Below are 57,671 nucleotides of genomic sequence, written 5' to 3'. Positions count from 1 at the left end.
ACGGCGCGGACACTTTCCCCAAAAGTGCGCGGCAATATCTGGACGATTGGGCGAACGGGGCAAGCCCGTACCTGCGCAAATACTACGTGCAAGGGCGCGACATCCCGCAACTGGATTTGACACCGGGGGCTGAAAAAGCAGTGGAATGGCTGCAAGGCTTGCAACCGCGTCAGTTCGTTGGCACCGAGTCGCGGCTGATGACGTTGTACCGCTTGTTGCAGGAAATCGTGCAAGAAGCGGAGCAAGACCCCGCGCTCAAAATCGCTGAGCTGGAAAAGCAAAAAGCCGAACTGGAACGCCAGATTGCCCGCATCCGTTCCGGTCTGGTAGAAGCGGCTGACCCGACCCGCATCAAGGAGCGCTGGTTTGAGGCCGAAGACACTGCCCGCAAGCTGCTGGCTGATTTCCGCCAAGTGGAGTACAACTTCCGTACCCTGGATCAGGATGTGCGGGAGCTGATTGCCACCAGCGAGAAGCGCAAAGGCGAATTGCTGGACGAAATTTTTGAGCAGCAAGACTACATCCGTGACTCCGAACAGGGGCGTAGTTTCCACGCCTTTTGGGAGTTCCTGATGTCGCCGCAACGCCAGCACGCCTTGGAAAGCATGACCACCGCAGCCTTGCAGCAGGAAGCCTTACGCGAGGTGGACGACCGCCACTTTCTGCCGCGTATTGGCTTTTTCCTGCTGGAAGCGGGCGAGAAAGTGTTCCGTACCAACGCGCAACTGGCAGAACAGTTACGCAAATACCTCGCCGATCAGGCGTGGCTGGAAGACAAGCGTATCCTGCAACTGATCCGAGGCATTGAACGCACAGCAGTAGCCATGCGCAATGCCCCGCCCGATTCCCGCCAGTTTGCTGTGATCGACCAGCCGCGTCTGGCACTGGATCTGGTGATGGAACGCAGCTTGTTCCAGCCAAAAATCAAAACCGTGCTGGCGGAGGTCAGGCTGGAAGAAGCGGATGCCTGCGTCGATGTGCAGGCGCTCTACAACCAGCATTGGGTGGACGAAGCCCGCTTGCGCGGTAATATTCGCCGCTTGCTGCACGAACATCCGCAGGTCAGCTTACAGGAAGTGCTGCAATACGCCCCGCTGCAACAGGGTCTGGCGGAGCTGGTGGCCTACCTGAACCTTGCCAGCAAAGATGTCAAAGCGTTGGTGGATGAAGCCGTGGAAGACGTGCTGCCCTTGGGCGAAGCCGGGCGCACGGTGCGCTTGCCGCGTATCCTGTTTACCCGCTGAAACATGCTATTCTAAGCCTTATACCCTTTGAAACAGGTCACTGCCATGCTGCAACGTTTACCCGTCGGTATTCAAACTTTTTCCGAGCTGAGAAACAGGGATTGTCTGTATGTGGACAAAACAGAAACGATTGCCCAACTGCTCAATCAGGGTAAATACTTTTTTCTCTCACGCCCGCGTCGCTTCGGCAAGTCCTTATTGCTGTCCACCATCAAAGAAATCTCCCAAGGTAATCGTGCCCTGTTCGAGGGGCTGTGGATCGAAGACCAGTGGGATTGGGGCAACGTGCATCCGGTCGTGCATATATCCTTTGCCAGTATTGGCTACCGTACATTGGGACTGGAAGCGGCGATTGCCGCTGAGTTGCACGCCATCAGCCACCAGTTTGGGCTGACATTGCAAGAAAGTGAGATCGACCGCCAGTTTCAGGAATTGCTCCAACAGCTTGCCGCACGTAGCGGCAACGTCGTGCTGCTCATCGACGAATACGACAAGCCGCTGATTGATTACCTTGACAATATTCCGCTGGCAAAAGCCAACCAACAAGTGATGAAAACCTTCTACTCTGTCATCAAAGACAGCGACCCGTATTTGGAATTTTTGTTGATTACGGGCGTATCAAAATTCAGCCGTGTGTCGATTTTCTCTGACCTGAACAACCTGTTTGACCTGACGATGGATTACAGCGCGGCAACTTTATTGGGCTATACGCAAACCGAACTGGAGCAGTATTTTGAGCCTTACATGCCCGCTGTGGAAAAGCGTCTGAAGGTTGACCGTGACACACTGCTTGGTCAATTGCGTGACTGGTACAATGGCTACACTTGGGGCTTGGAAACCTCAGTCTACAACCCCTACTCAATTTTGAGCTTCTTTCAGGCGCAAGCCTTCCGTAATTTCTGGTTTGAATCGGGCACACCGACGTTTTTACCCAAGCTTATGCACCGCGACAAGGTGTATCGGTTGGATGATTTGGAAGTGGAGGAATCCGCGCTCGGTAATTACGACCTCGAACGGCTGGAATTAATACCCGTCCTATTTCAAACAGGTTATCTAACCCTGAAAAATCACGATGAATACGGTTTTTACCAACTGGACTACCCTAACCACGAAGTACGCGCCTCCATGTCCATGTATTTGATGGCAGAATGGGCGCACGAAGCACCCACCCGTACCACGCCAATGGTGGTGAAATTGCACAAGGCATTTCTGAACAATGACATGCCAGCGGTGATTGAGGTGATAAAAGCCGTGTTTAAGAAAATTCCTTACCAGATTTTCCTGCAAGACCGCGAAGCCTATTACCACAGTCTGATTTACCTGACGTTTTTCTATCTAGGTCAATATGCCGAGGCTGAAGTCAACGACAGCAATGGGCGTATCGACTGCGTGGTGAAGACGTCGACCCATATTTATATTCTCGAGTTCAAGCTGGATAAGACTGCTAAGGCTGCGATGGAACAGATTAAAAGTCGGGGGTATCCGGGGGGGTACGCCGCTGATCCGCGCCCGAAAATGTTACTGGGCATCAACTTCAGCAGCGTAACCAAAAGCGTGGATGACTGGGTGGTGGAAGCAGCATGAGCACTGAAACCCAAACCCCGAACCTCGCCCCTGTCCTCATCCAGCTTTTCAAGGGCGTGGTCTACGCCGACCAGCACCCGCGCCTGTGGCAAGCCCTGCTGGAATTGCAAGCCGCCGTGCGCGATTACATCCGCATCCTCGGCCTGACGCTGTATCTCGATGAAACCGAAGGCTACGCTTTCCTGCGCCAGCAAGACAGCGATGCTGGGGATGAAGACGCTACCGATACCCCGCGTCTGGTAGCAAAACGCCCCCTCACGTACCCTGTCAGCTTGCTGTTAGCCCTGTTGCGCAAACGCCTTGCTGAACAGGACGCCACGGGCGGCGACAGCCGGGTGGTACTGGAACGTACCCAAATCGTCGAGATGATGCGTGTGTTCATGCCCGAACACAGCAACGAAGCCAAAACCATCGACCAGATCAACGTCGCCATCAACAAAGTGATCGAATACGGCTTCGTGCGTACCCTCAAACAGCAGGATGACATGCTCGAAATCCGCCGCATCCTCAAAGCCTTCGTTGATGCGCAATGGTTGGGCGAACTGGACGCACAACTCAAAACCTACCAGCAATACGCGAGTACCAAGGATGAATGACCCGCAAGCCCTTTCCCTCGATTTCACCGCTGATGACGCACTGACCGGCTTCCGCCTGCACCATCTGGAAGTCTACAACTGGGGAACCTTCGATCAGCATGTGTGGAAAATTGCCCCGCAAGGCCACAATGCACTGCTGACCGGCGACATCGGTTCCGGCAAATCCACGCTGGTGGACGCGATCACCACCTTGCTCGTTCCCACCCAACGCATTACCTATAACAAGGCAGCAGGTGCGGAAGGCAAGGAGCGTTCCCTCGGTTCCTACGCGCGCGGCGAGTACAAAAGCGAGAAAGGCGAACTGAGTCAGGCCGCGAAAGCCGTGGCCTTGCGCGATGAAAAACACTACAGCGTGCTGTTGGGCTGGTTCTACAACCCCGGTTTTGCGCAAGGCATGACGTTGGCGCAAGTGTTCTGGTTCAAGGACGGCAACCGTCAGCCGGAACGCTTTTACGTCACGGCAGAGAACTTACTCACTATCCGCGAACATTTCGCCAATTTCGGCAACGACATCAGCAAACTGCGCAAGCGCTTGATGAAACTGCCCGGCGTGAGTGTGATTGACACCTTCAAGGAATATGCCGCACGTTTCCGGCGCTATTTCGGCATCCAGTCCGAACAGGCGCTGGATCTGTTTTACCAAACCGTGTCGATGAAATCGGTCGGCAATTTGACTGATTTTGTGCGTACCCACATGCTCGAAGACACTGGCGTAGAACAGCAAATTCACAGCCTGTGCCGCGATTTCGATAACCTCAACCGTCTGCACGAAGCGGTGTTGAAAGCGCGGCGGCAAATCGGCCTGTTGCAACCGCTGGACATTGCCCTTAGTGATTACACCCAACTCAGCAGCAGCATCCACGCGCTGCGTTCTGCCCGCGAAGCCTTGGGCTGCTGGTTTGCAGGCAGGGAAGTGGAATTGCTCACCGAGCGCCTGCAAACGTACCGCCACGATGCCGAACGTCTCAGCCATCGGCGCAACCAGCTTGAAACCGCCATCCAGAGTTTGCGCCTGCAAGAAGACAGCCTGCACCGCAGCATCGAAGATCAGGGCGGGCGGCGTTTGCGCGAAATCGAACGCGACATCGCCGCGCTGGACAAGGAACGCGCTCGCTGCCAACGTCTGTACGACCACTGGCAAGCCAACATCACCCAACTCGGTTTGAGCGCGACACTGGGCGAAGAGGTGTTTTACGACAACCGCCAGCGCGTCGAAGTGTTGGAGGCCGAAACCCGCCAGCAGGAACAACAGCTACAGACTGTGCGCGATGACCACGCCATCCGTTTCCGCCTGCAAACCGGGCAGCAGCAACAGTTGCAGGCCGACATTGAATCGTTGCGCCAACGCAAAAGTAACATTCCGCGCCAAAACCTCGCCATGCGTCAAGCGATGCTGGACGTGTTGAACCTCGCCGAGGAAGACCTGCCGTTTGCGGGCGAATTGCTGCAAGTGGACGAAACCGAACGGGTGTGGGAAGGCGCTGCCGAGCGCGTGCTGCACAACTTCGGCCTGAGCCTGTTAGTGCCGGAACGCCATTACGAGCGCGTCAGCCACTACGTTGAACAGACCCATTTGCACGGGCGATTGGTGTATTACCGCGTGCAAGAACCCAATACTTCACGGCGTAGCGAACTCAACCCGCAGTCGCTGGTACGCAAGTTGCGTATCAAGGCCGACAGCGAATTTTACCCGTGGCTGGAACACGCGCTGCACGAACGCTTTGATTACCATTGCGCCAGCGATATGCAGGATTTTCGCCGCCACCACCAAGCCCTGAGCCAGAATGGTCAAGTTAAGGGCGGTGGGCAACGCCACGAAAAAGATGACCGCCACAACCTGCACGACCGTTCCCGCTATGTGCTGGGCTGGAGCAACCGCGACAAGTTGCAGGCGCTGGAAGCGCAAGCCGAAACCTTGCTCCAGCAGATTCACCAAACGGCGGATGCGTTGTCGCAAGCTGAGCGCGACCGTCAACTGTTACGCCAGCAGCAGAATGCGTTGCATGATGTGCAAAAAGTGCGTGATTTCAGCGAGATCGACTGGCACACTCCGGCGCGGGCGATCCAACAATTGCGTGAAGAACAGCAGCGCATTGAAAGCAGTTCCGACATCCTACAAAGCCTGCAAGCGCAGTTACAGACCAGCAGCCAGCAACGTCAGGAGAGCGAACGCAAGCACAGCGAGGTATTGCTGGAACAGGGTACGCTGACCAACAAAATCGCCACTGCCGAAGAGGAGCAGGTGCATGCGGCAGAACAGGCTGCCTTGCTGAGCGCCGCAACTTTGGCGCAGCACCACCGTTTGTTGGAACACTGGCGGGAACAGGTACTGGGTGACACCGCTTTCAATTTGCGCAGTTTGGCGAAGCAGCAAAGCGACATCCGTGCCGCGATGCAGGCGCAACTGGACAGCGACGAGGGCAAAAACCGCCGCCTGTCGCAGAAAATTGTCCAGCAGATGCAGGATTACAAGCGCGATTACCCGGCAGAAACCAGCGAAGTGGATGCTAGTTTGGAATCAGCAGGTGAATTCCAGCGTATGTTGGCGGTGCTGCAAAGCGAAGACCTGCCGCGCCACGAACAGAAATTCAAGGCGATGCTCAATGAGCAGACCATCCAAGGTATTGTGATGCTGCAAAACCAGTTGGAAAAGGAACGCCGCGCCATCGACGACAAGCTCGAAGCCATCAACCGTTCCTTGCAGGGCATCGAATACAACGCGGGGACGTATATCACTCTGTTGGGCACATTCACCAGTGATGCTGATGTGCGGGATTTCCGTACCGATTTGCGCCAGTGCCTGAGCCACAGCCTCGACGATGACGAAATGTACACCGAAGACCGTTTCATGCAGGTCAAAAGCCTCATCGACCGCTTCAACGGGCGTGAAGGTTTGGTGGATAGCGACCGCAAATGGACGCGCAAGGTCACGGACGTGCGTAACTGGTATCTGTTCTCGGCGAGCGAACGCTGGCGCGAAGACGACACCGAACGCGAGTTCTACAGCGATTCCGCCGGGAAATCAGGCGGGCAAAAGGAAAAGCTGGCGTATACCGTGCTGGCTTCGGCGCTGGCCTACCAGTTCGGGCTGGAATGGGGGCAGGTGCGCTCACGCTCGTTCCGTTTCGTGGTGATCGACGAAGCTTTCGGGCGTGGTTCGGACGAATCTACCCGCTACGGGCTGGAATTGTTCCGCAAGCTCAACCTGCAACTGCTGATCGTCACGCCTTTGCAGAAAATCCATGTGATCGAGGATTACATCAACTCGGTGCATTTTGTGCATAACGAAGCGGGGCAACGTTCGTTGGTGCGCAATTTGAGCATTGAGGAATACCGGCGGGAGAAGGGGGAGCGTCAGGTGGTGAATTAGCGAGAGTGCTTGAATAATCCACAAGGCAGCAAGGCTTAATCGTATTACCGACGCGACGGCATAGCCTTTGAACAGGCGGCACAAGCGTTCTTTGATCCATTCCTAAGAATGGTGGATGCTAGTCGTAACGAAGAAAGCCGGGATGCCATCATTGGTATGGATAAATCTTGGAATTTATTGTTTGTGGTGAATATCTAGATAGAGGATGACCGTATCAGGCTTATATCCGCACGCAAAGCTACCAAGCAGGAGCAACGCTATTATGAAGATTGAGCAACTGAAAACGCGGCTAAGCAAAGATCGACCCATGACCAGCATCACGCTGAGAATGCCCAATGATGTGCTGGAAGACCTAAAACGTATTGCCCCCCTATTGGGCTTCAATGGCTATCAGGGTTTACTGAAAGCGTATGTGGGGCAAGGTTTGCGACGTGACCTTAGGTGAGTAGCAAACCGTGAAGCCACTCCCAGTTCAGAGGTTTGGAGTGCATTCATGCTGATACAGGCTAGAAATCTCGCCCGTTTCCGGCAAATCCGCCGCCGTAACTACCGCGCCAGTTTGCGGTTGGAAGGGTTTGCGCCATCAAGCCGAACGCATTTGGACGAACAAGCGCCATTGCTTTCCCCGCAAGATCTTGAAAGCCGCATTGCCCAAATCAAGGCAAGGTATGTCGGATAAGTACGGTGTCAGCCAAGACTAGGATTGTTACCCCAACAGTTCGGTCTTGGTCAACAAGCTCAATATTCGTGAAATGACAGACAATCGACCATTCCCCATTCTTTATCCTTGTAGCGTTGGTACAGATCAAAAGCGTCCTTGAACAGCAAGGGGTTCATGTGGATCAACGTCACATCCTCTGCTTCCTGAAAGTGCTGGATGATTTCGACAGCCTGTGTTTTGAAGCTACGGGAAAGGGCGTTGCCTACTTCCAGCAGGACTGCATCGGTTGTTACCAGCGGATGCCCAACAAAATACGGTTCGAGTTGCAGGGCTTCATCGTGATGCTGGTCGTTGGCGTTGATGTACGCGAGTACGTAACCCGTATCGACAAATAAAGGTTCAACCATGTGTTTGCCCCAACACGTAAGCATCGTGGTTTTCGGACAAGTCGGGTGCTGCGTGGATTTTTTCGATGGTGCGCAGACGTTCCAACAGTGTTTTGGGTTTAGGCGTTGCTGGGGCTGCTGCTTCATTGGCAGGCAGCAAGATAACCCGCACGGATAAACCTTCCCATTGTTGACGGTACATTTCCGGTATCAACAACATGCCGCCGTGTGGGGTGGCATTGAATTCAATGGCTTGCATGGTGTTCTCCTGATTTTTGCGTATAGCGGGATTCTAGCATGGAAAGCGTGGTGTCCTCACCCTCCCGCATACGGCTCTACCCAGCCTTCTTCGCCGGGGGCGGGCAAATCTGGGCAGGTTTTCTCGTAGGGCAAGGCATCGCCGATGAAACGTTGCCATTCGGCGAGGCTGAAATTGCGGTTGACGATGGAGCAAGCTTTTTTTGCCCAGCTTTCGGGGTCGGAGTCCCACAAACGCAGGGTGTTGTCATCACTCCCGCTGACCACATAGCACCCATCTTGGTTAAACGCTACAGAGTTAACCCACCCTTCATGTCCGCGCCAAGGTGCGCCGACCGCTTGCCCTTTCGCTGCCTCCCACAACCGCAAGGTGTTATCCGCACTTCCGCTGACCACATAGCACTCATCCGGGCTGAATGCCACTGCCCGAACCTCGTCTTCATGCCCGAACCAAGGTGTACCGACAGTTTGCCCCGTCGCTACCTCCCATAGTCGCAAGGTTTTATCACCGCTCCCGCTGACCACATAGCACCCATCCCGGCTAAATGCTACAGAGTTAACCCACCCTTCATGTCCGCGCCAAGGTGCGCCGACAGTTTGCCCCGTCGCTACTTCCCATAGCCGCAAGGTTTTATCATCGCTCCCGCTGACCACATAGTACCCGTCCCGGCTAAACGCTACAGCCTGAACACCGTTCCCATGTCCGTGCCAAGGTGCGCCGATCTGTTTGCCCGTCCTTATCTCCCACAGCCGTAAGGTGTTATCCCTACTCCCGCTGACCACATAGTACCCGTCCCGGCTAAACGCTACAGAGTTAACCCATCCTTCATGTCCGCGCCAAGGTTCGCCGATCTGTTTGCCCGTCCTTACCTCCCATAGCCGCAAGGTGTTATCCTCACTCCCACTCACTACATAATACCCGTCCAGACTGAACGCCACAGCCCGAACTTTATCTTCATGCCCGTTCCAGAGTGCGCCGACTGGATGCCCCGTCGCTACCTCCCATAGCTGCAAGGTGTTATCCTCGCTCCCGCTGACCACATGGTGTCCATCCGAGCTGAACGCCACAGATGAAACTGGAGCTTTATGCCAGCACCAAGGCTTATCCACTAAATGATTCGCTGCCACAGCCCACAACCGCAAGGTTTTATCATTGCCCCCACTGACCACATAGCGCCCGTCCGGGCTGAACGCCACATCCCGAACCTTATATTCATGCCCGAGCCAAGGGTCGCCGATCTGTTTGCCCGTCCTTACCTCCCATCGCAGCAAGGTGTTATCCGCACTTCCGCTGACCACATAGCGCCCGTCCGGGCTGAATACTACAGATTGAACCTCGTCTTCATGCCCGAGCCAAGGTACACCGACAGTTTGCCCCGTCGCTACCTCCCATAGCCGCAAGGTTTTATCACCGCTCCCGCTGACCACATAGCACCCGTCCCGGCTAAACGCTACAGAGTTAACCCACCCTTTATGTCCGAGCCAAGGTTCGCCGATCGCTTGCCCTGCCGTTACATCCCACAATCGTAGGGTATTATCCCAGCTCCCGCTGACCACATGGCGCCCATCTGGGTTGAACGCCACAGCCTGAACACCGTTCCCATGTCCGCGCCAAGGTTCGCCGACCTGTTTGCCCGTCCTTACCTCCCACAGATGCAAGGTGTTATCATCGCTCCCGCTGACCACATAGCGTCCATCCGGGCTGAACGCTACAGATGAAACCGAGTCGTCATGTCCGCGCCAAGGTGCGCCGACCGCTTGCCCAGTCGCCACCCCCCACAGATGCAAGGCAGTATCCCCACTCCCACTGACCACATAGTGTCCATCCGAGTTGAACGCTACAGATGAAACCCAAGATTCATGCCCGCGCCAAGGTGCGCCGACCATTTGCCCAGTCGCCACTTCCCATAACCGCAAGGTGTTATCATTGCTCCCGCTGACCACATAGCGTCCATCCGGGCTGAACGCGACAGATAAAACCCAAGCTTCATGCCCGCGCCAAACTGTACGCAAACTTCCTGCATCCTGAACTGTATCTCTCAATACCCCTCGGGTATGCACAGCACTCAGGTGTAAACGCCATGCTTGTGCTGCCAATAACAAGCCTTGAACCACATAACCATGGGCAACCGACGGGGAGAACATCGCTAGCCTTGCTTGATTAACCAATTTGCCCGCGATGAGTTCTTTGAGAATACGCTCTGTTTCTTGTTGTTCTTTTGTCTGTTGTTCTTGGCAGGCATGGATAAAACTTGACTCTTTTTCTCCAATTAATAGGGGGTCGGGATAACGAGCAAGAATTTCCTGTGCTTCTGCCAGTCGTCCATCACGTAACAAACTACCACCACTTTTTTGCCAGTCGGTAATGTCCGCTTCAATCCGTGTACGCCAGCTTTTGATTTCATGGTTGCTTGCCAGCCAATCACGTAGCCGTTGCCAGTTACGGATCAGTGATTCGTGAGCTACTGTGGTAGTAGCTTGTCCGTGTTTATCGTGGTCTTGAGTCAGCAGCCGTTCGTGCGTGACCAGTTGCACCAGCAGTACATCAAGGGCTTCGGTGTATTGTGGTTGGCGGTTGTGGAGTTCTTGCAGGGTGACAGTGCGGCGCGTGTCGTCTTGCCCGTCGCCGACTTGGGTGAGTTCGACCATCAGCCATTCCATCAGGCGTTGCTGTTGGGGTTCGAGTTGCTGGTAAAACGCATCGGCTTTTTCGTTCAACACGCCGCGCAAGCCGCCGCCGTGTTGCCCGCCCAATTGCTGGTACATCGCCAGCGTCAGTTCGCGGCTGCGTTCCTGCCGGGCGGACTGCCAGAGTTTTTCCAGCACGTATTGCAATAGCGGCAAGCTGCCCTTGGCGTGCAGGGTCTGGTCAACCAGTTCGTCTTCCAGTGCCTGTTCGCAGCGCATCCCCACCAGTGCCAGCGGACGGGTGATGGCTTCGCGCAATTCGCCCGCAGTGGGCGCAACCAACAGCAGCGCGTGGTGTTGCAGGCGTTGCCCCAGCCCGGCGTATGCCTGTTCGGTGCAATGCCCCAGAAAATCCGCCCGCAAGGTCAGCACCAGATGCAGCGGATTGTCGCCGTCCAACGCTTCCAGCAGGCAGGCGAAAAAATCCGCCCGTGCCTCATCATCGCGGCATTCGGTGAACACTTCCTCAAACTGGTCAATCACCAGTAACAAGCGTTTGCCAGCCGTGACCAGCCGCAATACTTCGTGTTGCAAATCCGCACCACTCGCCAGCGTGCCCACCTGCGCATCAGGAAAACCGCGCACCAGCGTATCCCGCAAGTTCTGCAAGTTCTGCAAGGGGTTGGCAGTGGGGCGCATCACCAATACCTGCCAATCGCTTTCCGGCAATTTCGGTAACAAGCCCGCCAGCACCAGCGACGACTTGCCACTGCCCGAAGCCCCCAGCAGCGGCACAAAACGGCTGGTGCTGAGCCTGTCGAGCAATTGCTGGATCATGCCATCACGCCCGAAGAAAAATTCCCGGTCAGCCTGCGTGAAGGTCAATAAGCCTTTGTACGGCGGATGGTCAGGCGGATAAGGCGATGCCACGCTAACTTCGCCTTGGTATTGCGTGAGGGTAAAGGCGGAGTTACCCCGAAACAACACTTGCTGAGGTAGGTTTTTACGGTGAGCTTCGAGGTAATCGACAAACTCCATCACACGGATTTCTGGCCTATCCTGATCCGGTGTCAGTGCTTCGCACAGTATTTCAGTCAGTAAGCTTTGCCCATTTTTGGCGAGTGCTTCCCCATCCGCTGTTGAAGCAGCCACCAGACAAAAGCTCTTTTTCTCGGAGGTTTTGAACTTCAATATCTCTCCGCTGTGACAACAATCCAGCCAAACACAGAGATTTTTAACAGCGCTGTCTTCCACCAATTCGGTGAGAAATGATAAGGGAACTGCTAACGGGGCGTCGGTAGCGGATAGGTACGAAGCCATACCGTGATGGGATACGCCGTGCCCGGAGAAATAGAAAACGGCAAGCTCCACCTCTTCGCCCGCTTGCGGATTTAGCACCTCACGCAACTTATCGCGCAACACTTGCGCCAGCACTTTGCCAGAACTGCCCACCTTGCCATCCGCTAACGGCAATGGATACAGCATGTCAAAACCGCCGTATTCAGATAGCACATCGTAAATCCGTTGGGCATCATTGGTGGGAGCAGAAAGATTCTGCAATCCAGTACGGGGTTCATACTGGCTAACACCAACAATCAGGGCAATGCGGCGTGGCATAAGGGTTTTCTCTATAGCAGCAAACGCGCTCATGATAGTATGAAAACCACACAACCACCAAAGGTATCAACGATGGCAACCCTCAAAGCAATGGAACTGGAAAACGGACAAATGGTTTACATGCAAATCGCTGAAAACATCAATTTTGTCGACACCCCAGCAGACACACAAGACAGCGGTTTTGAACACAAAGGCATAACAGAACAGGCAGCCAAAGCCGTGGACAAACTCGGCGACGTAATCCGTGCCATGTCCGACACTGCCGCCAAAGCCCTGCAAGATTCCGCTTTAGGTAATGTGGAAAAAGTAACGCTGGAATTCGGCATTACCCTCGGGGGGGAAATGGGCATTCCTTTTATCACCAGCGGCAAAGCCGAAGGCTCAGTGAATGTGACTGTGGAGTTTTCTCCCAAGAAAAGTGCATAATCGCTGACATGATCACCCCCGCTGACATCCGTACCAAAGCCCAAAAACTCTGGGACAGCGGGCGCGTGTTGCAGGATGCTTGGGAAAACGGCGACCTGTTCCCGTGGGAAATCCCCTTCCGCAAACCCAATGCTTCCGCACAAATGGAACAGTTTGCTCAGGTACGTGATTGGATGCTTACCCTGAAACAAGCCAGCCGCGAGGTGAAATGCTACGGTTTCCGCATCGGCTACCGCGAAGTGCAGCACCGCCAGCTTGGCACGCAATTGTTGCCGCATACCATTAGCTTTGATACCCGCGATGACTTGCTGCGCTTTATCCAGAAAAAACAGTTATTCCCCGCCTTGTATCAAACTGGACTTGAAACGCTGGTGGAGTTTCCAGCACTGCGGGCATGGCTGCTGAAATACCCGGTCAAGCTGATGGAGCAGCAGCCGGTCTGGCCTGCGCTGCTGGCGGTATGCCGCTATTTTCTGCACCATCCGCAACCCGGACGTTACCTGCGCGAACTCGATATTCCCGGCGTGGACAGCAAGTTTATCGGCCAGAACAAGGCGATCCTGAGCGAATTGCTGGATGTGGTATTGCCGGAAACGGCACTTGACCCGGACAGCACCGGCCTGCGCCAGCACGGTTTCGAGCGCCGTTACGGGCTGAAATACGAAGAGCCATTACTGCGCCTGCGCTTGCTGGATGCTGCACTCAGCCCGGTGGCGGGCATCACGGATATGAGTTTGCCGGTGTCGCAATTGGCGCAATGGGAAATCCCGTGCCAGCGGGTGTTCGTGACCGAAAACAAGACCAATGGCCTGAGTTTTCCCGATATGCCGGGCAGTATCGTGATGTTCGGTCTGGGCTACGGCATAGATACACTGGCGGAAATCCCGTGGTTGCACACCCGACAGATCGTGTACTGGGGTGATCTCGATACCCACGGTTTTTCGATTCTGTCGCGGATGCGGCGTTATTTTCCGCAGACCCAATCCTTGTTGATGGATACGCCAACCTTGCAGCAATACGCGCATTTATGCGTCGAAGAGCCGGAAAATGCCCGCTGTGCTGATATACTCCAACACCTACAGCCCGCAGAACTGGCACTGTACCAACAGTTGCAACAAACCCACCAACGGCTGGAACAAGAACGTTTGCCCATGACGACTGTGCAACAATCCTTAGCCACTTTTACCCAAATTGAACCATGACCGCTGTATTTGACGAAAAAAAATTGAAAAAATTTCTCGAACTACCCGACAGTACTCAGCACCTGCTGGAATTCATGTCGATTATCTACGCCCCAATATCTGCCGCGCAGTTATCGAAGCTCTCTCCAGTGGCGATGGATGTCAAAGTATTACGTCGTTTGCTGGATGAACTGGTGCGTCTCGATTTCTTGAAAATCGTCAGCAATAATTATGCTTGCGTTGAAACCCTCTGTGATGCACTGACCCAGCGTAGTTTACGTGCAGGGCGTTTCGCTGCCTTGGCAGAAGTGGTGAATATTCACCTCAGCCCGGAGCAGCCGGAAAGGTATTTTGGGCAGAAAATATGGGTGGATGCTGCTCAAGCCTTGCGTGATTTGCGTTTGCAAGCATTGTTGGGCAATGGCAGAACTTTGGCGGTAGTGCTGGAACACGCTAACCGGCAATGCGCCAACAGCCCGAAGTTCCAGCCACACCCGTGGTTCACCTTGTGGGGAAAACCGCTTGACCCGGAATGGATGCCCTTTATTCCTGAAACCATTTTCTTACAATTTATCGCCCCGATTTATCTAAAAATAGCGGACAAGGACAGTGAGAATGCTAGCCCGTTATGGGCGCATTGCCAGCAACTACTGCAAGCGGAGCAGATGGATACCGCCGCGCTCTGGACAGTGTTTGGTGGCACGTATTACTGGCAACTGTTCCAGCGTCAACAATGGGAAAGCCCCTTGGTTGCTGAACCCTCAGCCGATGCCGGGGTGCGTTTGGAATACTGGCATGTATTCGCCAGCGCCCGTGCGTTTTCCCAAGGCAAGCGTGATGAATGTATTGCCATTTATCAGGCGGGTTTGAAGCTGACGCGTAAACGCCAAGGCAGCCGTAAAGCCCGGTTTGGCACACCGCTGGAAACATTCTACGTTATCGCCTTACTACTGGACGGTACGGAAAAATCCCTGAAAGAAGCTGCCGCCTATTTCAAGGAATTTTCGTCAAATTTTGCCTACAACTTACTGGAACGTTTTTACACTTTGCGTCAAGCAGGGAATGTACCCCCAGTACTCGGAGCGGCGCGTGCGTATCAACTTTCCCCGCTAACTTTTTTGATCGCGCTAGTGGTTAGGCATTGGGTCGAGCAAGTGGCACCCGTTGAGTGGTTGGATGATGCCGTAAAAATCCATCAGCAAATGGACACGATCGGCTATACGTGGCTGGCAAACGAATACGCCGCCGTATTGGCGCAATGCCTGCCCGCCAAAGACAAGCGTAAGCCACGGTATGTTGACTTGTCCGCCGCCGCCCATGCCAAAGCAGGTACGCAAGCCCTGATTAGCCTCTACCAGCCGCAAGCCGCATGGGAGCGCAGTTTACAAGCGCTGCAACGCATCGGCACAGCAAGCGCCAGCAAAAACACTACCGTCAAAGTCGGTGTAGAGCGGGTACTGTGGGCATTGGGTAAACACAAGCACCCCACTCAAGAAATCACCTATTCGATTACGCCCATGCTTCAAAAAGCCACCAAAACGGGCTGGTCAGGGGGGCGCAATATCGCCATGAAACGCTTGGCAACTGAGCCAGAAACCGTTTCGGCGTTATCAGAGGAAGACCGCCGTATTTGCCGAGAGATTACCAATGACTACTACGGCTACTACGCACAGAGTTATGAACTGAATATCAACGACGTGTGGGCGCACTTGATTGGGCATCCGCGCGTTTTTTGGATGGATGCGCTCAATTCCCCGCTCGACATCCAGCAGGGTAGGGAAGAACTGCTGATCCTCAAGGAAGGTGGAAAATTGCGCATCAAGCTGTTCCCCGAACTGCCTAATGGCAGCGGGACTCACAAACCTGACAGCTATTTCGCGGTGGAAGAAACCACCCTGCAACTCAAACTCTACAAACTCACTGCCAGTGTATTGCAACTACACGGCATCCTCGGCAAAGACGGCTTGCTCGTTCCCATCGAGGCTGAAGCCAGTGTGCGCCAAACCTTGACCGCGCTTGCTCCGCTGATCACCATCCAGTCCGATATTGCCGGTATGGACAACGCCGAAACTGTCGCAGCCGATCCGCGTTTGCACATCCATTTATTGCCGTGGGGCGATGGTTTGCGGATGCTGATGCGCGTGCAACCCTTCGGCGACACCGGCCCTATTTTCCCGCCGGGTAGCGGGCGCAGTAATGCCATGACCGAAGTCGACCGCAAGCTGCTCAAAACCACCCGCAACCTCAAGCAAGAGCGTAAACAGGCGGATAGTTTGCTGCAAGATTGCCCCGCTTTGGCAATGTGGGAAGACCCCAGCGACGACTTAATGCTGGACGACCCCGAACAATGCCTCGAAGCCCTGCAACAACTCCACGCCCTCGGTGACAAGGTAACACTGGCTTGGCCGGAAGGCGAAAAGCTGCGCATCACCCAGCAAGTCAGCGGCAACAACCTCTCGCTCAAGATCAAACAGTCCGGCGACTGGTTTGACATTGACGGCAAGCTATACGTGGATGAAAACCTCGTCCTGACCCTGCGCCAATTGCTTGATCTTAGCCAAGCCGCGACTGGTCGCTTCGTGCAACTCGCCGATGGGCAATTCCTCACCCTGACACGCCAATTCCAGAAAAAGCTCGATACTTTACGCGCCTATGCCGAAACCGCTGGCAAAAATGGGCTGAAAGTCGGCGCACTCGCAGGTATGGCGCTGGAAGATTTCATCGACGAAGCCGGGAAACTGGAAGCCGATAAGCATTGGAAAGCGCAAGTCATCAAGTTGAAAAACGTCCGTGAAAGCCAGCCTGTTGTTCCCACCAACTTGCAGGCGGAATTGCGTGATTACCAGACTGACGGTTTCCGCTGGATGATGCGTTTGGCGGAATGGGGCGTGGGCGGTTGTCTGGCAGACGACATGGGGCTGGGCAAAACCGTGCAGACGCTGGGTTTGCTGCTGGCGCGTGCCGACAAGGGCGCGGCCTTGGTGGTTGCCCCGGTGTCGGTGTGCAACAACTGGTTCAGTGAATGCCAACGCTTTGCCCCCAGCTTGCGCCCGGTGTTTTATCGCGGCAAAGACCGCCAAGCGATGCTGGATGATTTGCAACCGCACGATTTGCTGATTGCCAGCTACGGTTTGTTGCAGCAAGATGCGGAAGCGTTCCAGAGAATCCGTTGGACAACCATCGTGCTGGACGAAGCGCAAGCGATCAAGAATGCCAACACCAAGCGTACTCAGGCCGCTTACCAGTTGCAGGGTGATTTCCGCCTTGTCACCACGGGTACGCCAATTGAAAACCATCTGGGTGAATTGTGGAGTTTGTTCCGTTTCCTCAATCCGGGGCTGTTGTTCTCGCAGCAAAAGTTCGGCGAACGCTTCCAGACCCCGATTGAACGTGACCACGACGACAAGAGCCGCCATGCCCTGAAAAAACTGGTGCAACCTTTCATGTTGCGGCGTACCAAAAATCAGGTGTTGCAAGAATTGCCACCGCGTACCGAGATCACTTTATCGGTGAGCTTGAGTGATGCGGAAATGGCGCTGTATGAAGCCTTGCGCCAGCAAGCGTTGGAACGCCTTACCGAAGAAACGGCTGATGGTGACAACAAGCATCTGCAAGTGTTGGCGGAAATTACTCGCCTGCGCCTTGCCGCTTGCCACCCGCAATTGGCGATGCCGGGCAGCGCCTTGCCGTCCAGCAAATTGCAGGCATTCGGCGAACTGGTGCTGGAATTGCGCGAAAACCAGCACAAGGCGCTGGTGTTCAGCCAGTTCGTCAAACACTTAACGCTGTTGCGCGAATGGTTGGATGGGCAGGGCATCCACTACCAATACCTGGATGGTTCGACCCCGATGGAGCAACGCAAGGAACGGGTGGATGCTTTCCAGCGTGGTGAGGGCGACATTTTCCTCATCAGCCTTAAAGCGGGCGGTTTTGGGCTGAACCTGACGGCGGCGGATTATGTCATTCACATGGATCCGTGGTGGAATCCGGCGGTGGAAGACCAAGCCTCTGACCGGGCGCACCGCATTGGGCAGCAACGCCCCGTGACGGTCTATCGGCTGGTGGCGGAAAATACCATTGAAGAAAAAATTGTTAAACTGCACGCCCTTAAGCGCGATTTAGCAGACAGTTTGCTGGAAGGCAGCGATGCCAGCGGGAAGCTGTCGGCGAAGGATATGCTGGAAATGATCCGGGGTGGAGTTTGAAACAGTGTAACCATTTCTTTGGTAAAACCCTATCCCTAATTCAACCCTGTCGGAGATACCATGAAAGTTGAAGAGCAATATCAGGACGTACTGCAAAATATCGAATTTGCTATCGTTTCCGTCTATAAAGAAAATTCCGTTTTGTCTGACTATGCCGTCATGTGTGCTTTGGAAGCACTGACAGAACGCTATACGGCCGAAAATCTTGGTCGTCAGCCCCGCAAATCCTCATTGTCTGGGCTAGAACCGCTAGTGTTCGAGCGCATGAAATCCATGTGTGAGGCGCGGCAGTCAGGAGTGAAAGGGAAACCATGACAAACCCGAATACCGATTTCTCAACAATCAAACCGATTCACTTTGCCAAGACCCGTAAGGATAAGACCAAGTTCAACTGGTTTGCCTTTGAACTGGCCAGTGAAATTGATGTGGCCGTACCCAATAAACTCAAAAAGTACTTGTCAAAGCATGGCTATACACAAGCAAGTTTCAATCAATCCTGTATCAGGCTGGCAACCCTATTGCAAAGCACGGTGTTGAAAAAGCTAAACGGACAAATACCGGATATGGAAATCAGCCATGCCCATGTGGAAGCTGCCTTTCCGAACCTGAATGACAAAACGCTTAATGAACTGCTGGATTGTACGGGTAATGCATGGGGGCGTTTGTTGGATGGGTGTGTAAACTGCCCCTCTGCCTGCGTATCTAACCGAAAGGACTATGCTCCGATGTTTGATGATGAGACATTTTCAGCATGACCAATGCCGTACCAAAACTCGGTTTTAGCCTGCCGCTATAAAGGATAATCATGAACACCTTAGTTTTCGACATCGAAACCATCCCCGACATTGAAGGCGGGCGCAAACTTTATGACCTTGGCGATTTGGATGCTGACGGCATTGCTAAAGCCATGTACCACCTGCGTTTCCAAAAAAATGGCACAGAATTTTTGGCGCATCACCTGCACAAAATCGTGGCGATTTCCGTCACGTTTCGTGGCAAAGGCGATGACTTCAAAGTTTGGACGCTAGGAGATGAATCTGCCGATGAAAAAGAAATCCTGCAACGTTTCTTCGACGGCATCGACCGCTACACGCCCACCATCGTGTCGTGGAACGGCAGTGGTTTCGACCTGCCGGTGATCCATTACCGCGCCATGAAACACAAAATCTGCGCCCCGCGTTACTGGGACATGGGCGAAGACGACAGCAGCTTCAAGTGGAACAATTACATCAGCCGCTACCACACGCGCCACACCGACCTGATGGATTTGCTGGCACTCTACAGCGGACGTGCCAACGCTCCACTGGATGAACTCGCGACCCTGTTCGGTTTCCCCGGCAAAATGGGCATGAGCGGCGCAAAAGTCTGGGATGCCTATCAGGAAGGCAAACTCGCCGACATCCGTAACTACTGCGAAACGGACGTGTTGAATACTTGGCTGGTGTACCTACGCTTCCAACTGCTGCGCGGACACATCCTCATCGACAAATACAACAGCGAATGCGAACTGGTGCGCAAACACCTGCAAGCGTCTGGCAAGGAACATTTACAAGCGTTTGAAGCCGCATGGGAGGCGGGTGCATGAGCCGACACAGAAACAGAAAACCCAAGGGTATTCAAAACAGCCCGCTGATTGAAACTACCATTGAATCGCTAACCCTTGAAGGCCAAGGTGTTACTCACATTGAGGGTAAAACCGTGTTCATCGACGGCGCATTGCCGGGTGAAACCGTCGCCTTCCGTTACACCTCGCACAAGCCCAAGCACGACATCGGCAAGGTTGAAACCATCCTCAGCCCTTCGCCGGATCGGGTTGAACCGCGTTGCGAACATTTCGGCGTATGTGGCGCGTGTAGCTGGCAACACATCTCCCTCGAAGCGCAAATCCGCTACAAACAACGTGCCATGCTCGACAACCTCAAGCACATTGGCAAAGCCGAGCCAGAAACCGTGTTTGCGCCACTCACCGCTGAGGGTTGGGCATACCGCCGCAAAGCCCGTCTCGGTGCAAAGTGGGTACGCAAAAAAGACAAGGCGCTGGTCGGCTTTCGCGAAAAAGAAGGTGGCTTTCTCGCCGAACTCAATCGCTGCGAAATCCTGCATCCCAGCCTTGGTGAACACTTGCTCGACTTTCAAGCACTGATTGCCAGTCTGGATGCCCGCGAATCTCTCCCGCAAATCGAAGTGGCGGTGGGGGATGGCGACAATGCCACCGCGCTGATTTTCCGTCACATGGAAGAGCTTTCTGAAGGCGATACTGAAAAGTTGTTAGCGTTTGGCAAGCAATTTAATTATCAGATCTATTTGCAGCCGAAAGGCCCAGAAACTGTCCATTGTATCTGGCCGGAAAACCCGGCGTTGTATTACGAACACCCGCAATTCAACACCAAAGTGGGCTTCATGCCGCTGGATTTCATTCAGGTCAACCAGCCGCTGAACCGCAAGATGGTAGCGCGTGCGTTGGAATTGCTTGCGCCTGAACCAACGGACACTGTGCTGGATTTATTCTGCGGCTTAGGCAACTTCACCCTGCCATTGGCGCGAGTCGCTGCTCAGGTCATCGGCGTGGAAGGCGAACAGACGATGGTGGAACGCGCCCGTGCTGCGGCTCACGCCAATGGCATCATGAATACCGATTACCACGTTTGTAACCTGATGGGCGACAACTTGCAGCATGAGCCGTGGTTGAAGAAAAATCGCTACGACAAGATTTTGCTTGACCCGCCACGCGCGGGTGCGAAAGAAATCATTGCCCATTTCGGCAAGCTCAACGCGGGGCGGATTGTGTATGTGTCGTGTGACCCGGCAACGCTGGCGCGGGATACTTACGAATTGGTGCATGAGCATGGCTATCGCTTGGTGGGGGCAGGGGTGATGGATATGTTCCCGCATACCTCGCATGTGGAGTCCATCGCGGTGTTTGAAAAATAAGAGAAATAATATGCAAGCCATTGAGATACAGCTTGAAACCCTACGGGAACAACTGCGTTATCACAACCATCGCTACTATGTGATGGATGACCCGGTTATTCCTGATGTGGAATATGATCGTCTGTTCCGCGAATTACAGGTGCTCGAAGCTGAGCACCCAGAACGGGTGACCCCCGATTCCCCAACCCAGCGTGTTGGGGGCGCAGCGTTAAGTGAATTCGGCGAAGTCAAACACGCTATTCCGATGTTGTCGCTGGGCAACGTGTTCAGCGAGACGGAATTACTGGCGTTCGATAAACGTATCCACGACCGTCTGAAATCGGCTGCGGAAATCGAATTCGTTGCCGAACCCAAGCTCGATGGCCTTGCGATCAGCATTCGCTACGAACACGGTGTGTTCACGCAGGCCGCCACTCGTGGTGATGGCGAAACGGGTGAAGATGTTACCCACAATGTGCGTACCATTGCCTCGGTTCCGCTGCGGCTGATGGGTGAAGGTTGGCCTGATGTGCTGGAAGTACGTGGCGAAATTTACATGCCCAAAGCCGGGTTTGAAGCCTTTAATGCCAAAATGCGGGCGCTGGGTGAGAAAACTTTTGTTAACCCGCGCAACGCGGCAGCGGGTAGTTTGCGCCAGCTTGATCCGCGTTTGACGGCAAAGCGCCCGCTGGATATTTTCTGCTATGCCGTTGGGTTGGTGGAAGGTGGAGCAGTGCCCGATACCCATTACGCGATTCTGCAACAATTCCGTACATGGGGTTTGCGGGTGTGCCCTGATATTCGCATTGTGCAGGGGGCGCAAGGTTGTCTGGAATACTTCGGTGAGATCGGCGCAAGGCGTAACAGTTTGCCGTATGACATTGACGGTGTGGTTTACAAGGTCAATGCCATCACGCTTCAGCAGGAACTCGGTTTCATTAGCCGCGCCCCGCGTTGGGCGATGGCGCACAAGTTTCCCGCTCAGGAGGAAGTGACTGTGCTGGAAGGCATTGAGTTTCAGGTCGGGCGTACTGGCGCACTCACGCCGGTTGCTCGCCTCAAACCCGTGTTCGTTGGCGGTGTGACCGTCAGCAATGCCACCTTGCACAATATGGACGAAATCGAACGCAAGGATGTGCGTATCGGTGACTCGGTGATCGTGCGCAGGGCAGGGGACGTGATTCCCGAAGTGGCCAGTGTCATCCTCGAACGCCGCCCGGAAGGTGCTGTACCGATTGTGATGCCTGTCCATTGCCCGGTGTGCGGTTCGGAGGTGAAGCGCTCGGAAGGTGAAGCAGTTGCGCGTTGCACAGGCGGTTTGTATTGCCCCGCGCAAGTCAAAGAGGCGATCAAACACTTCGCTTCACGCAAAGCCCTGAATATCGATGGCTTGGGTGACAAAATGGTGGAGCAACTGTTTGATGCAGGTTTGATCCGTCATGTGGATGACCTCTATAGCCTGGATGTTGCAGCCGTGGCAGGTTTGGAGCGCATGGGCAAGAAGTCTGCCGAAAACCTCATTGCCGCGCTGGAAAGCAGCAAATCCACCACGCTGGAACGCTTTATTTACGGGCTAGGCATCCGCAACGCAGGCGAGGGAACGGCTAAAGGGCTTTCGCGCCATTTCGGTTCCTTGGAAGCGATACAGGCTGCTAGCGAAGAAACCTTGAAGCTGGTTCCCGATATTGGTGTGATTGTTGCGGCGAATGTCGCCCAGTTCTTCAGCGAAGCCCACAACCGCGACACGATCCAGCATTTGCGGGATTTGGGTGTCCATTGGCCTGATTACGAAGCTAAACCGCCAGAGGCTTTACCCTTGGCTGGCAAGACTTACGTCATTACGGGCACGCTCAGCCGTTCCCGCGATGACATCAAGGCCGATCTGGAAGCGCTGGGGGCGAAAGTCTCCAACAGTGTTTCGAAAAAGACCACGGCGCTGATTGCGGGGGAAAGTGCGGGCTCCAAGCTCGATAAAGCTCAAAGTTTGGGAGTGGATGTGCTGGATGAGGCCGCTTTGTCGGTCTTATTGAGCCACTTATGACATAGTGCTTAAAAAAAACCATTTCATTAGTTGACAGTACAGGCTGCACTATTTATTATTCGCAGCCTGTTCAGCGGGAATAGCTCAGTGGTAGAGCACAACCTTGCCAAGGTTGGGGTCGCGAGTTCGAGCCTCGTTTCCCGCTCCAAATTCAAAAAAAGTACGCATACCATTCGTACTTTTTGTAACAAGTCAATATGCGGGAATAGCTCAGTGGTAGAGCACAACCTTGCCAAGGTTGGGGTCGCGAGTTCGAGCCTCGTTTCCCGCTCCAATTTCTCATCTGTACCGTGGTCTTACCCACAATAAAGGCTGAATAGCATAGTGGTAATGCACCGGATTGCAAATCCGAGTACCTCAGTTCGATTCTGAGTTCAGCCTCCAGCACCCTGTCTCACAGCCCTTATCCCAAGCTGTTTCTTCAGTGAATAATATTCCCCAATTTGTGTGCAAACGACCATAACTTAGTAACTTCTCATTACCCACGGGTAAGTAAAGAAAAACCTCCTACACTCACTGCTATGACAGACTCCCCCCGTCCACCGTTGCCCGCTATCCCTCCCGAAGCCCTTTGAAGATTACGTTGGGGTGAAAAGGCTGGAGGAGTGCGGCGAAAAGAAATGGCGCAAAGCCGTCTTCGATGTCATCGAGCGTTTACAAACCGCACTGGAATCGACTGACGTGGTGGTCGGCGGTGGCAATACCAAGTTGCTGGAAAATTTCTCTGCTGGTACGCGGCACGGCGATGATATGGCGGCGTTTGCGGGTGGGTTCCGCTTGTGGACACCATAATACAGGGTCTGTTTAAAAGACGGTCAATTTCGCCCTTGTTTTAGGGGGTAATAAGGTGTAAAGCTTATTAATAACGTCGGTATTTTGCTGAAACAGGTGAGGAGGGTGTGATGATTCGTTTACTAGTAACAACACTGCTGGTTAGCACATTAGTTGGCTGCGTTGATGCGCCTCCGGTACGGACATACGGGGAGCCAGCCGCGAGATACGTGCCGCCGCCGGGTGTCAGGTATGTAAACCCAGCCTATGCTTCTCCGGGAGCCGGGTATGTTTGGTCATATGACCAGCAGCGACGGATTTGGGGATGGAAACATCCGCAACGTGGTTGGGATAAAAACACTACCACAAGGTACGATCGGGATCGTAATCGGGACACTAACAGGATAGACCGGACAGGCCCGCGCTATCCGCAGCGTTACCCGTACTGACAGCTACCGTGTACAAAGTATCAGGTGATACCGTAGCCTTGCAGGCGGAACCTGATACTTTGCACGTCATTCGTCATTTATTTGCCAGAAGATAGTAACCCAGAATCACAGGCTGATGTTTGGTCTGCTTTTTTGCATAATAGACCTCATGGTTTTGGGTGGTGATATTGGGTCGATATAACTTGATAATAGTCAACATTGCTTTAAAGCACAAAGGGCGGTTCGTTGATCAACGAACCGCCCCTTTTCTTTGGGTGCTTACGGTGGCTTACAAACCGCCGCGCACAATGTAGTTGGCGGCGAACCCGGTATTGAGTGGGTGCAGGATAATGTTACCCACCAGCAAGCTGGTGTCGTTACCGGGGCCGGTGAACAGGGTTTTGCCATCCATATTCAGGTCTGTTGCTAGATAACCGGACAGGATATGGTTGGTATTGCCTTGTACGTTATCCATGCTGCTGATGACACCACTCAACAGGCTGGTGACGTCATTGCCTGGACCGTTAGCGGTCAGGGTATTGCTGGCATTGATGTCGCCTGCCCACATCATCGCGAGTTTCCCGCTGATGAAGCGTGACTCTTCTCCTTTGACAGCGGTTGAGCTGGCAGCAAAGTTGACCAGTTTCACGGTGTTATCCAGACTGACCGGGCTGGCGCTGATGACAGCAAGGTGGTTGCGGTGGCGCACACTGACGTAGTAATTACCTGCCTTGACCTTGGCAAAGTGCAGGGTCGAAGCGCCTGTCTGGGAATCGACCAGATTACCATTACGTTGCAACATGACGGCACGGCTGGCAACTACACTGCTGGGGCTGCTGCGCAATTCAACCAGTACCCAGTCAACCACCGCATTACTGCCGGTGGCTTCCTGAAGCAGGGTGCTGAGCGTTTCTGCCCCGGTATACTTGAATGGGGCAGTGGCATACGGTTGCTTGTTTGGCAACAGACCTTGTTTGTTGAGGGCGTCTGACATGAGCGTGTTATTGTTGTCATACGCGCCTTGTAACAAGGCTTTGACATTGACCAGCACCCCGTCATCGGCAGTGTTATTGATAACCGTGACGTTGAACAGCTTGCTGTTGCTTAGACCACCTTGGTCGCTCACAGTGACTTCCACTGCGTAGAGGTTGTCGCGGTTAGTGTCCATCGGTGCATCATAATCAGGGACTGCCCTGAAGTGCAGAATGCCGGTGGTCGCAGCAAGCTCGAACTGACTGGCATCAGCACCGCCGCTGATACTGTAAGACAGTGTGTCGCCTGCATCCGGGTCTTGTGCCCTGACGGTGAGGACATCCACGCTGGTGTCTTCCGTGACAGAGGTGTCTGCTGCGGAGGTAATGACCGGGGCTTCGTTGGTATCCATGACCCGCACGCTCAGGTCGCGCACGTATTTCTTGCCCGTCACGGTTGTGCCGGTTACTTGGAAGTCATAGGTATTATCCTTGCCATTATCTATCGGCAGCTCATAGTTGCCCGGCGCTGGTAATTGCCCCGGCGTGATAATCGCGCGGGTTTCAATATTGGCACTGGCTGACTTGGTAACCACGACATTATTGGAGATGAACTTTATCGCTGCACACGGTAGGGTAGAGGTTGCTGTGGGGTTTTCAATCGTAAACAGGCTGCCGTCTGCACCACCACTGATGACGTAGATAATCGGTGTTGCTGGTGAGGTGGAATAGTCAAAGGCTTCCAGAAACTTGATGACAGTACTTGGGTTGTTTTCATCTATCACCATGTCTGAGCCTGTATCCGCAGTGAGGCTGTCACACACTTGTGTGGTAATGCCATCGCGGATACCCGAAAACTCGGAAGTTGCACCGAAACTGGTGGCGCCGGTCTTCTGGGTCAGGGTGGTGGAAATGAACGTGCCTTTTACCACGGTCATATTGGCATTAAACGTGCCTTTGATATTGTGCGATCCGGGGACTACACCATTCAGGTCTTTATAGCCAAGAAACACTTGGCCTTCACCGTTGCCGGAGGGGTCTTTGGCGGTACTGGCAAAGAATTCCAGACGGTAATCGCCTGCGGGGACATCCAGATCAAAGTCATAGGTGATGACCTTGGTGCCGTTTGCGCCGAACGAGCTGGTTTTGACTTCCGGGAAGTTGAGCAGGTTGTTTGGGCCGGTGTCTGTATCCCCGGGGTCGTTGGGGGTCACACCATTATCACCGAGGTCAATACCCAGCCCTGTATTGTTAAAGATGCTGTTGCCCAGCATAGCGTTGGCCTGCGAGGTTGCGCCCGTCACGGCAATACCGTCACCGGCGTTGTTGGCAATTATGTTACCTGCGCCGCTGGCAGTACCACCGATCAGATTATTGCTGGCTGCATTCAGTAGGATACCCGCACCCGTATTGGAACGAGCCGCATTAGCCGGGGTGACGCCTAGGTAGTTGGCTTGCAGGCTATTGTTACTGCTGCCATTCAGGTAGATGGCCGCGCCGCTGAACCCATTGATGGCGAGTTTGCGGATCGTGCTGCCACTACCACCTGTTTGCAGGGTAAGGCCATTGCTACCTGCACCTGCCGTGGTGCCTTTGAGTTCCAGAGTGGGATTATTATTGGAGCCTGCTGGCAGGGAACCATCCAGCACCAAGGGTGAGGTGATGGCTGGCAGTGCGCTTTGGAGAGGAATGCTCCAATAGCCTTTTGCCGTATTGTAGTTCGGGTCAGTGGTCGGCAATTCCAGAATGGCATTTTCTTTGCCAGCTACCCGCCCGGTTTGTGCAAGGGTGCTGTCATCGCCCAACAGGTTGGCATTCAGCAAGAACTGGCGTAGTGAACCTTGCCCACTGTCATTGGTGTTTACGACGGTGCTGAAATTGAAGCCGAAATCCACTTTGTTGGGGTTGGTGCTGCTTAGCGTAATCGGTTGGATAGCTTGTGCTGGCTTATTATTCAGCGTGCCACCACTGAAGGTAAATGTGCCAGTATTCAAGGTTGTTTCGCGGTCATTGACCGCAGCATCTATCGCACTGGGCTTGCGTCCACCCTTTTCCGTGGTCGTTGGGGTGATACCGTCGGTACGGTAGATCATGACGCCTACTTCCGTACCATTTGCGCCGCTACGGGTGGATTTTACCGTGTCGCTGACGGCGCGGACATAATAGTCCCCGGAGGTCAGCGCTGCAAAGGTATACGTGCCCGCCCCGTTGCTGGCATCTAAGTAACTGTTGGTACTTTCAATAAGCTTCCCGCTGTTGCTGTATAGCTCCAGTCTTGCACCATTGACACCTTTGGCACTCGCAGCACTGCTAAATGCACGGCTTGCACCACCCCCATAGTTCACGTCTTCAAACACTTTGCCCGTTACGCTTGAGCAAGTGTTGGTGTCTTCCAGCATCACTTTTTCAAACGCGTAGTCGTGCCCCTGTTTGCCTGCGACTTCGATACAGACACTTTGAACATTGGTGCGATTAAGGTTATTGATATTGGTGAAATTGGCCAAGGGGAAACGGAGATTGACCCAGCCATCGGTGGTTCCCAATTGTTGATAAGCAAGGCTAACCATGTCCTGGGTAAGGGAGGCGCTGTTGAAACCATCCGACAAGGTGATGGTCATTGGAATGTTGGCACGGGTGGCGGCATCCGGGTTGTGATGCTCATCTTCCGATACATTCAGCAGGATATTCTCGATCTGGCTTACGTTAACGTTTAACCCAGCGCCATTGGCGTTGTAACACAGCTTCATATTAGCGGCTGTGCCAGCATTGTTAGCAATATCCAGTAGCCCATAACCGTTAGTGGCTGTACCGCGTGGTGCAGGCCCAAAGGTCAGAGTGCGAGCTCCACCGATTAGCGTATCAACATTGGCATTCCATGTTTGGGTGACAGAGCCTTGGCTGCTGGAGGTGAGGTCAATAGTTTCCACGCTGGTGCTGTCAAAGTTATCCAGCACGCTGCAACCGAGAGACGGCGGTGGGGGTGGCGTGTACGTGTAATTAACACAGACGCCTGCCGATGCTTGTGTTCTTATCGTGAATAAAGCATTGCCGCCACCCCCGACGAGGCTCATGCTACCCTCTCCACTGCTGTAAGGCAGGGTGACGCTCTCCCCTGCGTTGGCTGCCACAAAATCAGCGGTAGGCGTGTAGTTGTTGGATACGGCACTGCCTTCGTAGCGCCATGCATCCAGGCTTTTCCCTGATGTGCCCACATAATCACTGACCCCATCAAAGGCGGGGATAGAAAATATCCCGGAATTGTAACTGTAATCCAGTGCTAAATTGGATGCATTCGGCAAGGTGAAACTGGCGGGCATCGTGGAGGTAATCTTGAAACTCGCCGCCGAGGTTGAGCGGTTCTCAAGCGCCCAAATTTGCTTGATGCCGGAATAGGCATTGACCTGCACCCCTGTGAGTGTCCCTAACGCGCCATCAAACTTCGGCACACTGAAATTATGGTCAACCTGTGTGGTGCTGAAAGGTATTGCCTGGCACTGGGTCACGACTAAGGCATTGGCAATCAGACCGGCATCCCACTGGGTTTGAGGGATGCCTGCCACGACAGTAATGTCCCCGGTGCGCCCTGTAGTGGGGTCTGCATCGCTGTTCAAGGCAGGGTCAGTTCCTGCGTCCTGTAGGGTAAATTGATACCCCGCAGGTTTCGTAAACTCAAGGTAGTAGGTACCTGCCGCCAACTCATTAGCGAAGAAGTAATTACCTGCGCTGTCCGTTAATTTTGCTCCCAGCAAACGGTTGTCACTTTTGCGGTAAAGCTTGACCGTCACACCTTGTACGCCTGCCTCACCGGCATCTTGAATACCATTTTGGTTTGTATCCAACCATACCGTATCGCCGACCCGGCTGGGGGCGGTGATGGTGACTTTGTAGTCTTCCACTTCGCCATCAGTGGCTGCACCGTCGTAGCTCGTGCCACTGGCACTGCTCAGACGGAAGCGGGCATAGGTGTCACCGGGGATTGCATCCGCTGGAATATTCGCCAAGAGAGCGAGCGTCGTATAGACACTCGCAATGGTTTGGTCGGTAATGATGTGTTCGTTGGCATCGGCAAAATCCCCGTCATGATTGAAGTCAATCCAGCCATTGAGATAGGCCGTTGCCACGTTAGTTTGCGTTGTCCCGACCGCGATTAAGGCAGATTCACCGGGCAGGAGTGGTGTGATGAAATGCACTCCGTCCTCATCCGCACCATCGCCATCCGCCGCCGCAGTGGGTTGTCCATCGGTTTCGCCATCCACCGTTGCGCCTAAAGAGAAGTTGGCGACGATGGTGTGGCTTGCACCGTTATTGCTTTGCTGGGTGTGGTAACTATCTGGTGCATCGCCGTAGTCTGTTGCCGCTGTTGATGTAAACGACATAACAGGTGAAAACTCTGATGTACCCGATGTGGCAAGCGTCGCGGTTGTGGTCATCGCGTCACCCGTTACAAACCCGGCAGGCACAGGCAGGGTTACACTGAACGCTTTCATGCCAGTCTGGTTGTTGCCATCCGCATCGGTTGGCAGTGCGCAGTTACTGCTGTCGGTGTCGGCAGCACTGCCTTCCACGAAGCTGGCAAGGTAGGTCTGGCCTTCGCCGTAGTCTTTGGATTTGCTGAATTTATTTGCGCCGACAGTGGCCGCACCACCGGGGCTGACATCCGCCTCGAACAATTCCACCGTTGCCCCGGCAGGCGCACAGCCCTTCAGGGTCAGGTTGCCACTGGCAGAAGTGATTTGTGACAGGATCGGGAAGTTGAGTAGCTTATTCGGCCCGGTGTCTGCGTCATTCGCGTCGTTGAGTGTGACATCGTTATCGGTCAGGTCGATGCCCAGCCCCAGGTTGGCATAAATACTATTGCTTGAAATGAGTGCGGCCTCCTCGACGCCAACACCATTAAAGTTCCATACGGTGACACCATCACCGTAGTTGTAGGCAATCAGGTTGCCTCTAATGACGCTTAAACCAACCGGGCTGATCACGTTGACGCCATGCCCTGTGTTGCCAATATTTTTGGCCGTAGCGGTTGGGTCAGTGCCGATGTAGTTGGCTTCAATCAGGTTGTTTTTCGAGTTAACCAGCTTGATGCCCGCATTGTCGAAGCGATTGATGGCGAGGTATTTGATGGTACTGCCATTGGTCGCGCCATTCAGGCGCAGGCCATTCGCCCAGGTACCGGCTGTACCGCTACCATTTAGTTCAATAACAGGCCGGTTGGCGAAGGCAAAGTTTGTCCGCGAAGGCTGAGTCGATCCATCCAGAATAATATCGTCACCCAAGGTCGGCAATTCGCTTTGTACCGCAATGCTCCAGTATTGATGGGTCGCATTGTAGTTAGGGTCACTGGTCGACAGTTCCAGGATGGCATTCTCTTTTGCTGCGGTACGCCCGGTTTGCGCGAGCGTGCTGTCGCTACCCAACAGGACGGCATTCAGGATGAACTGGCGCAAGGAACCTTGCCCGCTGTCATTGGTGTTAACGATAGTGTCGAAGTTAAAGCCGAAATTGGCTCCGCTGATCGCGCTGCCCGCTACCGTGATGGGCTGTACGGATTGTACCTGCCCGCCACCTGACAGCGTGAAGGTGGTCGTATTCAGTGTCTGGCTGGTGGTATTCGCAGTGCTATCCACACCGACAGGTTTACGCCCGCCCACTTCATTAGTAACAGCCGTTGTGCCATCAGTCCGGTAGATCTGGATACCACGTTCCGTGCCGTTGGAGCCGGTACGGGTGGATTTGACCGTATCGTTGACGACGCGCACATAGTAATTGCCACTGCTCAGTCCGTTGAGGGTATAAGTTCCATCGGCTGCCGTCGTGGTGCTGCTCAGGAAGTTACCTGTCGCATTATAAACTTCGACCCGTGCGCCATTTACTCCGGCTGTACCGAAGGCACGGCCTGCGCCACCGCCGTAGTTCACGTCTTCAAACACTTTGCCGGAAATGGTGCGGGCTGCTGTACAACTGGAGCCTGCTGCATACAGTGCGGGTATGATAATATCCTGACGGCTGGTACTGGTCAGGTTCCATAGCCAGTACATGTCCTGTACCGGGTATTGGGTCTCACCATTGGCACCGTTCACCCGGTCGGCAATTTTCCCCGCCAGGGCTTTCATCACAATGCGTTGTTCTGGCGTGTAGTTGCTGTTGGTATCCAGTCGTGCCGCGCTCATCGCGTTCAGATCTTCGTTGTATTCGATGTAATACCAACCCATGTAATGCAACAGGCTGCTTAAACCAAAATTTTGTCCAAAACCTTGGTTTACCGGGAAGGCACTGGCAGCGGTAAAGACAATATCAGGGTCGGTCAGGGCAGCGTAGCTGCGTGCGATCTTTTCCCGCTGAAGGGCTGTAAGACCCAATCTGTCCTGACTGTTGACGGAATAGTTGTCACCTGCGGCTGGGTCAGCATCATTCATTTCCGCACAGTAGCCGACAACACTTTGCCCGCCGAAATCGAAGCCGTGGGTTTTGTACAAGCGTTGCCCGTTGGAAACCCCGGTGCTACCCGCATCCAGACACCCGGAAACGGGAGTAACCACGAACCCAAAGTTGTTACCCGCAACCTGATTGCCCGCTGTAGGACTGCTGAGGGCGATTGTCCAGTAGCTACCGGAAACGGCGGCATCTGAGTCCAGCAAGGGGTCGGAGCCGCTGTGCAGGCTGGTGATTGCCCAGTAAGACAAGGGTGGATTAGCGTCAAGTGTGGCTATCCGTATCTGGTAATTGGTATACGCTTGTAACCCGTCTGCACTGGTGAATTGGTAGCTGCCATCAGCACCAGTTGTTTTAGTGGCAAGTACGCTGCTAGTCGCGGGGTTATACAGTTCTACCGTTGCACCTTCGATACCGGAGGTTGTGCCATCGTTCTGAAGGCCATCTTTGTTGCTATCGAGCCAGACTTTGCCACTCAATCCACTGGCTGCCGCCACTGGTTGATAGCCGAAATCCAGCCCGTGGTTATTTTGCCCGGCACTGCCGACCGTAAAGCTGATTTCAGCCGTTCCCGCATTGTTGGCGGCATCGGAGTCACGGATGTCGGTGTAACGGTTGTTGTCAGTTTTGCTATCTGCATTCTGCGTAGTCAGTGTATAACTGCTGAGACTGGTCTGACTGCCATTGACTTTTAACGTACAGCTTTCACCAGCATCCATAAACGTGGCATTCCCGCCAGTTTTGTTGGAGAAATAGTATTCCCCAGCAGTATTGGTCGTCGCAGTCGCAGTATCAGTACCGCAGGCCAGCGTGACCGTGACATTGTTGATACCGGCTTCGCCAGCATCCTGAATACCGTCCTTGTTGGTATCCAGCCACACGCGGTTGCCGACCTCGGTGGGGGCAGGGTCGCATAGCACTTCGATGTCGCCCATGCCTGCCGCTTTACCCATTAGGTTGGTTCCAAGGTAATAGCGGTCATTGGCTGCCCCGGTCTGATTGTTTAGCCACATGATCTCATTGGTGAGCCAAGCGCTATCATCATAGGTCGTGCTGACCACCTCGCCTGTACCGGGTACAAGCGCCAAACCACCTGTGGCAATTTCCCTGAGATCTCCAGCCAAGTTTGGATAAATACCATAATCTCCCCAGTAGTATTCATCCTGCATCTTGATATTGGCAGGAATGTCGGTTTTACAACCAGGTTCTGAATCACTTATGTACCCCGTGTCCGTTTTACATAAGCGGAGTATGTCACCGGTTAAATCCGGGTTACTGGTGCTGGTGTTCGTGCAACTGGGCACATTCTGGGCATTATCGCCATTTTGCATGGCGGCACGGTCGATGATGCCTACAATGATGGAGCCATCGGTATCGAACTCAAGGTTGCTGATGATGGGGGAATGTTGTGCACTGTTGGTGGGTGCTCCAGCCGCCACTGCTTCCGCAGCAGAAATCCAGCCCTTCCATGCGCCGACAGGGTTATTCAAATCAATCGGGTGGTTATAGCCAAGGGGTATATCCTTGACATAGCTGAAACCTGCCGCTGTATTGGCGGGGTCAAATTTCAGGACATAGCCTTTGAGGTTTGCCGTGACAGGGGCGCTGGAAGCATCACAGACACCGCCCACATAGACTTGCCCACGGTAATATTTGACAGCCCATGGGCGGAATGTCCCACTGGTACAGGTGTAGGGGGCTGGCAGGTTAATGGCATATCCACCAGCCACATCCGCCGCTACTGGGGGCGTAGTTGGGCTGATGTTGCGGATGCCATATAACTTTCTGTCATTCAAGTTGACCAGCCAAAGTGTGCGGCTGGTGTCATCGTAATCAATATCACCAATCCCCACTTTGCCGACGGCATCCCAAGCGGCAATATCATGCGATGGGGAGCTGGTGGTGGTGGCAAGCTTGTTACAAGTAGTACTGTCGCGGACATCATCCCCCGTTGGGATACCCAAGGTGCGGACATCAATATAGTTCGTTGCCCCGGTGGAGGCAGCAGCCGGGTTTGACATGTCAAGCTTGTAGATGCCCCCGGTACTTAGCGTGCCAAACCCGACAAACCGACGCATGACGGCGGCGGTGTAGAGTGTTTTGGTTGAGGCTTGGTAGGCCGTGCCCCAAGTTGCCCCGGTTTGGCCAATCGTGGTTTTTTGGGTGGGGTTAGACGTTCGGTTAGAGGCATCGCCCGTGGCGCTGTAAGGGAATGTGTAGATACCCGGCTTCGACCCCACCTTACTCGCACTGGAATCTCCGTAGGTGTAGGTTGGTACGGCAATGTGAGGGTTTGCTTGGCAATATTCCGCCGGACTTTGGACAGCAAAATGGTTGTCGCAGGAAGCGCTGACGGTGATAAAGCGCACGCTGGTGGCGGAGGTGGCGCTGTGTATGCCCGGTTCGGTATAGCTGGGCAGGTTGGTGAATTCCAAACGGTATTGGCTACCAACCGTCAATCCGGTTAGTTTGTAGACGCCATTATTAGCGGTGGTGGCCGTAGAAACTGCACTGTTGGTATTGCTGTAAGCAGTAACGGTCACGCCTCCCAGCCCCGTTTCCAACAAGTTTTGTGTGCCATCCCCGTCGTAGTCACGGAACACTGTTCCGCCAAAATCACCGTTGCTTGTGTTACAAGAGGTTGGTGGGTTAAATCCAAAGTTTTGGTTGGTAAGTGTGCCGCCTGCGGTAACGACTTTGCCACTGAGTGGATTCGTTGTGCCGATGGTTGCACCAGATGGCAGGTTGGTCTCCACCTGAATCCGGTAAGTCAGGCCGGAATCCAGCCCGCTGAAGCTATAGGAGCCATTAGCTGAGGTACTTGTTGTCGTGATAAGCGTGTCATCTGCTGTATCTGTGGGTGTGAATTTTTCATCATAAACAGAAACTGTAATGAAGCCGATGCCGGATTCTGTGCCGGAGTCATAGCTGCTGTTGCCGTTGCTGTCGGTGTAAACCGTGCCGCTGATAGCCCCGGTATTACACAGAGCTTCCGCGAGCACCACATCATCAACGATCAATTCGTTAGGGGATGTGCCATCTCTTGTACCGCCCGTGGTGCACCAGTCATCACTTTGGGGGTTGCACCAGTCGCCCGACACATGCCCATAATTGATGAAGGCAATGGTTGAAGTGGTCGACGTTGCCGTGAACTCAATCGCATAGTTCTGGGTGGATTCGCTACTGCCGGGAGCCTTGAAGTGGATGGAACCTCCGGGGGCGTCAACCCGCATAATACCTGGGCTGAAACTACCCTCTTCTGGTATGGCTTTAAAATACAGGCGGTATTTTTTCCCGACTACTGTAGGCACAGAGCGGGACAGCTTAACTGATTCCGGGCCATATTGATTTCCCTCGGCAGTCAGTTTGAAATCATCGGCTACATCCCTGAGGGCGATAGCCGTGATGGGGGTTGTTAAGTGCCCATTGGCATCAAAGGTAAAACCGTTATGGAAGTCGGGCGCAATCCCTCGTACCGCGCCATTACCAAAATACACGCCATGCTCCTGCGTGTCGCCAAGATATTTGATGTATGCATACGTTCCAGTGCCGCCACCAGAGCGTACCCAGTTACGAATTTCTTGGCTCCCCGGTTTATTGGCTCCCCAACTAAATCCGCCTATGTCGTTGAAGTCATCCGTCAATATGACTTGTTGGCAGGCCATCGGAATTGCACCATTCACGATGCTCAAACTGGCGCTGTCAGGCTGGATAGCTTGGTAAATGGCAATGGGGTAATCTTCCACCTCGCCATTACTGACCGAGCCCGTGGGCGTGCTAGTGGTGATGCTGCTATCGGTTGTCAGGCGTAGTCGGATGTAAGTCGTACCCAACTGAATGTCAACCGGAATACTGTTCCATGCCAGGTTAATGGTTGCTTCGTTAGAACCTGTTGGTACGCTGACGGAAGTACCTTCCCCTGCTTCAAATGTGCCATTCTTGTTAAAGTCTATCCAGCCGTACAATTTGCCAGCAGTACCACTGGTATTGGTCACGGTAATGGGGGTGCTGTAACTGGTGTCCGTCATTTTCAGGACAGGGAAACGGGCTGCCTCATAAGGGCCATTTGCTGAGTCTGTGTGGGGGGCGCTATCTTCTTCAAGGCCATCACCCAGCGCATTAAAACTGTTCTCACTGGTATTTTCGTAGTCGGGAGGTGTTGCACCCAGGTAGATATTCGTGGTTGACAGGGCATGGCGGGCATCCCCATAAGTTGCCGGGGCATCACCATGATCACCAAAGGTTGCCGTGGCGCAAACTTGTGAGTATGAAACGGCATCAACCCAAACACCACCTGCTTCACGGACGAAACGGATGTAACGTGCACTACCAGTTGGTATGGTTACGTTGATTTGCCCTAATATATCGGTAGTCCCTGTTCCCAATGTGCTGGTATTGCCAAAAGTACCTACAGAAGTATAGCTGCTATTATCGAGTGATGTTTCGATGCGTACCCGCCCCGTGCTGTTGTTTCTGGCCAAGGAAATATTGAGGGTTGAGCCAGCAGGAATAATGATGCCTAAATCCAATCCCAAGGTGTCACCTGCGGCCACCAGTGCTGAGTTGTTTGAGCTGGTCGTTGTGTTGATTGCGGAAGGTGCACCCAATGCTTGGGTTTCATAGTCAACGCCAATATCCTGAATGACATTAGTGGCATTGCCTGAATAGCTGGTGACGGTCATGCCGGTAGGGCAACTGGCAGCCTGAGTTGTACTGTTGACGATAAGTAGCAGTAAAACCAGCAGGATTTGCAAGGCAAAACCAACCGTTCCATTGGCAACGTGCGATTCAGGCATTGGGGTCTTCATTCTTATAATTCCGTTATCATTATGATTTTTCGGTTTTTTTCGTTCTTAATGCTGATTTTTTTGTTATTATATTTAATGAGTATATCAATTTAATAAATTTATTCAATGGTCATGATCGCTGGGTAAAAGGCTTCCCCACTTGCACACCAGCCCTCATCCCGCTAGATTGCAGGGCAAATCTTGACATCCTCCCCTCCCTGAAGGAAGGGGATTCCTACTGCATTCAGCTAGATAGTGTCTGACCGAAAAAGCCTTCCTGCCGCCACGAGTGCCCAATTTTAGTCCATGCAGCCGTTTTCCCCGCCACCTTCTGGCAAGCACGAGGGTAAAACGCTGGGTTTCAAGGCATGGCTGGCAGCGCAGGCTTGCCTTCGGTGCAGGGGCTGCCCTGCCTTCCCGGCATTTTCCCTCATCGGTCGGCGTTGTGGGGTGGTTCAGGCGGCTTGGCGCTGTCGTCGGCGTTCATCCTTCTGCAAGGCCTCCAACGCCCTGGCCTGTAAAATGGCCCCGACCTTTTGCAGGTTCCTGCCCACCACCGCCAGTGCCACATAGCGCTTGAAGCGTTCCAGCCCCCGGTCGGGGCAATAGTCCAGCCCATGGACTTCCAGTGCGTTGATGCCGGATTCCACCGCTGAGTGCTGGCGTCTGGCCTGGACAAACGCCGGGTCGGTTTCACGGGCAGTGTCCGCCTGGCTCCAGCGGCCTTTTTCGGCAACACCACCCGGTCGAGCAGTTCGGCCAGTTCGCGCTGGTCTGGCCGGTGAGTGGAACCCCTTGTCAAAGCTGCACGCGCTCAGGGAGGGGAACAGCGCTTTGGCTTGCTTAACCATGGTCACGGCAATCTCACTGTCGGGGCAGTGTTGCATCACTTGGTGGTGGAGGATGAAGCCGTCAGCCGATTCCATCACGCACACGTTCAGGCCCAGCTCCACCGGCACACCGGCTTTGCCCTTGCTGAGCCATTCGCTGTAATCCTCGAAGAGGGAGAAGATCTTGTCGCCGTGGGGGATGGTTTCCCCGTCCAGCACCCGCCGCCGCACCAGGTCAACCTGATGCCACCCGTACCCCAGCCAGCGCTGGAGGTCGTTGCCCGACCGGCTGTCCAGCAGGCTGAGGGGCAGGTCAGCCACCGTTTCCTCCACTTTCGACAACAGCGCGGCGCACAGGCCCAGGTAGGTGTGGTGGGCGTCACGGATGGCCTGTTGCCGGGTGGCCTGCTTGTCCGGGTCTTGGGAGCTGGAGTGCTTGAGCTTCTGCGCATGACGGCAGGCTTTCTTCACCTGGCGGAGATTGTACTGCCATTGCCGCCAGCGGCTGTCGCCGTGCCCTTCACACCAATCGGCCACCGTGCGCACCGAACAACGCACCGCGTCGTACAACAGGTTGATGTCGGTCGGGTAGTGGATGTTGCTTTCCACCACGAAGGAGTCACAACGGGCGCTCAGCGGCGCGGCTTTTTTTTTAGCAGCTTGTGACCGGCCTCCACCACCAACTGGTTGATGCGTTGCAGGCTGGCTTCGTCCACCAGAGCGGCGTTGTCCTTGACCGTTTGCAGCTTGTACTCATCGTCATCATCCCAGAAACCATGCCCCAGCATCTGACGGATGCTGCGGTGCTGGTTCGCCATCTCCAGCAGCCGGTCATAGTCCCAGTTCAGGTTCACCCGCAATGTCGCCAGCACCAGCGCATTCCACAGATCCATGCCGGGGCGTCCACGGCTGGCGTCCACCTCCGCCGGAACCCGCTTTTCCAGCACCGCAAACACCGCCTCACGCAGTTCGTCTGTCACATAAATGTATTGCAGCCCTTGCAACACCTGCGGGATGTCGTCCCGCGAACGTGGGTTGAAGGTCAGCCTGCCGATGTCAGCGTGACCCAGGCGAAGTTGGCGGGCGATCACTTCACGCATCGTGTGTCTCCTGCGAAGTTTGGCGGATGGATGCCCTATTTTGCCCTATTTTGGGCGCTTTTGCAGCTTTCTGGCCTGCTTCCGGGAAATCTTAGGGCAAGGAAAACGGGCGTAGCATCTTGATCGGAAAAGGGTTTTAGGGTTTCCGGTCAGACACTAGATAGCTGACTGACTTCGGTGGGTTCCTGCTTCATCGAGCGGCTTAAGGCCGCATCTCCACAGGCTAACAAGCGGTATCCCCGCTCTAAAACATTGATCGCGCCGACATGATCGGCGTTATTTTCGTAATGGCATTGCACACACACAAACCGCGCTTGCGTCTGACGATTGTCCGCCGCTACATGGTGACATTCGGGGCATTCCTGACTGGTGTAATGCGGTGGAATAGCGAACAATATACCGCCCTTCCATGCCATTTTATAATCCAGTTGCCGTCGAAATTCACCCCAGCCTTGGTCGAGAATGGCTTTGTTTAAGCCGGATTTCTGGGCAACGTTCTTGCCGGGGTTTTCCGCTGTGCCTGCCGCTGACTTGGACATATTACCGACCTGCAAATCTTCGATGAGTAACTGTTCACGGAGCAGCCCCCTTCAATACTTGCGGAGGGGGAATAGGCAAACGCACCGTCACCGGCTTTTTAGCCAATGCCTGCTGACACGCTTGGCGGATAATTCGGTAAGCGCTGATACCTAGGCGTTTGCAGGTTTCCACGATAGTCAGTATTAACGGGCGGAATTGATCACCTCGGAAAGATTGGCTAAAAAAGCTGGTCTTACGCCAGATGACATAGGGGCGGATAGCCCGTTCGGCAGCATTGTTGGTCAGAGGAACACCGGAATGACGCAAAAATGTCCATAACATCAGGTCATCATCCCGTAAGCGTTGGCACTGGTTGGCGGTTTTAGTCGGCTTATCAGGATGTTGTGCTTGACGTAAGCCGCTACCTGCTACCAATGTCTGGCGGAAGGCTTCGCGGAGTTTATCCATGCGTTGCCGGTACAACCTGTCCGAGTAAGCACCTGCGAGCTTGCGGTTATGCAAGTGGACAATCAGGCGTGCCAGACGCAGCAAACGCTTCCCTAAGATGCCTGCACGCCCGTAACGTTGTGCTATTTTTTTGAACTTACGGATAATGTGCGCCCAGCACAGTTGCCGTCGTTCATTGGGGTGGTGATTATAGCCGCCGTGCTGGTCGGTCACGAGTACGCCATTGAATTTTCCCAGCAATTCGTCCGCTGCACCTTTGCCGCGTGAGTAATGCGTCATGAAGTACACCACCTGTGGCGAACACATCACCCATAACCATTCACGTTCGCGCCCACGGTAGTGACTGGTTTCATCCGCGTTTACCACCGGGCTGCTACGCACTGCATCACCCGCCTGAGCATATAAGGGTGCTAACCAACGGCTGACGGGGGCAGTAGCCTCACTGATCGCACCGCTACTGAAGGATAACTGCCATTGTTCTTCCAGCAGTAACTGGATTTGCCGCGTGGACAGGCGGCACGCCCCGTTCATCAGGGTGATCCAACTGATCAAGCCAGCACCCATCTGCCCGCTGGGGATGTCTTCGGGTAACTCGGCTACCTGACGTTTCCCGCAGCAACTACACGTACCCGCATACAGGCGGTGTTCCGTTACTTGATAAGCAACTTCCGGTAGGTCAAATACCTGATGACGCTGGCTCGGCGTGGTTTCCAGCACCAGATGACCACCACAACGGCAACAGCCTTCGGGATAGTAATGCTGGATAGCATCCAGGCGTGATTCCTCCACCAAGGTGCGTTCATGTTTGCTGTGTCCTGGCTGACCGCCGCGTTTTAACGGGCTTTTCGGTTTGCGCTCGCGTTGGGCGCGTTGTTCGGGCGTGTCACGTGACGGGGGGTTAGAGGAGGTGGCGGAGGAGTCATTCAGGCGTTCTTTCAGTTCTGTCAGTTCCGCTTCCAGTTGTTTTACCCGTGCCTGCAACGCAACCACCAACGTCAGCAGATCACGGTTAAGCTGCTGGGAGGTGGCCAAATCGGTTGGCAACGCAATATCAGTAAAATCGGTGGTGATCGTTAGCTCGTTCATCTTTCAAGCATAGCTCAGACTCTGGCAGTTGCAAGCCCGTGAACAGTTACCTTCGATGAACACGTGCGCGTGGTTTTGGCTGAGCGTGGTCGTCGCCTTGTGCAGGAAATCGCGGCGGGTATTGGCAATTTGTGTGTGAATTTTTTGAACGTTGGCTTTGGCTTTTTTCCAGTTGTTGCTGAATTTCTGTTTGTGCGCCATACGCCGTTGGTATTTGGCGAGCTTGGCGGCTTTGGCTTTGAGGCTGTTGAGTGGCTCGATGTACGTACCATCGGAGATGGTGGCAAAACGCGCTATGCCAAGGTCGATGCCGATGCTTCGGCTACGCTCAGCACAAGTGCTGGTAGTAGCTTGGGGTGTGGGCAATTCCACTTCCCGTTGGGTTTGGATACTGACAAACCATTTACTGTCCTTGCTGGAAACCGTGACATTGCGCAGTTCACCCAACACATCCCGGCTGTTGCGGTAGCGTATCCAGCCCAGTTTTGGCAGGAAAAGTCGGCTATTACTTTGATCGAGCTTGATTTGTTTGGGGTCGGGATAACGGAAACTGTCACCGCTGCCTTTGCGCTTGAAGCGGGGGAAATCGGCGCGTTTCGCAAAGAAATTTTGGTAGGCTTTGTCGAGGTCTTTGAGCGCGTGTTGCAAGGGATGGACGGGGGAATCTTTCAGCCACGGCGTTTCTGTGCCGTTGCGCCATGCCGTCAGATGCTTTGCCATTGCCACATAACCGATGAACTTTTCACCCGCTTCATGGCTGGCTTGCTGTAACGCTAATGCCTTGTTGTACACAAACCGACACGATCCCGCGTAACGGCGCAGATGACGCTGCGTCTCACCATTGGGCATAAGTTCGTATTTGAAGGCTTGGCATCGTTGCATCTTCGGAGTGTAGCTAAAAAAGAGCGGCTTGAGTGGGTATTCTGCGTTAAACTGCGCGGATTATCCGACAAAACTACCGAACAGAGGGAGGCGTTGCCTCCCGCGCTATCCTCCCCGACCTGAAGGACGGGGTTTGCCGCGCAACCTGATCAGGAGGCCACCCCATGACCGATACGGTAACGATTTACCATAACCCACGCTGTTCCAAATCTCGCCAGACGCTGGAATTGCTGGAAGGCGAAGGCGTCACTCCCCATGTCGTGAAATACTTGGAAACCCCGCCGGATGCTGCGACCCTCAATAGCCTGCTCGACATGCTCGGTCTTGAACCCCGTGAGCTGATGCGTAAGGGTGAAGCCGAGTATGCTGACCTGAATCTTGCCAACCCTGCATTAAGCCGTGAGCAATTGCTGGTAGCGATGCTTGCCCACCCGCGCCTGATCGAGCGCCCCATCGTCGTCAAGGATGGCAAAGCGGTTATCGGACGCCCACCCACAAAGGTACTTGACCTGTTATGAAAACTGTCCTGATCCTGTATTACAGCCGCCACGGTTCTGTCAGCCAGATGGCGCAACACATTGCCCGTGGGGTGGAAAGTATTCCCGACAGCGAAGCCTGCCTGCGCACCGTGCCGGAAATCTCCGAAGTTTGCGAAGCCGTGGCTGACAGCATTCCTGACAGTGGCGCACCCTATGTCACGCTGGATGATCTGAAAACCTGTGATGCGCTGGCGCTCGGCAGTCCGGGGCGTTTTGGCAATATGGCAGCACCGTTGAAATATTTCCTCGAAAAAACCAGTAGTCTGTGGTTATCGGGTACCTTGACGGGCAAACCAGCGGGGGTTTTTACCTCGACCTCCAGCTTGCACGGTGGGCAAGAATCAACCTTGCTGTCGATGATGTTGCCGCTGTTGCACCACGGCATGATCATTTCGGGCTTGCCGTATTCGGAAGCTGACCTGATCAGTACCCAAAGCGGTGGCACACCTTATGGGCCATCGCACGTTTCTGGCAGCGACAGCGCCCGACCCTTGACGGATGAGGAAAAATGCTTGTGTTCGGCATTGGGTAAACGTCTCGCAACCTTGGCACACAAACTATGAATAAGTTTGCACTGTGGCGTAACTTGACCTTGATCGGCCTGCTGGGTTTGATGAGTTTGATTATTGTATGGAACATTGCGCTAGCGCCGGTACAACATGTGCCACCTTGGCTGGAGGTGTCGGTATTGCTTGCACCCTTGCTGCTGTTGGTACGTGGTATTTGGCAAGGTAACGCGCAAACCCACGTTTACGCCGTATTGGTGTCCTTGTTGTATCTCATGTTAGGCATTTGGATGGCTCTTGATCCCTTGGAACGGGTATACGGATATGCGCTGATTGTGTTCAGTATTTGTTTGTATGCCGGTGGTTTTATGACTGCAAAAGTGTTGGGGAAAAAAGCATGATGCGGATAGGTCATGGTTACGATGTCCACGCTTTTACCGCTGGCGACCATCTGGTATTGGGTGGGGTAAACATTCCGCACAGCCATGCCTTCAAGGCGCATTCGGATGGCGATGTGTTATTGCACGCTATTTGCGATGCGCTGCTGGGGGCGTTGGCGTTGGGGGATATTGGGCAGCATTTTCCTGACACGGCTGCGGAATACGCGAATATTGATAGCCGTATTTTGTTGCGCCATGTTTATGGGTTGGTGCGTAGCAAGGGGTATGTTGTCATCAATCTCGACAGCACCATTATTGCTCAGGCACCGAAAATGGCTCCCCATATTTTTGCGATGCGGGAAAATATTGCGGTGGATCTTGAATGTGAGGTGGGGCAGGTGAATGTGAAGGCTACGACGACTGAGAAACTGGGTTTTGCAGGGCGCAAGGAAGGTATTGCTGCCCATGCGGTTATTTTACTAGGAGAATCAATTGACTGAGAAACTAACAGATGAAGCACTGGCGGTGATTCTGGAAGGCTTGCCGGGTTGGGTGTTGCGCGATGAAAAGTTACATCGGGTGCTGACGTTTGCCGATTTTGTGGAAGCGTTCGGTTTTATGGCGCAAGTGGCGTTGGTGGCGGAGCGTATGAACCATCATCCTGAGTGGTGCAATGTTTACAAGACCTTGGCGATTAGTTTGACTACCCATGACGCGGGCGGTATTAGTCACAAGGATATTGAGCTTGCACAGGCGATTAATCGTTTGGCGGGGTATCCTGTTTAAACATCCAGTGTTTTTAGGGCATCGGTGGCTACTTCTTGGACTTCTAGGTCGCGGTCTTGTAGGCAGGTTTGTAGGAAGGGGATGGCTGTTTGGGCAGCGCTTAAACCCAGGTAGTGGCACGCGTCTGCACGGATGTTGACATCCGGGTGCTGGCTGAGTTTGCCGAGGGTGGCGACGTGTTGTTGCAGCAGGTCGGAACCAGCAAGGTCTTCCATGACAACACCGATGCCGATACGGGTGCTGAGGGCGGTGTTGGGGTCTCCCAATAGCTTTAGCAGTACTGGCATTAGCGCTGGGTCGTGTTGAAGTTGGGCGGTGACTTCTGCGGCACGTCCGGTGGACAGTTGGGCGTTGAGGCGGATGTCGGTTTCATGTTCTTCCAGCATCCAGCGGGGGAAGGTGCGCCAATGATTCGTTGCCATGTTTATGCCTGTGACTGACGGATGTTGCTAATGTCCCAATGGGCAATTGCCCAATCCCAAAGGCTGGTGAGTGTGGTGAACTCATTAGCATCCGGGCAAGTTTGCCCCAAAAAGCGTAATGCAGATACCAGCGTTTGTAAACGCCCGGATGTGCCAAGTGCCGGGGCAAGGTTTTGTTTGCTGAGCTTTTGTCCGTGTTCGTTCAATACTAGTGGTACATGCGCGTAATTAGGCTGTGGGAAGCCAAGCAATTGCTGTAGCAAGATTTGCCGGGGGGTGTTGTCTAACAAGTCAGCACCACGCACGACCTGATTGATACCTTGAAAAGCGTCGTCCACGACTACTGCTAATTGGTAAGCAAACCAGCCATCCGCCCGCAGGATGACAAAATCCCCGACTTCGCTTTCCAGACGCTGGCAATATTTCCCTTGAATGGCGTCTGTAAAACAGATGGGGTCATTGTGGGTACGCACGCGGATGGAGTGTTGCTGGTGTAGTGGGGTGTGGGGGCGTTGGCGGCAAGTGCCGGGGTAGATGGAGCCGAAGGCTTTACGGGAACAGGTGCAGGGGTAAGTGTGCTCGTGGAGGCTGGCGAGTGCAGCGTGGTAGGCGTCAAGGCGTTGGCTTTGGTAGAGGATGTCACCATCCCATGCAAAGCCGTAATCGCTCAGGGTCTGAATGATAGCGTCAGTTGCACCGGGTTGTTCGCGTGGCTTGTCGAGGTCTTCGATGCGCAACAGCCAGTTTCCGCCTGCCTGCCGAGCCGCCAGATAACTGGCGGTGGCGGCAACCAGCGAGCCAAAATGCAATGGCCCGGTGGGGGAGGGGGCAAATCTGCCAATTATCCGCAAGGCTGGTGGCGTTCTCAGACGGCCATTTGCCGTTCCTTGATTTCCTGGGTGGTTTTGCAGTCGATGCAGAGTTCAGCGGTGGGGCGAACTTCCAGACGTTGCAAACCGATTTCAACACCGCAAGCATCGCAGAAACCGTAATCATCATCATCCACGCGGGCGATAGTTTTTTCGATCTTGCGGATAAGTTTGCGTTCACGGTCGCGGGCACGCAGTTCGAGGGCGAATTCCTCTTCCTGGGTAGCACGGTCGGCTGGGTCTGAAAAGTTGGTGGCGTCTTCTTTCATGTGGTCGACGGTACGATCCACTTCTTCCATCAGGGATTTTTTCCAGGCGATGAGAATGTTACGAAAATGCGCGAGCTGCTTTTCGTTCATGTACTCTTCGCCTGCTTCGGGGATGTATGGCTCGATGCCATCAACAGGTAGGGCTGCTTTTCTTCTTAGGTAGCTTATATTGTCGGTTGCCATTTTTATCTCCAACACATTGAGTGGCAGCGGTCAGTTATATTTCGTTATTGACAAGTTGTCATTTTAGTACTGACCGATAATTTATCGCGGGGCGGATTATAGCTTAATTGCACGGAATGAACAGGTTTTTTATTGTTAATCAGGTTTTTTATCGCCAAGGTTATTCCATTTATCCTTTTATCGGTTTACATAAAGCGAAACTGAAATCTGATGGCGTCTTCCCCAGGGTCGGTAATGTTCAAAATGAGTTCGTCAGGAACGCCGATGGGCATCAGTTTTTCGGTGAAATTATGCATATATTCCTCTGGTGGGAAGCGGCGTAAGGCCAGTACCTTGTTGTTCTTGTCCAGAAAGCTGATTTCAATCAAGGGATAAGGTTGCGGGAAGGCGGCGTTATTCTGGATGGATGCGCTGATGGTTAATACCTTGGGAGCGTTGGGGTGTGAATAAATGTTACGGCTTAACAGGCTGATTGCACGCACATCACGGGGAATGGTGACATCGCAGTTCATCAGGGCGCAAAGCTGCTGGGTGAGTGCTGAGGTCATCGGCTGTTGCGCCAACCAGTTACGACTTATGTATAACACTTGCAATATCAACAGCAGTACTAGGGCGCTTACCCCGATTATCAGAAAATACCGTGAATGCCACGATTTGATGTTTAAGAAGCGCTTGAGCAGTTTTTCTAGTGGTCGGGCTGGCCTGATGGGAATGGGTTCTTCTATTTCCGCCGGTATGACTGTGCTGAGTTTGGCAAAGCGGCGCTCTTCCGGCAGTGTTTGGCTCAGGTTCTTCATGGCGTCAAAAATATTGTCGCACTCGCCGCAGCGCAGTAAGCCCTGTGCAGCTGTCAACTCTTTCATTGTGACGCGAAAAATCGCGTTGCAGTGGTTGCACTGTGTATACATGACTCCGCGCCGTTTGAGTAATCGCTTTATTCTAGTTCTTATTTTTCAAGAATGCTTATCCAAGGGTGTAGAAAATAACACCGCTTAAAAAGTTGGGCAAAAAATACAGATTAACGGCTGGATAAGTGGCGAATACCGGTGACCCTGATCCAGTCATCTTTTTGGGTAATACTGAAGTCAGTTAATGCGGGCTGGTAAGCTGTTTCAATGGCGGCGGCTTGTTCGGCGAGAATGCCGGATAATACCAGCTTGCCGCCGGGGCGTAATGCTGCCAGCAGCACAGGCGCAAGTTCCACCAGTGGGCCTGCCAGAATGTTTGCCATGACCACATCCCACGTTTGCTTGGGTAAATCTTCCGGGTAACAGGTGTGAAATTGTGCGGCGGGAATGCTGTTGCGCTCGGCATTGTCCAAGGTTGCTTGCAGGGCTTGCGGGTCAATGTCGGTGCATTCGGCGTGTTTTGCCCCGAGTTTGAGGGCTGCGATGGCTAACACCCCGGAACCACAACCGTAATCCAACACTTGCTGGCCTGCCACGTCCTGCCCATCCAGCCATTCGAGGCACAGGGCAGTGGTGGGGTGCGTGCCTGTGCCAAAGGCCAGACCGGGGTCGAGCAACAGTTTTACGCTGTCATCATCCGGTGTTTCACACCAACTTGGGTAAATCCACAGATGTTTACCAAAGCACATGGGGTGGAAGCTGTCCATCCACGCCCGTTCCCACGGCTGATCTTCCACCGTTTCCTGCATGACCGAGGCAATTTGCCAGTCGGCTTTGCGGGTTTCCAGCAATAACAGCAGGGCACTGAGGTCGGTGTCTTCCTCGTACAGCGCCGTGACGACCAGATTGTTCCACAGGCGCATTTCGCCGGGGCGTGGTTCTAGAATCGGGTCGTCTTCGGCATCCTGCCAAGTGATGGACACTGCATCAACAGCTTCCATCGCTTCAACCACAGCTTCCTGATGTTGTGAGGTGGTCTGACAGACCAGTTGTTGCCAGCTCATTTCATGCCCAACATTTTTTCGAGGTAGTGGATGTCAGCGCCACCGGCGCGGAACGTGGAATCTTCCATAATGCGGGTTTGCAGCGGGATATTGGTCTTGATGCCTTCGATGACCATTTCGCTGAGTGCGCCGTGCATCCGGTTGATGGCGGTTTCGCGGTCTTGTCCGTGGACAATCAGCTTGCCGATCATGGAGTCGTAGTAGGGCGGTACGCTGTAATCGGCGTAAATGTGTGAATCTACCCGTACACCGAGGCCACCAGGCACGTGGTAACGCGTGATCTTACCGGGTGAAGGGGCAAAGGTTTGCGGGTCTTCAGCGTTGATACGGCACTCAATGGCATGACCGTTGACCTTGATGTCTTCCTGACGCAAGGCCAGCACTTCACCAGAGGCAATCAGCAATTGCTGTTTGACCAGATCGACACCGGTAATCAGTTCGGTGACCGGGTGTTCGACTTGCAAACGGGTATTCATTTCGATGAAATAGAATTCGCCATCTTCATAGAGGAATTCAAACGTACCAGCACCACGGTAGCCGATTTTGCGGCAGGCTTCGGCAACACGGTTGCCAATGCGGGCGCGTTGCTCTTCGGTAATGAAGGGCGCGGGGGCTTCTTCCACGACTTTCTGGTTGCGGCGCTGCATGGAGCAGTCGCGTTCACACAGGTGGATGGCGTTGCCGTGGGAGTCGGCTAATACCTGCAATTCGATATGACGTGGGTGTTGGAGGAATTTTTCCATGAACACGACGTCATTACCGAAAGCTGCCTTGGCTTCGGCGCGGGTCAAGGTAACAGCAGCGACCAGTTCGTCGGCTGAGTGCACGACGCGCATACCGCGCCCGCCACCACCGCCCGTGGCTTTGACGATCAGTGGGTAGCCGATGCGCTTGCCCATTTTGAGGATTTCTTCGGGGTCTTCTGGCGTGCCGCCTTCTGAGCCGGGAACGCAGGGTACGCCCGCTGCAATCATCGCATCTTTGGCGGAAATCTTGTCACCCATCAAGCGGATGGTGTCGGCACGGGGGCCAATAAAGATGAAACCGCTGGATTCAACCCGTTCGGCGAAATCAGCATTTTCTGACAAAAAGCCATAGCCGGGGTGGATGGCATCCGCACCAGTAACTTCTGCCGCACTGATAATCGCGGGGATATTCAGGTAGCTATCGGTGGAACGTGGTGGGCCGATACACACCGACTCATCTGCCAGCCGCACGTGCTTCAGGTCGCGGTCAGCCGTGGAATGCACCGCAACGGTTTTGATGCCGAGTTCACGGCAGCCACGCAAAATGCGCAGGGCAATTTCGCCCCGGTTTGCGATCAGTACTTTTTTCAACATGTTGTCACCTCGCAGGTGTTGGCCAAGTGCAAATGTTATTCAATAATGAACAGCGGTTGTCCGAATTCGACAGGCTGTTCATTGTCGACCAGAATGGCTTTCACGATGCCGGATGCATCGGATTGGATCTGGTTGAGCATTTTCATGGCTTCGATGATACACAGGGTATCGCCTACCTTGACGCTGTGCCCGACTTCGACAAACGATTTGGCGGTGGGTGAGGAGGCGCGGTAGAAAGTGCCGACCATAGGTGATTCGACAACGTGGCCTGAAGGGGCAGCAGGGGCGACTGGCTCAGCAGCCGCCGGTGCAGCGGCTGATAATGTTGCCTGTGGCTGGGGGGCGTAGTATTGCTGTGGTGCGGCTGACAGTGTCATGCCTGAGTTGACGCGGCTGATGCGAACCGAGTCTTCACCTTCCTTGATTTCGATTTCAGCGACATCGCTGCCTTCCAGCAGACTGATCAATTTTTGTATTTTACGAACGTCCATCATGGGTTAATGCCCTGTCGTGTTTATTGAGTTTCTGTATGGCGGCATACAGTGCGAGTTCATAGCCCAATGTGCCAAGCCCAAGGATAACGCCTTCCGCTATATCGGAAAGATAGGAGTGATGGCGGAAAGGTTCCCGGCGGTGCACATTGGACAGGTGTATTTCGATAAACGGTATGGCAACACCGAGTAAGGCATCTCGCAAGGCGATGCTGGTATGGGTATAAGCGCCGGGGTTGATCAGAATGAAGTCCACCTGCTCAACGAGCGCCTGGTGGATTCGATCAACTAATGCGCCTTCCGAGTTGTTTTGGTAGCAATCTAATGTTTGGTGTTGCTGACTTGCTAACGTTGTTAGACGTTCTTCAATATCAGCCAATGTCATGTTGCCGTAATGACCCGGTTCGCGCTTGCCTAGCAAGTTCAGGTTGGGTCCATTGAGCAAAAGAATGCTTGCCATTGAAATCTACCTTTGCTGTCGATAACCGTAAAACAGAAGATTCTACACCGAACGGCGGGGATATGCAGCAATTGGGCGCGAAAATGCGTGATTTATCGCGCCTATTATCAAAGCGTATGCTTAGCGTCCTTTGAATAGGGAGCCAAGAATACCGCGCACGATTTGTGTACCAATGCGTCGTCCGGCACTGGATGTGGCTGCTTTTACCGCGTTCTTCACGAAGGTTTCACCAAGACTACCGAATAGACTCTCAGGTTCACGGGGAGCACGGCTGTTGCTGGTGCGTGTGGCTTTTTGAGCTGCCATCTGGGCTTCCTGTTCGGCCGTTTCTGCCGCTGCCGTTTCGGCACGTTTTTGCAGGAGTTCGTAAGCCGATTCGCGGTCTATCATGGTGTCGTAGCGGCCTGCAAAGGGGCTGGTGCGCAGGAGATCAGCACGCTCGGTATCGGTGAGCGGGCCAATGCGCGAGTGTGGCGGGCTGATAATAGTGTGTTGCACGATGCCCGGAATACCCTTGTCATCCAGCACGGAAACCAGTGCTTCACCAACCCCCATTTGCATGATGGTTTCAGCAGTGTTGATGTTGGGATTTTGGCGGAAGGTTTCGGCAGCGGTGCGCACCGCTTTCTGGTCGCGAGGGGTGAAGGCCCGTAGGGCGTGCTGGATGCGGTTGCCGAGTTGTCCTAGTACGGATTCGGGCACATCCAACGGAGTTTGGGTAATGAAGTAAATGCCCACGCCTTTGGAGCGGATCAGTTTGACGACTTGCTCGACTTTATCCACCAGTGCCTTGGGTGCACCGTTGAACAGCAGATGGGCTTCGTCGAAGAAGAATACCAAACGTGGCTTATCCATGTCGCCGACTTCAGGTAGGTTTTCAAACAGTTCTGAGAGCAACCACAACAGGAACGTGGCGTACAGGCGCGGCGTGTTGATCAGACGGTCTGCGGCGAGAATGTTGATATTGCCGTAGCCGTTGGCTCCGGTGCGCATGAAGTCCCACAAATCCAGTGCTGGCTCGCCGAAAAACTGATCGGCACCTTGCTGTTCCAGTATCAGTAGCTGGCGCTGAATCGCGCCGATGGAGGCGGAGCTGACGTTGCCATAGCTGTTACTCAGGGCTTTGCTGTTTTCACCGAGGTGTTGCAACATGGCACGTAAGTCTTTCAGGTCCAGCAGCAACATGCCTTGGTCATCAGCCACTTTGAAGGCAATGTTCAAGACGCCTTCTTGGGTGTCGTTGAGGTCGAGCAAGCTTGCCAGTAGCAAAGGCCCCATATCGGAAATCGTGGCACGCACTGGATGCCCACGTTCCCCGGATAAATCCCAAATGACGGTGGGATGGCCTTCAAAACGGAAATCTTCAATGCCGATTTTGGCCACACGCTCATCGACTTTGGGGTTGGGTGTGCCGGGAACAGCAATGCCAGTAAGGTCGCCTTTAATGTCAGCCAAGAATACGGGTACGCCGATACGCGATAAACCTTCCGCCAATACTTGCAGGGAAATGGTTTTGCCTGTGCCCGTAGCGCCTGCGATAAGGCCGTGACGGTTGGCAAAACGCGGGTTCAAGAAAACCTGCGTTTCGCCTTTGCCGATCAGGATTCCGCTCTGTTCTGACATGATGACTCCTTATGTTTCTAATATTTTTTAAGTAGCGGCGAGTTTAGCAGGAAATCCCCGCACGTCTCTATTGGAGCTGTAATTTTTGCAGGGTCTCCACCGTGATGGCACCGCTGGCAAGCTGATGGTCTTCCTGGAAGCGGGTCAAGGCGGCACGGGTTTTGGGGCCAAGAATGCCATCGGGCGTGCCTTGGTAATAGCCACCTTGTTGCAAATGTTGTTGTAGCCTCAGGATGGTGCTCGGGCTAACCGTGGGTTCACACAGTGCAGGGCGTTGCACAATCCGTTCCGATCGCAAAGTTTGCTGTGAGAGGATGGCTTGAACCCGTGCGGGCTGCTGGGTGGTGCTGACTTTGGCGCCTTGTTCCACCTTTGCCAGTTTTACCATGCGGTATTTGGCAGGAATTTCACGGCGGATCACTTGGGCGGGTTGTAGTACGACCTTGCGGGTGATGGTTTCGGTGCGGGCGGGAATGACTTTTTTGATGGTGCGGGCGGGGACATCAATGACTTCGCGGGTGACGTCGGTGTATACCGCCGGTACGTTGATCAGGCAATGTGCCGGAATGCTTTGCTCACTTGCGACAACTGCTGGGCATACCGGGTTCCAGCGCTGAGTGGCATCCTTGACTTTGACGCGCTTGGTTTCGGTGCGGTAGGTGGCGGGCAGGGTGGTGATTTCCACCCGTTCGCGTGCCACTTCGATGCTTTCGGTGACTTCGCCAAAAGTGGCAGGAATGGTTTCGTAAATGACGTAAGCATCTGCCACTTTCACTTTGCGTTCGCCGTAGCCCATTTGTACGGGAATGGTGCTATAGCGAGTACTGGGTTCGTATACTGTGACATTTTCTGCGCTGGGGCGGAATAGCGCAGGCAGCAAGACTTGCGACGCGCAGATGGCGTCGGTTTTGCCGGTTTCAGCGGCGAAACTCAGCCCGGCTGGTAGAGTCATCGCCAATAAAATGTTGTAAAAATAGATACTTTTCATGGGTGTTTCGTGTGTGGTCAGCCGATGAGGTCATTGATGTGAGGATTCTAAACAAAAACCACTTAAAAAACCGGATGTGCTAGTATTTTTCTTTTTTGGGAGACCAAACAATACTCATGCAAGTCCGCGCTGAACAGATTGAAGAACACCTTCGCCATCCGCTCGCTCCGGTTTACCTGATCAGCGGTGATGAACCGTTACAAGTAATGGAAACGGCTGATGCCATCCGTAAAGCGGCGGCGCTGAAGGGGTTCAGTGAGCGCGATGTGTTTACGGTGGATGCCCAGTTTGACTGGGGGGCGTTGTATGACGCTGCCGGAGCGCTGTCGCTGTTTTCTGACAAAAAACTGCTGGATGTGCGGATGCCGACCTGTAAAGCGGGGCAATCCGGCACTAAGGCATTGCAGCATTACCTCGATTACCTGCCGCCGGACAAGATTTTGCTGATCCAAAGCGGTCGGCTCGACAAGGCGTGCAAAAATGCCGCGTGGGTGAAAAAGGTCGAACAAGCCGGGGTGGTGGTACAGGTGTGGGATTTATCCCCGGCGCAAACGCTGGCGTGGATTGCGCGGCGCATGAAACAGGCCGGTTTGCAGCCGGATACTGAAGCGGTGCGTTACTTGACCGAGCGGGTGGAAGGGAATTTGCTGGCAGCGGTACAGGAAATCGGCAAGTTGGTGTTGCTGTATGGCAATCGCCCACTGACGGCAGCAAATATCATGGCGGTGGTGGCGGATAATTCACGCTTCAGTGTGTTTGATCTTGCCGAGGCTATCTTGTCGCAGGATGCCCGCCGCATCCGCCACATTATGTTGGTATTGCAGGAAGAGGATACCGCGACACCGTTACTGGTATGGGCGCTGGCTGACTTGCTACGCCAGCTTTACATGGGCTGTGAAAATGTGCGCAATAATGCCTCCAATCAGGCGCTGTTGATGCGGATGCCGAAAACCCGCCAGAACCTGTTCCTGACAGCTTTGCGGCGTATGGCGGCAGCGGACTGGAACCATTTATTCGATCTGGCAACACGCTTGGATCAGCACAGCAAAGGGGTAGGGCAGGATGTTTCCCGCCACCCGCAACGCTTGTGGGATGAGATGCTGGAATTGGCGTTGTTGCTGGGTGGGCGGGCGTTAGCGGTTTAGCGCCTATTCAACAATCAGGCCGTGGCTGGCATACCAACTGCGGTCGATTTCCCATTGCACTTCCGTGACCCCTTCCTGCGCTTTCGCCAGTTTGCCCGCCTTTTCCTGCACATGCGCCAAGGCTTTTTGGGCAGCAATCATGTCGGGGCTATCGGGGTTGCTGGTATCCAGTGTCGGTTGGGCAATCTTGAGAAATTGCAGCACGGACACTTCGGGAGAGCGCGGCGTGGTCAGAGTGGCAATACCCTTGTCTATCTTGAGAGCACGAAATTGGTAGGGGTAGGCTTGCAACTCGGTATCGGCTTTCAGAGCGGCATTCAGGTAGTTGAGCGCCGGGTCTTGCTTCAGGAACCACAGTAGCCCTAGGCCGAGAAACAGGGCGGCGACGATCAGAAATTGTTGTTTGTTGGACACGATAAACCTCTTGACAAGACACTTGCGTTATTCTACAAGATACATTAGTATTAAATTATATTCTAATTAACAAAATATATGAATATTAGAATGAACCAATGTAGCATCTATAGCGACCAACAGGTTGTCTTGCAAGGATGATACCCGCAACACTTCTGGAACAGGTGTCGTCGGTATCCTCCTAGCGGTTGGGCATCCTTCGGGGTGCCCTCTTTTATCATGACTCGCGTAAAACCTCGTCGTTTACGGCGGGGATATAAGCGTCTTTGGCTTTCTCTTTTTTGTATAGATCAAGCAATACATCAATCATCCGTGTGAATGGGATGCCTTCATCAATAGCTGCTTTCTTCAGCTCTCGGTATGTATCAGCCTTGAACAATTAACTGTAAAATATACTGCATGAATGCAGAAACCACCATCTTGAAAACACTCAAAGTCCGCATCAAGGACAAACACGCCCCAGTGCTTCGGCAGTGGGCGTTCGAGTGTAACCAAATTTGGAATGAAGCCAATGCGACTACCGCAGACTACAGCTACGTTCCAGTTCCCGGTGTTGGCTGGATTCGTAACCACTTCACGGCATTCGACCTTGCCAAAAGCCAAGCAGTTTTCAAGAAGGCACGCGGTTTCACCATTCACTCGCAGACGGTGCAGGAAGTCACTGAGGCACATGCGAAAGCCCGAAGGCAGTTCAAGACGGACAAGCTACGCTGGCGTGTATCAGGTCGGAGTCGTCGCTCGTTGGGCTGGATACCGTTCAAGTTGGGTGCTGCTACTTGGAAGAATGGACAAGTCCGCTACAACAAGCACTTTTTCAAAGTGTGGGATAGCTACAGCCTGTCGCAATATGCTTTTCGCTCAGGCTCGTTTACTGAGGATTCCCGTGGACGTTGGTACTTCAATGTCGTGGTGCAAGTGCCCGTCGTTGAAGTATCAGGACGCGGTGAAGTGGGTATTGACCTTGGCCTGAAAGACACCGCCACTTGCAGTAATGGTGACAAGCTGGAGTCAAAGCAATTCTACCGCAACGCTGAAGAGCAACTGGCGGTAGCCCAACGCGCCAACAAAAAGCAGCGCGTCAAGGCTATCCACGCCAAGGTTAAAAACCGCAGGGCTGACCACCTGCACAAGTTCACCACCAAGCTGGTGCGTGAAAACGCATTGATCGTTGTCGGCAACGTCAGCAGCAAGGCGCTCGTCAAAACCAATATGGCTAAGTCTGTATTGGATGCCGGGTGGTCAATGCTGAAAACACAACTTGATGCAAAATCGAAAGCGATGCAAGGCGTGTTTCTCGACGTCAACGAAGCGTACAGTACCCAAGTCTGTTCGTGTTGCGGAAGCATTTCTGTCAACAGTCCGAAAGGTAGAGCAGGACTTGGAATAAGGGAATGGACGTGTGTCGACTGTGGCACACTGCACGACAGAGATGTCAATGCAGCACGGAATATTCTCGCGGCAGGACATTGCCGTCTCGCTGGAGGAATCCTCGTCCTTTAGGGCGAGGAGGATGTCAATCTCTGTCCTGCTGTTTGTTTCTTCCCAACTGCACAGCAAGTTCGATGGCTTCACGTAAGCTGCCGGTTTCGGCTTTACCAGTGCCTGCCAAGTCCAGTGCCGTGCCGTGATCCACCGAGGTGCGGATAATGGGCAATCCCAAGGTAATGTTGATGGCTTTGCCAAATCCCGCGTACTTGAGTACGGGCAAGCCTTGGTCGTGATACATCGCCAATACCGCATCCGCCCCTTGTAAATGCCGGGGGGTGAACAGGGTATCAGCCGGTAACGGGCCAGTCAGTTTCATACCACGTTGTTGCAAGCGTTGAATCGTCGGGATGATGACATCTATCTCTTCCATACCCAGATGCCCGCCCTCACCGGCATGGGGGTTAAGCCCACAAACCAGAATATGCGGGTCGGCGATGCCGAACTTTTCTTGCAAGTCACGATGCAGGATAACCAATACATCTTCCAACAAGTCTTGGGTGATCAGGAAACTGACCATGCCCAGTGGCACATGCGTGGTTGCTAATGCTACCCGCAGCGTCCCCGCCGTTAGCATCATCACCGGCAGCGGGGTGTCAGTCAGTTCCGCCAGAAATTCAGTGTGCCCGGTAAACGGGATACCCGCGTCATTAATGATGCCTTTGTGCAAGGGGGCAGTAACCATGGCTGCGAATTCGCCACTCATGCAGCCCGCTGTTGCCCGTCGCAGGGTTTGCAGCACGTATTCTGCATTCGCCGGGTTGAGCACGCCAGTTTCGACAGGCTCTGCACAAGCGATGGGCAGGATGAAGCATTCCCCCGCGTTGCAAGGCCGTTGGTCTTCATCGGGGGTGTAGGGGCGTAGCCGCAGGCTGATGCCGAGTTGCCGGGCGCGGTCACGCAAGACCGCAGGGTCAGCAATCACCACCAAATCGACTGGCCATTGTTGCTGTTGCAGCAGGGTCAGGATGATGTCAGAGCCAATCCCGGCAGGTTCCCCCGCTGTAATGGCGATGCGTAGCTTGTGATTTTCCATGATGCCTGCGCTTATTGCAAAGTCAGACCGCTAGGGGCAACCGGAATGCGGTATTCCACATAAGCGTCATTACGCAGTTCCTGTAACCATGCCTGATATTGTTCATCAGCCTGAGCGCTGGCAGCTTGCGGGTCGTCTGTTTTTACCCGGCTTTGCACCTCACGTTTCCGCAGCGTATCTGCCATGAGTTTGCGGCGGGTTTGTTCGCGGAATTCGGCGTAGTCGATGCCTTCCTGTTGCAGGGCTTGCTGGAAAGCGGGCAGGCTCAATTTGTTCTGGGCGGCAACCCCCGCAACGGTCTTGTTGAGGGTGACGTCATCAATCTGAATACCCGCCGCTTCCGCTTTCTGGATTTGCAGGTTTTCCAGAATCAGGCTGTCGACAGCTTGTTTGAGCAGATCCTGTGGCGACAGGCTGTCGGCAGCTTTGCTGGAAGAGCGCATGATTTGTGCGCGTTTCTGGGCTTCGCTCATCATGATGACATCGCTGTTGACGACAGCGGCAATCTGGTCGAGTGCCGTGCCGCCGTTATCAGCCCAAACAGGTTGGAGTAACAGCGCCAGTACAAGGGCAAACGTTGGTTTATTCATATCCATACACTCGGTTTTGCAGCAGGTCACGTGTCCCACTGCCAAAGTTACCCAGTCCTTTCAGCTCCAGCTCGACAAACACGGCGTTGTCACGGGTGGTGTTGTCGGTAAGCAAATAATTACGGCTGGCGACGCGGGTTTTCCAGCAGCAGCTTTCGTATTCTGCACCGATCACGGTTTCCAGGTCACGGTTATTTTTCAAGTCACGTTCCCACGCACCTACGGCCTTCCAGTTGTTATTGATGGGAACGGCAAACGATAAATTCGCCGATTTGAATTCATCTTTAAGCTCGGCATAGCCAACATTGAGGACACGTTTTTTGTCATCTTTGTAGTGTACGCGGACTTCTCCAGCATTCACGGTTTTCTCTTCACTGTCCCAGTAAGCGGTGGTGCTGATGCGGGTACGGGGGTTGATTTCACCCGCCGCTTCCAGAATCAACTCGGAGCGGTCGCCTTCTAAGGCAGCGGTGTCAGGCAAGGTGACTTTGCGGTCATCGAAGTGATACATCTGCCCGATACTGGCGCGGAACAGTTCGCGACCATCCTTGGGAGACTGGATGCGGGTGGAAATCGAGGCCGATAAACGGTTGGTATCCGCGATACGGTCTTTGCCGGTAAAACGGTTTTCGGAAAAAAGCTGATTGTAACTCAGGCTGCGTGCTGAAGAGTCAAACACCGGGATATTGCTTTGGTCACGGTAGGGCGTGTAAGTGTAGAACAAGCGCGGTTCCAGTGTCTGGATGTAGCGCCCTTCTTTGATTTCACGTTCAAAGAATAGCCCTGAATCCACGCTGGCAGTCGGTAATGAGCGGCTGATCTGGGTGTTATTGGCATCATCCAGCGCGTATT

General features: G+C 53.9%; 43 protein-coding genes, 3 tRNA genes and 1 pseudogene (2 of these 47 only partly in view). 25 read left to right on the top strand and 22 right to left on the bottom strand.

Features of this window, described 5'->3' with window-relative positions:
- The 6 genes from J9253_RS09995 to J9253_RS09965 form a co-directional block, all read left to right on the top strand.
- A protein-coding gene (locus J9253_RS09995) for a DUF3375 domain-containing protein (protein ID WP_210224428.1) crosses the window boundary here: on the top strand, positions 1-1,244 show its 3' portion. 187 nt of this gene lie to the left of the window's left edge; only the last 1,244 of its 1,431 coding nucleotides appear in the window; its start codon lies off the left edge, out of view; its stop codon occupies positions 1,242-1,244.
- Positions 1,245-1,289: 45 nt separating this feature from the next.
- Positions 1,290-2,828: an ATP-binding protein gene (locus tag J9253_RS09990; protein ID WP_210224427.1), complete on the top strand. Its 1,539-nt coding sequence runs from the start codon at positions 1,290-1,292 to the stop codon at positions 2,826-2,828.
- Positions 2,825-3,424, top strand: a complete 600-nt coding sequence (locus tag J9253_RS09985; protein WP_210224426.1) for a DUF4194 domain-containing protein — start codon at positions 2,825-2,827, stop codon at positions 3,422-3,424. Before J9253_RS09990 ends, J9253_RS09985 begins: the two co-directional genes overlap by 4 nt.
- Positions 3,417-6,794, top strand: coding sequence for an ATP-binding protein (locus J9253_RS09980; protein WP_210224425.1), 3,378 nt, complete (start codon positions 3,417-3,419; stop codon positions 6,792-6,794). Before J9253_RS09985 ends, J9253_RS09980 begins: the two co-directional genes overlap by 8 nt.
- 262 nt (positions 6,795-7,056) lie before the next feature.
- A complete protein-coding gene (locus J9253_RS09970; RefSeq protein ID WP_210224424.1) occupies positions 7,057-7,239 on the top strand; it encodes a hypothetical protein in 183 nt (60 codons plus the stop codon).
- Positions 7,240-7,287: 48 nt separating this feature from the next.
- Positions 7,288-7,473, top strand: coding sequence for a YhfG family protein (locus J9253_RS09965; RefSeq protein WP_210224423.1), 186 nt, complete (start codon positions 7,288-7,290; stop codon positions 7,471-7,473).
- A 59-nt stretch (positions 7,474-7,532) separates the two neighbouring features.
- Here the strand turns inward: J9253_RS09965 and J9253_RS09960 are convergent, their stop codons facing one another.
- From J9253_RS09960 to J9253_RS09950, 3 genes are read right to left on the bottom strand one after another with little or no spacing between them, the layout of a single operon-like run.
- Positions 7,533-7,862, bottom strand: coding sequence for a type II toxin-antitoxin system VapC family toxin (locus J9253_RS09960; protein ID WP_210224422.1), 330 nt, complete (start codon positions 7,860-7,862; stop codon positions 7,533-7,535).
- On the bottom strand, positions 7,855-8,100 hold the full coding sequence (locus J9253_RS09955) for a hypothetical protein (protein WP_210224421.1): 246 nt from the start codon (positions 8,098-8,100) through the stop codon (positions 7,855-7,857). Before J9253_RS09955 ends, J9253_RS09960 begins: the two co-directional genes overlap by 8 nt.
- A gap of 56 nt (positions 8,101-8,156) precedes the next feature.
- Positions 8,157-12,344, bottom strand: coding sequence for an nSTAND1 domain-containing NTPase (locus J9253_RS09950; RefSeq protein WP_210224420.1), 4,188 nt, complete (start codon positions 12,342-12,344; stop codon positions 8,157-8,159).
- A gap of 72 nt (positions 12,345-12,416) precedes the next feature.
- Here J9253_RS09950 and J9253_RS09945 point away from each other — a divergent pair, with 72 nt between their 5' ends.
- From J9253_RS09945 to J9253_RS09890, 12 genes are all read left to right on the top strand, one after another.
- Positions 12,417-12,770: a CU044_2847 family protein gene (locus tag J9253_RS09945; RefSeq protein ID WP_210224419.1), complete on the top strand. Its 354-nt coding sequence runs from the start codon at positions 12,417-12,419 to the stop codon at positions 12,768-12,770.
- Between the two features lie 8 nt (positions 12,771-12,778).
- On the top strand, positions 12,779-13,972 hold the full coding sequence (locus J9253_RS09940) for a Wadjet anti-phage system protein JetD domain-containing protein (RefSeq protein WP_210224418.1): 1,194 nt from the start codon (positions 12,779-12,781) through the stop codon (positions 13,970-13,972).
- Positions 13,973-13,995: 23 nt separating this feature from the next.
- Complete coding sequence (locus tag J9253_RS09935) at positions 13,996-18,156, top strand: DEAD/DEAH box helicase (RefSeq protein ID WP_210224417.1); 4,161 nt, start codon at positions 13,996-13,998, stop codon at positions 18,154-18,156.
- A gap of 60 nt (positions 18,157-18,216) precedes the next feature.
- Positions 18,217-18,471: a hypothetical protein gene (locus J9253_RS09930; RefSeq protein WP_210224416.1), complete on the top strand. Its 255-nt coding sequence runs from the start codon at positions 18,217-18,219 to the stop codon at positions 18,469-18,471.
- On the top strand, positions 18,468-18,911 hold the full coding sequence (locus tag J9253_RS09925) for a hypothetical protein (RefSeq protein ID WP_210224415.1): 444 nt from the start codon (positions 18,468-18,470) through the stop codon (positions 18,909-18,911). The genes J9253_RS09930 and J9253_RS09925 overlap by 4 nt, the downstream gene beginning before the upstream one ends.
- 50 nt (positions 18,912-18,961) lie before the next feature.
- Positions 18,962-19,741, top strand: a complete 780-nt coding sequence (locus tag J9253_RS09920; protein WP_028488206.1) for a 3'-5' exonuclease — start codon at positions 18,962-18,964, stop codon at positions 19,739-19,741.
- Entirely contained in the window at positions 19,738-21,087 is a 1,350-nt protein-coding gene (gene rlmD, locus J9253_RS09915; RefSeq protein WP_210224414.1) for a 23S rRNA (uracil(1939)-C(5))-methyltransferase RlmD, read from the top strand. Before J9253_RS09920 ends, rlmD begins: the two co-directional genes overlap by 4 nt.
- 10 nt (positions 21,088-21,097) lie before the next feature.
- Positions 21,098-23,107: an NAD-dependent DNA ligase LigA gene (ligA, locus tag J9253_RS09910; RefSeq protein WP_210224413.1), complete on the top strand. Its 2,010-nt coding sequence runs from the start codon at positions 21,098-21,100 to the stop codon at positions 23,105-23,107.
- A gap of 73 nt (positions 23,108-23,180) precedes the next feature.
- Positions 23,181-23,255 (top strand) — tRNA-Gly (locus J9253_RS09905).
- Positions 23,256-23,306: 51 nt separating this feature from the next.
- A tRNA-Gly gene (locus J9253_RS09900) sits at positions 23,307-23,381 on the top strand.
- Between the two features lie 36 nt (positions 23,382-23,417).
- Positions 23,418-23,491 (top strand) — tRNA-Cys (locus J9253_RS09895).
- Positions 23,492-23,695: 204 nt separating this feature from the next.
- Positions 23,696-23,899, top strand: coding sequence for a hypothetical protein (locus J9253_RS09890; RefSeq protein WP_210224412.1), 204 nt, complete (start codon positions 23,696-23,698; stop codon positions 23,897-23,899).
- 696 nt (positions 23,900-24,595) lie between these two features.
- Here the strand turns inward: J9253_RS09890 and J9253_RS21230 are convergent.
- From J9253_RS21230 to J9253_RS09865, 5 genes and pseudogenes are all read right to left on the bottom strand, one after another.
- Positions 24,596-36,505 carry an SdrD B-like domain-containing protein gene (locus J9253_RS21230; protein WP_210224411.1) on the bottom strand — a complete coding sequence of 3,970 codons (11,910 nt, stop codon included), beginning with the start codon at positions 36,503-36,505 and terminating at the stop codon, positions 24,596-24,598.
- Positions 36,506-36,951: 446 nt separating this feature from the next.
- A pseudogene (locus tag J9253_RS09880) lies at positions 36,952-38,426 on the bottom strand (ISNCY family transposase).
- Positions 38,427-38,575: 149 nt separating this feature from the next.
- Complete coding sequence (locus J9253_RS09875; RefSeq protein ID WP_228291561.1) at positions 38,576-38,980, bottom strand: RNA-guided endonuclease InsQ/TnpB family protein; 405 nt, start codon at positions 38,978-38,980, stop codon at positions 38,576-38,578.
- A gap of 19 nt (positions 38,981-38,999) precedes the next feature.
- Complete coding sequence (gene tnpC, locus J9253_RS09870; RefSeq protein ID WP_210223604.1) at positions 39,000-40,499, bottom strand: IS66 family transposase; 1,500 nt, start codon at positions 40,497-40,499, stop codon at positions 39,000-39,002.
- A 3-nt stretch (positions 40,500-40,502) separates the two neighbouring features.
- Positions 40,503-41,381, bottom strand: a complete 879-nt coding sequence (locus J9253_RS09865; protein ID WP_210224409.1) for an RNA-guided endonuclease InsQ/TnpB family protein — start codon at positions 41,379-41,381, stop codon at positions 40,503-40,505.
- A gap of 164 nt (positions 41,382-41,545) precedes the next feature.
- Between J9253_RS09865 and arsC the strand changes: the two genes are divergently transcribed.
- Genes arsC through J9253_RS09840 form a run of 5 tightly spaced genes read left to right on the top strand, consistent with a single transcriptional unit; the run spans position 41,546 to position 43,592 of the window.
- On the top strand, positions 41,546-41,899 hold the full coding sequence (gene arsC, locus J9253_RS09860; RefSeq protein WP_210224408.1) for an arsenate reductase (glutaredoxin): 354 nt from the start codon (positions 41,546-41,548) through the stop codon (positions 41,897-41,899).
- Entirely contained in the window at positions 41,896-42,483 is a 588-nt protein-coding gene (gene wrbA / locus J9253_RS09855) for an NAD(P)H:quinone oxidoreductase (protein WP_210224407.1), read from the top strand. Before arsC ends, wrbA begins: the two co-directional genes overlap by 4 nt.
- Positions 42,480-42,827, top strand: a complete 348-nt coding sequence (locus J9253_RS09850) for a DUF2069 domain-containing protein (RefSeq protein WP_210224406.1) — start codon at positions 42,480-42,482, stop codon at positions 42,825-42,827. The genes wrbA and J9253_RS09850 overlap by 4 nt, the downstream gene beginning before the upstream one ends.
- Positions 42,827-43,306, top strand: coding sequence for a 2-C-methyl-D-erythritol 2,4-cyclodiphosphate synthase (ispF, locus tag J9253_RS09845; protein ID WP_210224588.1), 480 nt, complete (start codon positions 42,827-42,829; stop codon positions 43,304-43,306). The genes J9253_RS09850 and ispF overlap by 1 nt, the downstream gene beginning before the upstream one ends.
- On the top strand, positions 43,299-43,592 hold the full coding sequence (locus J9253_RS09840; protein WP_210224405.1) for a 4a-hydroxytetrahydrobiopterin dehydratase: 294 nt from the start codon (positions 43,299-43,301) through the stop codon (positions 43,590-43,592). The genes ispF and J9253_RS09840 overlap by 8 nt, the downstream gene beginning before the upstream one ends.
- Here J9253_RS09840 and J9253_RS09835 read toward each other — a convergent pair.
- The 10 genes from J9253_RS09835 to J9253_RS09790 all read right to left on the bottom strand — a co-directional run bounded on the left by J9253_RS09835 (position 43,589) and on the right by J9253_RS09790 (position 52,149).
- Complete coding sequence (locus J9253_RS09835; RefSeq protein ID WP_210224404.1) at positions 43,589-44,014, bottom strand: HEAT repeat domain-containing protein; 426 nt, start codon at positions 44,012-44,014, stop codon at positions 43,589-43,591. The genes J9253_RS09840 and J9253_RS09835 overlap by 4 nt on opposite strands.
- A gap of 2 nt (positions 44,015-44,016) precedes the next feature.
- Entirely contained in the window at positions 44,017-44,865 is an 849-nt protein-coding gene (gene gluQRS / locus J9253_RS09830; RefSeq protein ID WP_210224403.1) for a tRNA glutamyl-Q(34) synthetase GluQRS, read from the bottom strand.
- A gap of 14 nt (positions 44,866-44,879) precedes the next feature.
- Complete coding sequence (gene dksA, locus J9253_RS09825; RefSeq protein ID WP_210224402.1) at positions 44,880-45,335, bottom strand: RNA polymerase-binding protein DksA; 456 nt, start codon at positions 45,333-45,335, stop codon at positions 44,880-44,882.
- Between the two features lie 185 nt (positions 45,336-45,520).
- Complete coding sequence (locus J9253_RS09820) at positions 45,521-46,243, bottom strand: zinc-ribbon and DUF3426 domain-containing protein (RefSeq protein ID WP_210224401.1); 723 nt, start codon at positions 46,241-46,243, stop codon at positions 45,521-45,523.
- Between the two features lie 110 nt (positions 46,244-46,353).
- Positions 46,354-47,247, bottom strand: coding sequence for a 50S ribosomal protein L11 methyltransferase (gene prmA / locus J9253_RS09815; RefSeq protein WP_210224400.1), 894 nt, complete (start codon positions 47,245-47,247; stop codon positions 46,354-46,356).
- Positions 47,244-48,587, bottom strand: coding sequence for an acetyl-CoA carboxylase biotin carboxylase subunit (accC, locus tag J9253_RS09810; RefSeq protein ID WP_210224399.1), 1,344 nt, complete (start codon positions 48,585-48,587; stop codon positions 47,244-47,246). Before accC ends, prmA begins: the two co-directional genes overlap by 4 nt.
- A 35-nt stretch (positions 48,588-48,622) precedes the next feature.
- Positions 48,623-49,081: an acetyl-CoA carboxylase biotin carboxyl carrier protein gene (gene accB, locus J9253_RS09805; protein ID WP_407701792.1), complete on the bottom strand. Its 459-nt coding sequence runs from the start codon at positions 49,079-49,081 to the stop codon at positions 48,623-48,625.
- Complete coding sequence (aroQ, locus tag J9253_RS09800) at positions 49,065-49,538, bottom strand: type II 3-dehydroquinate dehydratase (RefSeq protein WP_210224398.1); 474 nt, start codon at positions 49,536-49,538, stop codon at positions 49,065-49,067. The genes accB and aroQ overlap by 17 nt, the downstream gene beginning before the upstream one ends.
- A 120-nt stretch (positions 49,539-49,658) precedes the next feature.
- A complete protein-coding gene (locus tag J9253_RS09795) occupies positions 49,659-51,161 on the bottom strand; it encodes a helicase HerA-like domain-containing protein (RefSeq protein WP_210224397.1) in 1,503 nt (500 codons plus the stop codon).
- A 67-nt stretch (positions 51,162-51,228) separates the two neighbouring features.
- Positions 51,229-52,149: a peptidoglycan-binding domain-containing protein gene (locus tag J9253_RS09790; protein WP_210224396.1), complete on the bottom strand. Its 921-nt coding sequence runs from the start codon at positions 52,147-52,149 to the stop codon at positions 51,229-51,231.
- 116 nt (positions 52,150-52,265) lie between these two features.
- Between J9253_RS09790 and holA the strand changes: the two genes are divergently transcribed.
- Positions 52,266-53,294: a DNA polymerase III subunit delta gene (gene holA / locus J9253_RS09785; protein WP_210224395.1), complete on the top strand. Its 1,029-nt coding sequence runs from the start codon at positions 52,266-52,268 to the stop codon at positions 53,292-53,294.
- A 3-nt stretch (positions 53,295-53,297) separates the two neighbouring features.
- Here holA and J9253_RS09780 read toward each other — a convergent pair whose 3' ends face one another.
- Positions 53,298-53,708 carry a hypothetical protein gene (locus J9253_RS09780; RefSeq protein ID WP_210224394.1) on the bottom strand — a complete coding sequence of 137 codons (411 nt, stop codon included), beginning with the start codon at positions 53,706-53,708 and terminating at the stop codon, positions 53,298-53,300.
- 399 nt (positions 53,709-54,107) lie between these two features.
- On the opposite strand from J9253_RS09780, the gene J9253_RS09775 reads away from it, so the two are divergent.
- Positions 54,108-55,208, top strand: coding sequence for an RNA-guided endonuclease InsQ/TnpB family protein (locus J9253_RS09775; RefSeq protein ID WP_210224393.1), 1,101 nt, complete (start codon positions 54,108-54,110; stop codon positions 55,206-55,208).
- 13 nt (positions 55,209-55,221) lie between these two features.
- Here J9253_RS09775 and pdxA read toward each other — a convergent pair whose 3' ends face one another.
- The 3 genes in view from pdxA to J9253_RS09760 are tightly spaced (at most 11 nt apart) and all read right to left on the bottom strand, a layout consistent with a single transcriptional unit that may run on beyond the window.
- Positions 55,222-56,229 (bottom strand): 4-hydroxythreonine-4-phosphate dehydrogenase PdxA, encoded by a 1,008-nt coding sequence (gene pdxA / locus J9253_RS09770; RefSeq protein ID WP_210224392.1) that lies wholly within the window; start codon positions 56,227-56,229, stop codon positions 55,222-55,224.
- A gap of 11 nt (positions 56,230-56,240) precedes the next feature.
- Positions 56,241-56,819, bottom strand: a complete 579-nt coding sequence (locus J9253_RS09765; protein ID WP_210224391.1) for a SurA N-terminal domain-containing protein — start codon at positions 56,817-56,819, stop codon at positions 56,241-56,243.
- Positions 56,812-57,671, bottom strand: the 3' portion of a protein-coding gene (locus J9253_RS09760) for an LPS-assembly protein LptD (RefSeq protein WP_210224390.1). Its footprint extends 1,324 nt past the window's final position; only the last 860 of its 2,184 coding nucleotides appear in the window; the start codon falls outside the window, past its right edge — the gene reads right to left on this strand; its stop codon occupies positions 56,812-56,814. The genes J9253_RS09765 and J9253_RS09760 overlap by 8 nt, the downstream gene beginning before the upstream one ends.

The sequence above is a fragment of the Thiothrix litoralis genome (assembly GCF_017901135.1).
GTDB classification, from domain to species: Bacteria; Pseudomonadota; Gammaproteobacteria; order Thiotrichales; family Thiotrichaceae; genus Thiothrix; species Thiothrix litoralis.
The sequence above is the reverse complement of the archived record's forward strand: the minus strand, read 5'-3'. Positions and strand labels throughout refer to the sequence as shown.

Coding starts and splice junctions, on each gene's coding strand:
- J9253_RS09990 (WP_210224427.1), top strand. CDS start 1,290: ATGCTGCAACGTTTACCCGTCGGTATTCAAACTTTTTCCGAGCTGAGA.
- J9253_RS09985 (WP_210224426.1), top strand. CDS start 2,825: ATGAGCACTGAAACCCAAACCCCGAACCTCGCCCCTGTCCTCATCCAG.
- J9253_RS09980 (WP_210224425.1), top strand. CDS start 3,417: ATGAATGACCCGCAAGCCCTTTCCCTCGATTTCACCGCTGATGACGCA.
- J9253_RS09970 (WP_210224424.1), top strand. CDS start 7,057: ATGAAGATTGAGCAACTGAAAACGCGGCTAAGCAAAGATCGACCCATG.
- J9253_RS09965 (WP_210224423.1), top strand. CDS start 7,288: ATGCTGATACAGGCTAGAAATCTCGCCCGTTTCCGGCAAATCCGCCGC.
- J9253_RS09960 (WP_210224422.1), bottom strand. CDS start 7,862: ATGGTTGAACCTTTATTTGTCGATACGGGTTACGTACTCGCGTACATC.
- J9253_RS09955 (WP_210224421.1), bottom strand. CDS start 8,100: ATGCAAGCCATTGAATTCAATGCCACCCCACACGGCGGCATGTTGTTG.
- J9253_RS09950 (WP_210224420.1), bottom strand. CDS start 12,344: ATGCCACGCCGCATTGCCCTGATTGTTGGTGTTAGCCAGTATGAACCC.
- J9253_RS09945 (WP_210224419.1), top strand. CDS start 12,417: ATGGCAACCCTCAAAGCAATGGAACTGGAAAACGGACAAATGGTTTAC.
- J9253_RS09940 (WP_210224418.1), top strand. CDS start 12,779: ATGATCACCCCCGCTGACATCCGTACCAAAGCCCAAAAACTCTGGGAC.
- J9253_RS09930 (WP_210224416.1), top strand. CDS start 18,217: ATGAAAGTTGAAGAGCAATATCAGGACGTACTGCAAAATATCGAATTT.
- J9253_RS09925 (WP_210224415.1), top strand. CDS start 18,468: ATGACAAACCCGAATACCGATTTCTCAACAATCAAACCGATTCACTTT.
- J9253_RS09920 (WP_028488206.1), top strand. CDS start 18,962: ATGAACACCTTAGTTTTCGACATCGAAACCATCCCCGACATTGAAGGC.
- rlmD (WP_210224414.1), top strand. CDS start 19,738: ATGAGCCGACACAGAAACAGAAAACCCAAGGGTATTCAAAACAGCCCG.
- ligA (WP_210224413.1), top strand. CDS start 21,098: ATGCAAGCCATTGAGATACAGCTTGAAACCCTACGGGAACAACTGCGT.
- J9253_RS21230 (WP_210224411.1), bottom strand. CDS start 36,505: ATGCCTGAATCGCACGTTGCCAATGGAACGGTTGGTTTTGCCTTGCAA.
- tnpC (WP_210223604.1), bottom strand. CDS start 40,499: ATGAACGAGCTAACGATCACCACCGATTTTACTGATATTGCGTTGCCA.
- J9253_RS09865 (WP_210224409.1), bottom strand. CDS start 41,381: ATGCAACGATGCCAAGCCTTCAAATACGAACTTATGCCCAATGGTGAG.
- arsC (WP_210224408.1), top strand. CDS start 41,546: ATGACCGATACGGTAACGATTTACCATAACCCACGCTGTTCCAAATCT.
- wrbA (WP_210224407.1), top strand. CDS start 41,896: ATGAAAACTGTCCTGATCCTGTATTACAGCCGCCACGGTTCTGTCAGC.
- J9253_RS09850 (WP_210224406.1), top strand. CDS start 42,480: ATGAATAAGTTTGCACTGTGGCGTAACTTGACCTTGATCGGCCTGCTG.
- ispF (WP_210224588.1), top strand. CDS start 42,827: ATGCGGATAGGTCATGGTTACGATGTCCACGCTTTTACCGCTGGCGAC.
- J9253_RS09835 (WP_210224404.1), bottom strand. CDS start 44,014: ATGGCAACGAATCATTGGCGCACCTTCCCCCGCTGGATGCTGGAAGAA.
- dksA (WP_210224402.1), bottom strand. CDS start 45,335: ATGGCAACCGACAATATAAGCTACCTAAGAAGAAAAGCAGCCCTACCT.
- J9253_RS09820 (WP_210224401.1), bottom strand. CDS start 46,243: ATGTATACACAGTGCAACCACTGCAACGCGATTTTTCGCGTCACAATG.
- prmA (WP_210224400.1), bottom strand. CDS start 47,247: ATGAGCTGGCAACAACTGGTCTGTCAGACCACCTCACAACATCAGGAA.
- accC (WP_210224399.1), bottom strand. CDS start 48,587: ATGTTGAAAAAAGTACTGATCGCAAACCGGGGCGAAATTGCCCTGCGC.
- accB (WP_407701792.1), bottom strand. CDS start 49,081: ATGATGGACGTTCGTAAAATACAAAAATTGATCAGTCTGCTGGAAGGC.
- aroQ (WP_210224398.1), bottom strand. CDS start 49,538: ATGGCAAGCATTCTTTTGCTCAATGGACCCAACCTGAACTTGCTAGGC.
- J9253_RS09795 (WP_210224397.1), bottom strand. CDS start 51,161: ATGTCAGAACAGAGCGGAATCCTGATCGGCAAAGGCGAAACGCAGGTT.
- J9253_RS09790 (WP_210224396.1), bottom strand. CDS start 52,149: ATGAAAAGTATCTATTTTTACAACATTTTATTGGCGATGACTCTACCA.
- holA (WP_210224395.1), top strand. CDS start 52,266: ATGCAAGTCCGCGCTGAACAGATTGAAGAACACCTTCGCCATCCGCTC.
- J9253_RS09775 (WP_210224393.1), top strand. CDS start 54,108: ATGAATGCAGAAACCACCATCTTGAAAACACTCAAAGTCCGCATCAAG.
- pdxA (WP_210224392.1), bottom strand. CDS start 56,229: ATGGAAAATCACAAGCTACGCATCGCCATTACAGCGGGGGAACCTGCC.
- J9253_RS09765 (WP_210224391.1), bottom strand. CDS start 56,819: ATGAATAAACCAACGTTTGCCCTTGTACTGGCGCTGTTACTCCAACCT.